The sequence below is a fragment of the Streptomyces sp. NPDC002643 genome, assembly GCF_053592555.1.
In genome coordinates this window covers 130,629-188,299 of sequence record NZ_JBSFVY010000016.1, presented here as the reverse complement: position 1 = coordinate 188,299, position 57,671 = coordinate 130,629, and the positions used below count along the sequence as shown (strand labels likewise).

Sequence of the window (57,671 nt, the reverse complement as noted above, 5' to 3'; positions counted from 1 at the left end):
CGAACCGGAACTCTCCCTCTGGGACATGGCCGCCAACGCGATCATCGTCACCGAGGCGGGCGGCATCTTCACCGGCCTCGACGGCCGCCCCGGCCCCCACAGCGGCAACGGAGCCGCCTCGAACGGCCTCCTCCACGACGAGCTGCTGAGCTATCTGAACCAGCGCTACTGAGTCGGCCGTGACCCGGGAGTGATCCCGGGGCGCCCCGAACTGACCACGCGCGCCCCCTTGTTGACCTCTCCTTTACCTGCCACATTGAGAGTCCGCCCACTTGTGAACTTGTGCAGCACCTCACAGGTGCCCTGGGGCGGCTCAACCCACGCCTCGGGCAAGGACACCCCGGGGCGTCACGCCCCCAAACCGGCCCCACCGGCCCAACCGGCCCCACCACGACCAACCACCACCATGACCAACTACCGCCAGGGATCTGATCCCCCAGGAGGTGGCTGACTCCATGCTTGTCCGCGACGCCATGAGCACGGTGGTCCTCACCATCGGCCCCGACCACACCCTCCGCCAGGCCGCCGCCCTGATGTCCGCCCGCAGAGTGGGCGCGGCGGTGGTCCTCGACCCGGACGCCGGCGGACTCGGCATCCTCACCGAACGCGACGTCCTGAACTCCGTGGGCCTCGGCCAGAGCCCGGACGTCGAGCGGGCCCACAACCACACCACCACCGATGTCGTCTTCGCCGCACCCGCCTGGACCCTGGAGGAGGCGGCCCGCGCGATGTCCCACGGCGGTTTCCGCCATCTGATCGTGCTGGACCAGGGCGCCCCCATCGGCATCGTCTCGGTCCGCGACATCATCCGCTGCTGGACCCCGTCCCGCCAGCCCACACCGGCCTGACCCCGCGCCGCCCCGGACGAGTGGGCAGCACCGTACACACGAACGAACGGGCCGGGACCCCACGATCGACGTGACATCCCGACCCGTCCTCACGACAAGCGGTCCAACCCCGGTCAGCCGCACAGGGCCTGGACTGCGACTCCCAGGCACTTGCCGATGCCTCCACCCACAGAGGGGGAAGTTGGACGGATTCTAATTCAAGTCACTCTCCAAAGTCACACCTGTTCGGATTCTGTTCTCCCAGCTGTTAGTCTGGCCGGTATGAGTGACCTTCTGGAGCGACTGCGCGGACGCGGATGGCGTATGACCGCGCAGCGCCGTGTCGTGGCCGAGGTCCTCGACGGCGAACACGTCCATCTGACGGCCGACGAGGTGCACGCGCGCGCTGTCGCCAAGCTGCCCGAGATCTCCCGGGCGACGGTCTACAACACGCTGGGTGAGATGGTCTCCCTCGGCGAGGTGCTGGAGGTCGCGACGGACAAGCGCGCCAAGCGCTACGACCCGAACGCGCACCGCCCGCACCACCACCTGGTCTGCGCCCAGTGCGGCACGATCCGCGACGTCCACCCCACCGGCAACCCCCTCGCCGACCTCCCCCCGTCCGAGCGCTTCGGCTTCACCGTCTCGGACGTAGAGGTGACGTACAGGGGCGTATGCCCGGGCTGCGCGGCACCGTAAGCCCCGAAAAGCGCGCTGCACCTCTGAAGGCCCCCGGCACCCACCCGCCGGGGGCCTTCAGCCATCCCCACCCCAGCACCCCCCCAACACAAAAACCGGAGGGCCGGAACCTCATTGGCTCCGGCCCTCCGGCCATCAGTAGCGGGGACAGGATTTGAACCTGCGACCTCTGGGTTATGAGCCCAGCGAGCTACCGAGCTGCTCCACCCCGCGTCGGTGAACACAACACTACGTCACCCCAACAGACGAGAGCAAATCAATACCCCCCGTCCTAGCCGCGGGCGCTGCCCCAGCTGCCGTAGCTGCGGGCAATCGTGCCGCTGGGGCGGCACGGGTGGGCGCAGCGGCACCCTGCACGCGTCGGCAAGCGAAACCCCGGCCCGGCCCACCCCCACCCCGAGCACCGGACAACCAAGCCCCCGCCCAGCGCACTCACCGGGCACCCGGGCTACCAGACGGCCAGATACTCCCAGCGGCACCGCTAGGCGGACAGCTCCTCCCGCAACGCATCCCGCAACCGCCCCGCCCTCTCCGCAACCTCACCCGGCCCCAACGCCACAGCCCGGTCAGCCCACCGCTTCCCCTCCACCAGCTCCCCCCGACGCGCGTAGACCAGGGCCAACCGCAACGCCGCCCGCCCATGCCCCGCATCAGCGGCCCGAGCCCACCACATGGCGGCCTCCGGCTCACTCCCCTCCCGAGCCAGCAGCAACCCGAGATTGAACGCCCCGTTCCGAGACCCCGCCTCGGCGGCGACCCGATACCACCGCGCCGCCTCCACGACGTCCCCCCGCCCCGCCGCGAGCATCCCGACCCGCACCTGAGCCCGCCGATGCCCCTGCGACGCGGCCCGCTCGTACCACTCCTCGCACTCGTTCTTCTCCCGCACCGGCTCCCCCAGCTCATGCGCGGGCGCGGGCGGACGCCGGGCGTCGAGCACGGCGGCCAGCCGATACGCGGCCTCGGCACTCCCCCCGCCCGCGGCCTGCCGCAGATGCCGCTCGGCGGCCCGCTCGTCCCCCTCCCGCAGCCGCGCGATGGCGACCTGGAGCGCGGCGTCGGTGTGCCCGGCGGCGGCCGCCCGCTCGTACCAGACGAGCGCGGTCGCCTCGTCCCCGCGCCCGGCGTGCAGGATGCCGAGGTTGAACGCGGCGTCCACACTGCCGCCCTCGGCGGCCTTGGAGAACCACGGCTCGGCCCCGGACGCGTCGCCGACCTGCAGCAACAGGATGGCCAGCGCATTCGCGGCCTCCCGGTGCCCGGCGTACGCGGCACGCCGGTACCACTGCTCGGCCTGCGCGGTCCGCCCCTGCTCGGCGCAGAGCAGCCCGAGGTTGTACGCGCCGTTGACGTCCCCGGCGTCCATCGCGGCCCGGTACCACCGCTCGGCGGTCTGTGTCTCACCCCGCTCGGCGTGCAGCGCGCCCAGCGCGTTCGCCGCGTTCCCGTCGCCGTGCTGGGCGGCCCGCAGCCACCACACGGCCGCGCTCTCGGTGTCTCCGGCGTCCCGCAGCAGGAACCCGAGGGCGCACGCGGCGCGCGGCTCGCCGTCCTTGGCGGAGGTCAGATACCAGCGCCCGGCCTCCTTCAGCTCCCCACGCCGCTCCAGGATCGCCCCGAGGTGCAGCGCGGCCCGCCGGTGCCCCCGAGCGGCGGCCTGGCGGTACCACCGCTCGGCGTCCTCGGCGGCGGACACCGCGGCACCGTTGTCGGCCCCGGCCTCCCCTGCCGGCGCACCGCTCGACCGGTCGCTCGCCGCTCGTACGACGGCACGCCCCTCACGCCCACCCTCACGCCCGACGTCGCGCCCTTCACGCCTGGCGTCACGGCTCTCGCGTACGGACTCCCGCCCCTCGCCCGCGGCCTCCCGGCCCGCACCTCCGATGTCGAGCACCGCACGCGCGATTCTGCGCCCCTCGCGCACGGCGGCGCGCTCCTCCCGCTGGGCACGGTGGTCGAGGGCTCGTGCGAGCCGGTAGGCGGCCTCGCGGTGCCCGCGCTCGGCGGCGGCCCGCATCCATCGCTCGGCGGCCGGGTCGCTGCGGTGCTCCAGGAGGTCGGCGAGGGCGTACGCGCCCAGCATGTGGCCCTGCTCGGCGGACTGGCGCAGCCAGTACTCGGCGGCGGGTTCGTCACCGCGCTCCCGGTGGTGCCGGCCGAGCGCGTGCGCGGCGGCGGCGGAACCGGCGACCGCGGCCACCCGCCACCAGTTGGCGGCCTCGTCGGCATAGCCCCGCTGATGCAGCAGGACGCCCAGGTTGTTGGCGGCGGCACGGTCCCCGGCGGCGGTGGCGCCGCGCAGAAACGGCTCGGCGCCGTCGAGATCGCCGCGGCGCAGCAGCATGGCCCCGAGGATGCTCATGGCCTCGGGGTCACCGGCCTCGGCGGCGAGCCGCTGACGGGCCTCCTCCACGACGTCGCCGGCCTCGCCCGTCTCGTCCGGGTCGGCGACCGTGGGCTGCGCGGAATCACCGACCGGCCGCGACGGTTCGGTGGACAGCGCGGACTCGGCGGTCGGCCCGGACTGTGCGGGCAGCACAATTTCGGCAGGCAGCGCAAAGTCGGCACGCTGCGCAAACCGCCCCGTCTCCAACAGAGTTGCCTTGTCCCCCATAACGTCCATCGTCGCACCACCTGCAACCTGGGTACACCTGGTATACCGCAGCCATTGAGGTCACTACAGCGTTTTGTCGACATGCCCACAGAGCGACAAGTCAAACACAGTTTTCTTCAGCTGCCCCCGCAACACGTCGAAGGCCCGAATCCTTTGGAGGATTCGGGCCTTCAACTTCAGTAGCGGGGACAGGATTTGAACCTGCGACCTCTGGGTTATGAGCCCAGCGAGCTACCGAGCTGCTCCACCCCGCGCCGTTGCTCGGCAACCGTATCACGGCGCGGGATGGGCCTTTGAATCACCCGCTCGCGGGGCTCTCGTCGGCGCTCGGGGAACTCTCGTCGGCACTCGGAGAGCTGTCCTCCTCGCTTCCACCGGCGCCGTCACCGGTGTCGTCGGTGTTGGACTGTGCCTCTTCGGCCCTCTTCAGCGCGTCCTCCAGGTCCTGTTGGGCCTGGCCGTACGCCTCCCAGTCGCCGTCCTTGAGGGCCTGCTGCCCCTCGTCGAAGGCCTTCTGGGCGTCCTCCAGGGCCTGTTGGACCGTCGCGTCGCCGGTCGCCGGCGGCTCGTCGGTGCCCTCCTCCTCGTCCGGCGGTGGCTCGGTGACCGGCCCCTCCGTCTCGAACACCTTGTTGAGCGCCTCGTCGAGGGTGTCCTCGAAGGCCGTGTTGCCGCCGTAGGTCACCAGGACCTTGCGCAGCAGCGGGTACTTGAGGCCGCCACCGCGAACGTAGACGGGCTCCACATAGAGCAGTCCGCCGTCGAGCGGGACCGTCAGGAGGTTGCCGTACTCGACCTGGGAGTCGCCTCTCTTGAGGAGGCTGATGGTCTCGGCGATGTCCTGTTCGGAGTTGAACTGGCTCTGGACCTGCTTGGGGCCGTCGATCGGCTCGCTGGTCGGCAGTTTCAGGATTCTGATCTTGCCGTAATCCTTGGTGCCCGCCTCGGCGTTGACCGACACGAAGGCACTGAGGTTGTCGCGGCCGTTCGGAGTGAGCGTGGTGGTCAGCGAGAACGCCTGTGCCGACTGGCCCGGCAGCTTCATGCTCAGGTAGTACGGCGGCACCGCGTTGCCCGAGGTGTTGGTCGGGTCGTCCGGCACCTGCCAGACCTCGCTGCCGCTGAGGAACGTCTCGGCGTCCTTCACGTGGTAGCGGGTCAGCAGCTCGCGCTGGACCTTGAACAGGTCCTGCGGGTACCGCAGATGGGCCTCCAGCGACTTCGAGATCGCCGTCTTCGGCTCCACCGTGTCCGGGAACGCCTTCATCCAGGTCTTCAGGACCGGGTCCTGGGTGTCCCACTGGTAGAGCTTGACCTGACCCGTGTACGCGTCGACGGTCGCCTTCACCGAGTTGCGGATGTAGTTGACCTGGTTCTGCTGGGCCACCACCGCGCGCTGGCTGTTGTCCGCGGTCAACGAGTCGGCCGTGGTGTCGCCCAGGGTGGTGCGGGAGGCGTACGGGTAGCCGTTGGTGGTGGTGTACGCGTCGACGATCCACTGGATCTTGCCGTCGACGACGGCCGGGTAGGCGTCGCCGTCGATGGTCAGCCAGGGGGCGACCGCCTCGACGCGCTCCTTGGGCGTGCGGTTGTACAGAATCCGCGAACCCTCGCCGATGGCACCGGAGTAGAGGATCTGCGGCTCGTTGAACGCCACCGCGTAAGCGGCCCGGTTCAGCGGGCTGGAGAGGTTGATCCCGCCGTCGCCCTTGTAGCTGGTGGTCTTCTCACCGCTGTCGTCGGAGTAGTCGATCTCCTTCTGGGGACCGCCGACGATCGAGTACTGGGTGGTCTTCTCGCCGTAGTAGATCCGCTGCTGGTACTTGCCCAGGTCGCCCTTGGACGGAAGGTCGGACTCCGTGAACACCGGACGGCCGCCGGAGGTGGCCTCGGTGCCCTTGGCGGCGACCACGCCGTAGCCGTGGGTGTAGCGGAAGTGGTCGTTGATCCAGTTGTTCTTGGGGATACCGGCGAGGTTCAGCTCGCGCAGACCGATGACGGTGTCCTGCTCCGCGCCGTCCTCACCGCTGTACCGGTCGACGTCCAGGTTGGTGGGGAACGCGTAGTAGTTCCTCATCTGCTGGAGCTGCTGGAACGTCGGCGAGACGATGTTCGGGTCGAGCAGCCGGATGCTGGCCGTGGTCTCGGCGTCCTCGCGGAGCTTGGTCTTGTCCGTGGTGTCGCTGACACCCGAGTACTCCTGGACGTCGGTGCCGTCGATGCCGTAGGCCTGACGGGTCGCCTCCAGGTTCTTCTCGACGTACGGCGCTTCCTTGGCCTGCTCGTTCGGCTGGACCTGGAACTTCTGCACGATCGCCGGGTACAGCCCGCCGATGAGGATCGCGGAGAGCACCATCAGGCCGAAGCCGATGACGGGCAGCTGCCAGGTGCGCCGCCAGATGGTGGCGAAGAACAGCAGGGCGCAGATCACGGCGATGCAGAACAGGATCGTCTTGGCCGGCAGATACGCGTTGGCGTCGACGTACCTGAGGCCCGTCCAGTTGCCCGTCGCCTTGAAGTCGCTGGACTTCACCGCGAGGCCGTACCGGTCGAGCCAGTAGGCGACCGCCTTGAGGGCGACGAAGATGCCGATGAGCACCGACAGGTGCCCGGTGGCCGCGGCCGTGGCACGCGCGCCCGGGGAGGTGACCCTGAGGCCGCCGTACAGATAGTGCGTGAGCGCGGCGGCGATCACCGAGAGCACGGCGGCGGCGAAGCCGAAGCCGAGCAGGAAGCGGTACCAGGGCAGGTCGAAGGCGTAGAAGGAGACGTCCAGACCGAACTCGGGGTCCTTCTGCCCGAACGACACTCCGTTGACCCACATCAGCCACGTACGCCACTGCCCGGAGGCGGAGGCGCCGGCGATCAGGCCGACCACGGCGGTGATCCCGAGGAGCAGCCACTTCTTGTAGGGCGCGATGCCCATGCGGTACCGGTCGAGGCTCTGCTGCTCCATCGACATGGCGCTCAGCGGCGGGCGCAGTCGATGCGCCAGCCAGATGTTGAAGCCGACCGAGACCGCCATGAGCAGGCCGAAGACGGAGAAGAGTCCGATCTTCGTCCACAGTGTGGTGGTGAAGACGGAGGAGTAGTCCACCGACCGGTACCAGAGCCAGTCCGTCCAGAATCCCGCGAACATGACGAACGCCATGCCGAGGACGGCGAGGACGCCCAGCGTCATGAGCAGGGTCCGGACACGCCGGGACGGTCGGCCCACTCTCATCCGTGGCCCCGTCGGGCCTCCGCCGCGGTCCGGCATCTGGAAAGCCAAGGTGTGCACCTCGAAGTTCGCTGTCGATACGTCAGGCCCGCGTCTACGGACCCTCCAGCGGGCCCCGTGATCGTAGGGCCTCACCTATGCAACTTACTCACGCTTTACTCGGTTCCCGGTTCCGGTAACGAACGAGGCAGGATTGTGACCATGTCCAACACTCCCATGGCAGCGAACCCACTCACCCGGGCCGTCCTCGAGATCGACGAGTACGCGTCGGGGCTCGGCTGGGACCAGCCCGCTCGCCTCTTCGCCCTCGTAGACACCGCGCGCCTCAAGTCCCAGGAGCCCTCCCTCGCGGCGCAGCTCGGTCTGGAGAGCGAGTCCGAGACCGCCGGTCTCACCCCGATCGAGCAGGACGAGATCCCCGCGGGCAAGGCCCTGGACGAGTTCCTCGGCACGATCGCCTGGCCCGACGCGGTGGTCGGCTGCGCGCTGACCGTGGAGCGGCTGATGCTGCCGCCGTCCGCCGAGGCGTCCGTGCCCGAGCATCTCGACGGGGCCCGTCTCGCCCAGTGGGTCGCCGATCACCCGGACCGCCAGGAGGTCCGTATGACGGTCGCCGTCCTGCGCGACGGCTCCCGCGACTCGGCGGTGCGCCTGCGCGAGAAGGACACCCCGACCGAGGTCCTCACCGGCCCCGACCTGGTCCCCGGCCTGGCCGACGCCCTGACGGCGACGTTCGCGGACTGACCGAGGGTCCGGGACCGACGGCCTGCGCACCACGGGCCCCGTGTACGACGATGGGGGGCGCCCCCGGCTTCGGGAGCGCCCCCACGCGCGCGTGCGGGTGTTCGCGAAGTCTGCGCTCAGCCCTTGGTGGTGCACTTCGGGAGTTCGGCGGTGTCGCCGGAGCGGATGTCCTCCAGGGCCTTCAGGGCGTCCTCGATGGTGTTCACCTTGACGAGGGTGAGGCCGTCGGGGGTGTCCTTGGCGGCCGAGGCGCAGTTGTCCTTGGGCGTCAGGAAGTACTGGGCGCCCTTGCTGCGGGCGCCGACGGTCTTCATCTCGATGCCGCCGATGGGGCCGACCTCGCCCGAGTCGTCGATGGTGCCGGTGCCGGCGACGAACTTGCCGCCCGTGAGGTTGCCGGGTGTGATCTTGTCGTAGATCCCCAGGGCGAACATCAGCCCGGCGCTGGGGCCTCCCACGTCGGCGAGCTTGATGTCGATGGTGAACGGGAAGGTGTGGTCGGTCCCGGCGGAGATGCCGACGATGGCCCGGTCCTCGCCGGAGTCGTCGGACTTGGTGGTGGTGATGGTGACCTTCTCGGTCCGGGTCACCGTCTTGTTCTCCTTCTCGGCGGCGGCCTGCGCCTTGGCGGGCACGATCACGAAATCGACGTCCTCGCCGGGCTTGTGCTTGGTGACCAGCTCGGCGACGTCCTCGGGCGCCTTGACCGCCGTACCGTCGACGGACTTGATGACATCGCCGGCGTGCAGCTTGCCCTCGGCCGGGGAGCCCTTGAGGACGGTGGAGACAATCACCCAGGACTTCACCGGGATGTCCAGTTCCTTCAGGGCGGCGACCTTGGCGCTCTCCTGGGACTGGCTGAACTCCTCGGCGTTCTCCTGGGTCGACTCCTCCTCGGTCTTGCCGTCCGGGTAGAGGGTGTCGTGCGGCACGACCTTGTTGTCATGGGCGAGCCATCCGTAGACGGCCTCGACGAGGTTCATCTTGTAGTCGGCGCTGGTGACCCTGACGGTGGTCATATTGAGGTGCCCGGTCGTCGCGTAGGTCTTGTGGCCCGAGATCTGCAGCACCGGCTCGCCGTCGTGCTCCCCGAGCGTGTTCACCGTCGGCCCCGGTGACATCTCCGAGTAGGGCACGGGAATGAGCACTCCCGCGCACAGGAGCGCGATCAGCATCAGGGTGGAGGCGAGCATCGTCGCGGTGCGGCGTGGCATGGAACGACAGTACGGGACAGGTCTGTCAGTGCACTGTCCGGGCCGCCGTCCGGGGCGACGGCGAAAGGGCCTCTAGCCGCCGCTGTGGGACCGCTCCATGGCCTCACGGAAGCGTGTGTACCCGGCGAGCTCGGTGCCGTCCTCTATGGTCTTGCGGTTCCGGCTGGCCCAGCCGCCCCACAGTCCGGCGCCGATCGCAGCCACAAGCGGAATCAGCAACCAGGCGAGCGCCCCCATGCCGACCTCCCAACCCCTATCCAGCGACCGCAACTGACTGATCAGCAGATTATCCGTCCGCACCGTCAACGCTCACGCTGGGGGGCGGGTTACGCAACCGGAACGCACAAGGGCACCTTCCGGTCACGGCACGGCTCTTCACAAGAGCCCACGGCCACCTGCATACCGAACGCTCAGCAGGCTCCGACCCTCCCTCCCGTCGCCCGACCACCACCCCTCAACGACGCCGCTACGCGCCGACCCGCCCTCCCGTCGCCCGACCACCACCCCTCAACGACGCCGCTACGCGCCGACCCATTCATCTGTACCGTCCGAGAACCGCTGATGCTTCCAGATGGGCACTTCGTGCTTCAGGTCGTCGATCAGCTTGCGGCACGCCTCGAAGGCCTCCCCCCGATGCGGACACGACACCGCGACCACCACGGCGAGATCCCCGACCTTCAGGTCGCCCACGCGATGCACGGCCGCGAGCGCGCGCACCGGATACTCCGCGACGACCTTCTCCGCGATCCGCCGCATCTCGGCCTCCGCGCTCGGATGGCACGAGTACCCGAGCTCGTCGACGTCGGCGCCCCCGTCGTGGTTCCGCACGGTCCCCACGAACAGCGCCGTCCCTCCGGAGGCATCGTCCCCGACCGCTCGGAAGACCTCGTCGACGGAGAGCGCGGTCTCCCGTATGCCGATCAGCTTGATGGGCTCGTCGGCCCCTTGTTCCCCAGGATGATCACGATGCTCAGCCATACCCCCATCGTGCCCCACCGAGAGCACTCTCAGATCCGCCGCCGAGCCTTCCGGGCCCTGCGCACCAGCGCCGCCGTACCCAGCAGCGCGACCGTCGCGCCGGCGGCGCCCGCGGCCGTCGCGTCCTTACGACCGAGCCGCCGGCCGACCACGGTGTGCCGCCCGGAGACCTCCTCCAGCAGCTCCGCGAGCACCTCTTCGTTGGTCCACTGCGGCCGCCACCCGGCGTCGTGCAGCCGGCTCCCGCTCACCACCCACGGGTACATCGTGTACGCGAGGTCCCCGGCCGGCGACGGCGTCAGCCCGATCCGGTGCAACCGAGCCGCCGCCCCCAGAGCCACGGCGGACGGCAGCTCCATCCGCCGAATCCCGCTGAGCTCCTCGACCTCCTCCTGCTCCAGCCACCCCTCGCACCCGACGGCCAGCTCCCCGTCGACCTTCTCCAGGACGGCGTACTCCAGAGCGCCACAAAGGTCTTCGACATGGCAGAACTGCCAGGCGGGCCGCGACCCGGCCACCACCAACAGCCGAGGCGACTCGAAGTACCTGGTCAGCGCCGTGTCCGTGCCCCCGACGAGGATCGCGGGGCGTACGACGGTGACATTGAGGCCCGGATGGGCGCGCGGCGCCCGGCGCGCGAGCCGCTCGATCTCCAGCAGGTCGCCGACCCCGGTCGCCTCGGCGGTCGCCCGCAGCTCCGCGTCCTCGGAGAGCGGCAGCTCGTTGTCGGGCAGCGCCCCGTAGACCATCGCGGAGGTGCACAGCACGACCCGGTGCACCCCGGCCGCGGCGGCGGCCGTGAGCACGGTCTGGGTGCCGCGCACGTTGTAGGCGCTGCGCGCCGCCGAGTCGGTGCCGAGGTCGAGGTCGACGGCCAGGTGCACCACGACGTCCGCGCCGCGCAGCTTGTCGGCGATGGCCGGATCGCGTACGTCCAGGATGTGCCACTGGGCGGCCGAGCACTCGCCGCGCCGCTCGTCGATGGCGATGACCTGCCGGACCTCGTCGGACTCGGCGAGCCGCTCGGTCAGCAGCGCGCCCACCCCGGACGCGGCGCCGGTGACCGCGACGACGGGGCCACGTACGGCAGTCGACGCGCCGGCGCGAAGCGCCGTCGTTGAGGGGTGGTGGTCGGGCGACGGGCGGGCTGAGTGGTTTCGCGCTGCGCGAACCTGCGGATCTGGGGAACTCACCGGGCGTCTCCAGCGGTTGTCTTCAGTACGGACGCGGGTGACGCGTACGTACCAGGTGGCATCCATCCTGCCGCAGGCCCAGTGTCGGCGGAGCACCGAGGCCCGAACCGGCCTTGGTGTCTACGCTGGGTGGTGTTCGGGCAGCCGCGCCGTCGGAAGAACCGACGGCCCTATCAGCCGAGGATTCCCGTGAGTGACACACCATTCGGATTCGGCCTTCCGCCGGAGGAGCCGGACGACGGCGACGGCAAGAAGAAGGACCAGCAGAGCGGTGGTGGTCAGGGACCGGCCAATCCGTTCGGCTTCGGTTTCCCCGGAGCCGGCGGTTCCGGCGCCGACAACCCGTTCGCCGCGATGTTCGGTTCCATGAACCCCACCGACCTGGGCGCCGCCTTCCAGCAGCTGGGCCAGATGCTCTCCTACGAGGGCGGCCCGGTGAACTGGGACATGGCGAAGCAGATCGCCCGCCAGACCGTCTCCCAGGGCACCGCCGACGGCACGAAGGACGCCAGCGTGGGTCCCGCCGAGCGCACCGCGGTCGAGGAGGCCGTCCGCCTGGCCGATCTGTGGCTGGACGACGCGACGTCCCTGCCGTCCGGCGCGGGCTCCGCCGTGGCGTGGTCCCGCGCGGAGTGGGTCGAGGCGACGCTGCCCGCGTGGAAGGAGCTGGTCGACCCGGTGGCCGAGCGGGTCGGCGGCGCCATGGGCGACATCCTGCCGGAGGAGATGCAGGCCATGGCGGGCCCGCTGATCGGCATGATGAAGTCGATGGGCGGCGCCATGTTCGGCCAGCAGATCGGGCAGGCCGTGGGCGTGCTCGCGGGCGAGGTCGTCGGCTCGACGGACGTGGGCCTGCCGCTCGGCCCGGCCGGCAAGGCCGCCCTGCTGCCGCTGAACGTGGAGGCCTTCGGCAAGGACCTGGGCGTCGCCAAGGACGAGGTGCGGCTCTACCTGGCCCTGCGCGAGGCCGCCCACCAGCGGCTCTTCGCCCATGTGCCCTGGCTGCGCTCGCATCTCTTCGGCGCGGTCGAGGGCTACGCGCGCGGGATCAAGGTCGACACCGCGAAGCTGGAGGACGTGGTCGGCCAGTTCGATCCGCAGAACCCCGAGGAGCTGCAGCAGGCCCTCCAGCAGGGCATGTTCCAGCCGGAGGACACCCCGGAGCAGAAGGCCGCCCTGGCCCGTCTGGAGACGGCTCTGGCGCTCGTCGAGGGCTGGGTGGACGCGGTGGTGCACGCCGCCGCCAAGCCGCGTCTGTCGTCCGCCGACGCGCTGCGCGAGACCCTGCGCCGCCGCCGCGCCACCGGAGGCCCGGCCGAGCAGACGTTCGCCACGCTGATCGGCCTGGAGCTGCGCCCGCGCCGCCTGCGTGACGCGTCCCGCCTGTGGGCGTCCCTGACGGACGCGCGCGGTGTCGACGGCCGCGACGCTCTGTGGGCCCACCCGGACATGCTGCCCACGGCCTCCGACCTGGACGACCCGGACGGCTTCGTCCACCGCGAGCAGCTGGACTTCTCCGAGCTGGACAAGATGCTCGGCGAGGCCGCGGGCGGTTCCACCGAGAAGCCGGACCTGAAGAAGAAGGACGACGACACCGAGTGAGCCTGCACGACGACGCGGTCCTCGTACTGAAGGGCTACGAGGACCAGCCGGAGCTGCGCCAGGCCTACCTGGACCACTTGGCGGCCCACCCGGACGGCGTATGGAAGGCCTGCGGCGCCGGGCACATCACGGCGAGCGCCCTCGTCATCGACCCCGCGCGCGAGCGGGTCCTGCTCACGCTCCACAGGAAGCTGCGCATGTGGCTGCAGATGGGAGGCCACTGCGAGCCCGGCGACCCCGCCCTGGCCGACGCGGCCCTGCGCGAGGCCACGGAGGAGTCCGGCGTCACCGGGCTCACCCTGCTCCCGGGCGGCCCCGTCCGCCTGGACCGCCACCCCATCCCACCGCCCTGCCACGTCCACTACGACGTCCAGTACGCCGCTCTGGCCCCCTCGGACGCCGAGCACACCGTCAGCGACGAGTCCCTCGACGTCCGCTGGTTCCCGTACGCCGAGGTCCCGAATGTGGCGGACGAGTCGGTGGTACGGCTGCTGGAGGCTACGCGGGCGAGGCTTTGAGCGAGCTTCGTGCGTACTGCTCTTTCGGGTGGTGGTGATTCTTTCGGGTGGTGGTGATGGTCGGCCGGAATGGAGCTGACGGGGGCTGGGCAGCCCCCCACCGGGGGGAACGACGCGGTAAGGGGCGATCGCAATGGCGACCGCCCCTTACCCATGTCCGGCCCGATCCCCTCCCGGTGATCAGTTGCGGCTGCCCCCGAGGGAGTTGCCGCTCAGCCCGCCCGCGCCCATGCCGAACTGGCCGAGCACGCCGGACGTACGCACATGCTGCGGCGGCAGCAATTCGCTCGGCTGCACCAGGACGTGCCCATTGCCGGAGAAGTGCATCTCCCAGCCCTCACCGGTGGACCCCCGGCGGCGCCACACGGCGGACGTCGAGGTCGGCGCCTGGAGCTGTGTACGCAGCGAGGTGGACCAGGCGATGACGGCGTCCGAGTCGACGCAGATGTTCTTCTCGGGGGTGACTTCCAGGGCGAGCGGCTCGCCGGAGGTCATCAAGACGACCTTGCCGCCCCCGGACAGCTCCAGGTTGTACGCCCCCGCCGAGGCGACCTCGACGGCGCTGTCCACGGCGACGATGCCGACGTTCAGGGAGCCGTCGAAGGCGAGCACGGCGGAGGAGTCGACGGTGATACCGCGTCCGACGTCCATGATGTGCAGGTACTGGGCGAAGTTGGCGAGATAGACGATCCCGTTGCCCTTGCAGCGCATGAGTTCGAGGCGCTCACCGGTCATCCGCTCGACATTGCGCCAGCTGCGGTTGCGGTACTGGCTGTCGAAGTCGACCTGCCCCTCGAAGGCGACCATGGCGCCCTGTCTGGCGAGGACGGGGCTGCTGCCGATGGTGACGTCGGTCTTGAGCAGCTGCGGGTTCTGCAGGGTGTAGCGCTCGGTGTGCTCCACCGGGATGTGCGCGAAGAGTGTGCTGTGCATGGTGTTCGGTTCTCCTCTCAGCCCCGGTCAGCCACGGATCTTGAAGCGGTCGCCGGTGTCCTCGCTGGGCTGGACGACCACGAAGCCCTGTCCCTTGAAACCGATCTGGAAGGCCTCGCCGCTGCCCCGGCCGATGAGCGCGCCGGCCTTGATGGTGCGGCGGGCCTTCATGTCGAGGCCGTCGGTCCAGGCGATCAGCGCGTCCGGGTCGACATACGTCTCCCGTTCGGCGCAGTCGAGGGAGATCGGTACGCCCCTGCTGACCAGGGCGACCCATCCGGTGCCGCGGATCACGAGGTTGGTGAGGCCGGAGCCGGAGAGCTTGGCGAGGCCCTTGACGGGTTCGATGGTGAGCTGGAGGGAGGCGTCGCAGGCCAGCAGGGTGGGGCCGTTGACGGACAGCGCCTCGTTGTTGAGGTGGACGATGAGGACATCGCCGCCGTAGTCGGCGAGGTAGAGCTCGCCGTCACCGCGGCAGAGCATCAGCTTGCCGCCCTCGCCGGAGACCATCTCCTCGGCGCTGCGGCGCAGTGAGGCGGGCGCCGCGTCGAACTGCACGTAGCCGTCGTACGCGATCATCGAGCCGGCCTTGGCGAGCAGGTCCTGCCCGGTGACCATGGTGACCTTGAGCGTCTTGGCGCTGTGCACGCTCATACGGACGCCGGTGGAAGCGGAGCGGTGGGCGTTGACTGTCTGGAGGTCCATGCTCTGCCTCACACCTCGAAGGGCTGGACGACGACGAAGTTGCCGGGGGCGCCGCGGAACTGGAGGTTGATGGCCTCCTGGGTCTGCCGGGCGTACCCGGAGCGGCGCAGCCTGAGCGAGGTCGTGGTGACGGCCTGCGCGCCGGCGGACCAGGCGATGACGGCGTTGCCGTCGACGTAGGTGGCCGGGCCGACGGGCAGGACGACGGGGGTGCCGCGGGTCTTGACGATGACCGCTCCCGTGCCGGAGAACAGCATGCTGAACAGGCCGCCGCCGGGCAGGCCGGCGCCCTCGATTCGGCGGATCTCGGTGTCCAGTGCCTCGTCGAAGGCCAGGACTCCGCGCGCGCTGGTGTAGAGCTGCTCGTTCTGCAGACGAATGACGAAGAGGCGGCTGCCCTCGTCGGCGAGGAACACCTCACCGTCGCCGGAGCAGCGCATCAGGGCCATTCCCTGTCCGGTGAGCTGTCCCGTCAACTTGCCGAGCAGACCTGAGCCCTTGTGGGCGAAGTCGATGTCGCCCTGGTAGGCGACCATGCTGCCCTGCTTGGCGAGGATGTTGGCGCCCTTGGTGAGCGTGGCCCGCACCATCTGCGGGTTCTGCTCGGTCCAGCGGTCGCCGACGGGTGCCTCGGAGTACTTGGTCAGCACGGCGCGCAGGCCGGCCTCCGGCGGCACGGGCGCGAGCTGTGTGGCACCGCCGAAGGGCTGTCCCTGGCCGGGGAAGGCGGCGGGGGCGCCCGGTGGTGTGAACGGGCCTCCCTGGGGTGCGGCGCCGGGGGGCGTGAAGGGGCCGCCCTGCGGTGGTGCGCCCGGAGGCGTGAAGGGGCCGCCCTGGGGCGGGGCTCCCGGAGGGGTGAAAGGGCCACCCTGGGGTGGGGTGCCCGGAGGTGCCGCGGGCGGCGGGACCGTGCCGCCGGGCGGGGTGTTCAGGGGCGCGGCGATGGTCGGCGCGGCGTGTACGGCGGGTGAGGGCGCCGGGGGCGCGAAACCCTGTGCGGGCGCCGGGGCGGGCGCGGGAGTGGGCGCCGGGGCGGGCGCCGCCGGGGCGCCGAACGCGGGCGGAGCGAAGCCGGGAGTGGCGTCGGGCTGCGGCTGCTGCGGCGCGGCGGCGGGCTCCTCCTCGGCGACCTCGCCGCCGAAGTTCTTCAGCAGCGCGTCCAGGCCACCGTCGAAGCCCTGTCCGACGGCCGCGAACCGCCATACGTCCTTCAGGTAGAAGTCGCCCAGCATCACGGCGCGCTCAGTGGTGAACTCCGAGCCGTCGAACGGGTACCGAGCGACCTCCTCGCCACCCGCGACGATACGGATGTAGCCAGGAGTGATCTGCGACATCTGTCCGTCGCCGTCGATGGTCGCCGTGAACGACAGCTTCTGGATCTGCGGCGGGATCTTGTCGAGCGTGACCCGGAAGGACTCCGTGTCGCCCGCCTGGGTGCCCAGGAGCTGTATGGCCTCCTCGGGGGTCTTCGGCTGGTTGAAGAAGACGAAGTAGCGGTCGTCCGAGAGCCGTTCATCGGCGTCCAGACCGAAGCAGCTGATGTCGAAGGTCAGCCCGGGGGCGGCGATCTGTACACCCACATACAGATCCGTGCCCGCGGTGAGGTCACTGATCTTGGCCTTGTGGCCGCGTTGGAATTCCCTGGCCATGCGTAACGACCGTCCCCCATCCCGAAAGTAAGTGCGCCTGCGGTGCGTCGCGCCAGGCTAACCGCAAACTCCTGAGGCGTACGAGGCTGGTACAGAGCCGGTACAAAAGCGCGACTTCGGGCCACGCGTCCGCAAAGGGCGCACGCGCGCGTGGGGCGTTTCGTTTCCGGTCCCGCACCACCCGTGGATGTCACTGGTCGCGCGGTCGCAACGCTCCGGGAACGCAGGCGAGTTGCGTCGGCCCGCGCGGGGCGTCACTCGTCGCGGTCGGCGTGCAGATGCGGCAGCCGGTCGGCGGCGACCACTCCTTCGAGGTAGCCGCGAGCGCGCTCGGTACGCGGATAGGCCTCCAGCAGCCGCCAGAAGCGGGGGCCGTGTCCGGGTACGAGCAGATGGGCGAGCTCGTGGACGAGGACGTAGTCGATCACGTACTCGGGCATGCCCTGCAACCGGTGCGAGAGCCGGATGCTGCCCTCGGCGGGGGTGCACGAGCCCCAGCGGGTGTTCTGGTTGGTGACCCAACGGACCGAGGTGGGCCGGGCACGGCCTTCGAAGTACTGGTCCGACAGCAGGGCTGCGCGCTCGGCCAGTTCCTTGTCACCGAGGCGTCGCTTGCTCTCCTGCGCGGCCAGCTTGTCGAGCATGACGCTCACCCAGCGCTGCTCCTCCGCCTCGGACATCCGAGCGGGGATGAGCACGATGGTGCGATCGCCCTCGCGGTACGCGGAGACCGTTCTGCGCCGTCGCGCGCTCCTGCGGACCTCGATCGCGCTCGCCCCCGAGCCGCTCGGCGGCTGGCTCGTCGTGCTGCGCTGTGGCTTTCCGGCGCGGTGCAGTGGGTCGGCGGGCACGCCCCGACGTTACCCGCTGCACACGGGGGAAGTCCCGCCTCTGGGACGGTTCGATATCGAACCGCACTCCGAGCGCCTGATTTGTACGACGAACGCTGTCGCCTGTGGACAACTCCCGACACGCTCCGTCGCAGTCCGTGCATGCTGGCACCCGTCGGCGGACCAGGCACTGGGCCCGTCGGCACCTGGGGACGTTCTACTGGCTACGGGGGCCGATCATGCATCCGATGGTGAAGCCCGCGCTCCGGCGCGGTTGGCGGGATCTCAACACCGTGCAGTTCGGTCTCGCACCGGCGCACGCCATGGTGCTGGGACCGATGGACACGGCGACGGGCAGCTTCCTCGCGCTGATCGACGGCACGCGCGGTCTGCCGCTTCTGCGCGAGGAGGGGCGGAAGCTGGGGCTGTCCGAAAGTCATGTGGACGGGCTGGTGGAGAACCTGGCCCGGTCCGGGCTGCTGGACGACACCACGGGTGGTGGCCCGGCCGCGGACGAGTTGCGCGGCCGGCCCGAGGCCCTGGAGCGGTTGCGTTCCGACGCCGCCGCTCTGTCCCTGGTCGCGACGGCTCCGGGCGAGGCGATGAAACGCCTGGCCGCCCGCCGCTCGCTGAGGGTGCAGGTACGGGGCGCGGGGAGGGTGGGGTCGGTGGTCGCCGCGCTGTTGTCCGGTGCCGGTGTGGGTGAGGTCGACGTACGCGACGTCGGCCGGGTCGAGCCATGGGATGTGGCACCGGGAGGGCTGTCGGCCGAGTCGATCGGCGAGCGCAGGGACATGGCGGCTCGCCGAGCCGTTCGCCATGCGGCACCCGACCGCCCGCGTCGGCGCCGCCGAGGGCCGCAACCGCCGAAGGAGCCGGCGGAGGCCGAGTCGACGAGCCGCCTGCGCGAGGAGCCGGGGTTCTCGCTCGTGATCCTCGCCCCGCGCGACGGTGTCGATGTCCACGCCCCCAAGCCCGGCGCCGCGGAGTCGCTCATCGCCTCGGGTACGCCCCACCTCTACGCGGGGGTGGTGGAGGGGACCGGGGTGGTCGGCCCGCTGGTCCTGCCGGGCGAGACAGCATGCGCCGGTTGCCTGGACCTGGGCCGCGCCGACCGCGACGAGACCTGGCCGCGTCTGGTCGCCCAGTGGCGCTCCGGCCGTCGGCGCCAGGTCGAGGCCTGCGATCTGGCACTGGCGACGACGGTCGCGGGTCTGGCCGCCGGGCACGCCCTCGCCCATCTCGACGGGCTGCTGCCGTCCAGTACGGGTGCCCGCTGGGAGGTCTCGGTGCCCGGCTTCGACTGGCACTCCCGCCCGGTGTGGCCGCATCCCGCGTGCCCGTGCGGAGCGGCGGAGAAAGGTGCGGTCGGCAAAGGTAATGAGGAACACACCGCAAGGGAGGTGGAGCCGCACGAGACAATGGCGGAGCATCAGCGGTCAACGAGGTTGTCCCGCAAGGTACACGCGGCACGGCCTGCCGGGACTTGGAGGGCGCATGTCTGATCTTCCCCGCAAGGCGGTCACCCGGACCGCCAAGCTTGCCGCGCTCCCGCTCGGCTTCGCCGGTCGGGCCACTTGGGGACTGGGCAAACGGATCGTCGGCGAGTCCGCGGAGCTCGTCGGCCGCGAACTCCAACAGCGCACGGCGGAGCAGCTGTTCAAGGTCCTCGGCGAGTTGAAGGGCGGTGCGATGAAGTTCGGGCAGGCCCTGTCCGTCTTCGAGTCGGCGCTTCCCGAGGAGGTCGCTGGCCCCTATCGCGCGGCGCTGACGAAGCTGCAGGACGCGGCGCCACCGATGCCGACCCGCACGGTGCACTCCGTGCTGGCGGAGCGGATCGGGGAGGACTGGCAGGAGCTGTTCCTGGAGTTCGAGGACAAGCCGGCCGCGGCGGCCTCGATCGGCCAGGTGCACCGAGCGGTGTGGCACGACGGCCGCGAGGTCGCCGTCAAGGTGCAGTACCCGGGTGCGGGCGAGGCCCTCCTCTCCGACCTCGGCCAACTCAGCCGTTTCGCCCGCCTCCTGGGCCCCTTGGTCCCGGGGATGGACATCAAGCCGCTCATCGCCGAGCTGCGGGACCGTGTCTCGGAGGAGCTGGACTACGGCTTGGAGGCCCAGGCTCAGCAGGCGCACGCGGAGGAGTTCGCGGGCGACCCCGACGTCATGGTCCCGGCCGTGGTGCACCAGTGCGAGCAGGTGTTGATCACGGAGTGGATGGACGGCACTCCCCTGTCGGAGGTGATCGCGGACGGTACGCAGGAGCAGCGGGACCGTGCGGGACAGCTGTTGGCCCGCTTCCTCTTCTCGGGCCCGGCCCGCACCGGCCTCCTGCACGCTGATCCGCACCCGGGAAACTTCCGGCTGGTGCCGGACGACAAGCGCGGTTGGCGCCTGGGTGTCCTCGACTTCGGCACGGTGGACCGTCTGCCGGGCGGGCTGCCCTCGCCGATCGGCGAGGCCCTGCGGCTGACCATCGAGGGCGAGGCCGATGCGGTGTACGAGATGCTCCGTACGGAGGGCTTTGTGAAGGAGTCGATAGACCTGGACCCGGACGCGGTCCTGGACTATCTGCTCCCGATCATCGAACCGGCCGGGGCCGAGGAGTTCACCTTCGCCCGTGGCTGGATGCGCAGTCAGGCCGCCCGCATAGCCGACCCACGGTCCCCCGCCCACCAACTGGGCAAGCAGCTGAACCTTCCTCCGTCCTATCTCCTCATCCATCGGGTGACCCTGAGCACCATCGGCGTCCTGTGCCAGCTCGGCGCCACAGTCCGTCTCCGCGACGAACTGGAGGACTGGCTGCCGGGCTTCCTGACGGAGGAGGAGTTGGAGGACGAGGGCGAGTCGGCCGCGGAGGCGTGACAGACCATCGCTGCTCTGAGAGAGGCGGACCGGGACCGGGCAGGCCGCGGACTCACCGATACCGCGAATCCACCCGCCGGCATAGGGCTTGGGGGCTCACCACCAGGCTGAGTCCAGTCGGCCTTCGATGGCTCTCAGGTTCTCTCGGCCGCATCTCTCGCAGAAGTAGCGGTGCCTGCCGTTCTCGACGGAGCAGATCCACAGGGGCTGAGGGGCTTCGGCGGTGGTTCCGCAGCGGGCGCACACGAGGGTCTGGGGTCCTGTGGCGGAGCCGCTGTCGTCGTTGCCCCCGGAAAGACTCGTCACTCGGAGACGATATCTCCGCGGTCGGGTGATGCGTCGTCACCACGCACCACGGGGGCCGGTCCCTTCGGACCGACCCCCGCGAGGAGTCACCGTTGTCGGTGATTGTGATGTGCCTGTCTGGGCCGGTTCAGAGCGGCTGCCGTACGGCGGCTACTGCATGACGGCCATGGCGAGCGCACGGCGGGCGCGCATCGAGGCGCGCTCGGCCCGGCGCTGCATCCGGCGGGCGACCGCCAGGCGCATGGCCCGGCGCTCCTGCTCCGCTTGCTGCAGGCGCTCGTGCATATGCGCACGAGCCAGGGCTTCTGGCATGAGATGCATCTCTCGGGTCCTGTTCTGGCGTGAGGCGTTCGCACCGGTGGTGGTGAAGTCTGGAGTCGCGGAGCCTGTGGGCTCGCTCGTGGACGGCTTCATCGGGGCCTGCTTCTTGGGGTCGTGCGTCAGGGGGCGGTCGATGGTTCCGGTGATGTTCATGCCGTGACCGGGTTCTTGCGCGGGCGACCACGAGGCCGCTTGCGGGCAACGACGACACCCTGGACGAAGAGCTCGCCACCCCAGACGCCCCAGGGCTCACGCCGTTCCTTGGCGCCGGCGAGGCAGGCCTCGATCAGCGGGCAGGTGCGGCAGAGGGACTTGGCGTACTCGACATCGGCCGGCGACTCCGCGAAGAAGACCTCCGGGTCGTAGGAGCGGCAGGGGACGGGCACGCCGAGGTTCTCGATGGCGTCGTCGAGCGCGGTGAGCGCGGTGAGCGGAGTCAAGGTGGAGTCCTCCGTGAGGCGGGGCGGGGGGATCGTTTCGGAAGGCGGTACGGACGGGGCGTGCGCTTCGAGTTGCACGGTTCGTCTTCCTCGTCTGGTCGTTCCGGCCGGTGGGCCGGGTGGCGGCTGGTACCGGGTTCTTTTCTTGTCCCGAGGCCCCTTCGTTCTGAAGTCCCCGGTCGGGGACAAACAGAAGGGCCGCGGTTCCCGGATGGGGTTCCGCGGCCCTGAAGGCGCCGACCTGATCGTCGATCAGGTTGGATCACTCCAGGGTTCTGGCCCACGGAAGGCCCACATCTGGTGGTGCTGCGTCGTCTGCTTCCGGAATCCGGCACCGGCCGCCGCAAAGGCATAGGCATGCGCCTGTGCCACTACTGCTGCTTCCAGTGCCTTGGTCGGTCGCTCATTGCGCTCACGGACGGGAAGGCCCGAGAGAGGCAGGGAGGAGACCGGACGACCGCCGGCGATGGCGGACAGACCGGTGCCGCGGTTCGAGACGCCGAGCATGCACAGGGAGACGGCCGAGCGATCGGTCATTTTGACCGTGCTGATGAAGCTGGTGTTGATGCTGATCACTGGACTCGCCTCCTCTCGGCGTCTAAAGGGATCAGTGTGAACCGATCCGACGGATATGAAGTACATCACGAAACCGGGGCCTTCGAGAAGGCCGCCGTCCCCGTGGCTTAGAACCTATGGGGATTGCTGGGGCATGCGCAAACTATTTTTTCGACGAGTTCGTATCAGTCGCTCTCGTCCTCGCCCCCGGGCTCCCGACCTGCGCAGATGTCGAGAACATCAGCGCCGTACCGCTGGAGCTTACGGGCGCGGACACCGGAAATGCGACCCAGTTCAACCGGAGTGCTCGGCCCCGCTTCCGCGATGGCCATCAGGGTGCGGTCGGTGAAGACACAGAAGTCCGGCTGGCCGCTGAGCCGTGCCTGGACGGCCCGCCACTCGCGCAGACGCTCGTAGAGGGCCTCGTCCATGTCGGAGGGACAGTCCTCGCAGCGCATCAGCTTCATGTCGCCGGCGTCCCGCAGGGTCCGGCCGCAGACCCGGCAGCGGGCCGGCGTCCGGCTGGTGCGGCGCGGTGCGGGCGCGATGCCTCCGAGCACGAGGCTGCCGGCTCGGCCATCGGCCGAGCCCGGTTCGACGCCCCCGGGGCCGCTCGCACCGGTCCGGCCCGCCGTCGCGGTCGATCCGGGGCGCAGGCCGTCGAGGAAGCGGCTGGGACGCCGATTCGGGCGGGCGCCGGGTGAACGGGACAGCGCCCAGGACACGGAGAGCTGTTCTCGTGCGCGGGTGACGCCCACATAGAGGAGTCGTCTCTCCTCTTCGATCTGCTCGTCCGTCCTGGCGTAGGTGATCGGCACCATGCCCTCGGCGACTCCGACCAGGAAGACGACGTCCCACTCCAGGCCCTTGGCCGAGTGCAGCGAGGCGAGGGTGACGCCCTGGACGGTCGGGGCGTGCTGGGCGTTCGCCCGCTCGTCGAGCTCCGCCACCAGGTCGCCGAGTGTGGCGTCGGGCTTGGCCGAGGCGAAGTCCTGCGCGAGGTTCACCAGGGCCGCGAGCGACTCCCAGCGTTCTCTGACGGCGCCGGAGCCCGCCGGGGGTTCACCGGTCCAGCCCTCGCCGGACAGCACCGCCCGCACCTGTGAGGGGAGGTCGACGGCGTCCTCCAGGAGGGAGTCATTGCCCCCGAAGCGGGCCGCGGCTCTCAGCGCGGTCCCCGCCTTGCGGACCTCGGGGCGGTCGAAGAACCGCTCGGCGCCGCGCAGCTGGTAGGGCACTCCGGCGTCCGCCAGCGCCTGCTCGTAGGTCTCGGACTGGGAGTTGGTGCGGAACAGGACGGCGATCTCGCTCGCGGGGACTCCGGAGGCGATGAGGTCGCGGATACGGCGGGCGGCTCCCTCCGCTTCGGCGGGCTCGTCGGCGTACTCGGTGTAGCGCGGCTCGGGGCCCGCGGGACGCTGGGAGATCAGCTCAAGGCGGTGGTCGGCGGCTCGGCCACGGGCCTGGGAGAGCAGGCCGTTGGCGAGGTGGACGACCTGGGGGGTGGAGCGGTAGTCGCGGACGAGCTTGACGACGGTGGCGCCGGGGTGACGGAGGCGGAAGTCGAGCAGATGGTCGGGAGTTGCTCCAGTGAACGAGTAGATCGTCTGGCTGGCGTCGCCCACGACGCACAGGTTGTCCCGGTCGCCGAGCCAGAGATCGAGGAGGCGTTGCTGGAGCGGGCTGACGTCCTGGTACTCGTCGACCACGAAGTGCTGGTACTGGGAGCGGACCTGTTCGGCGATGTCGTGCCGGTCCTGGAGGATGCCGACCGTGAGCAGGAGGACGTCCTCGAAGTCGATGACGGAGCGCTGGCGCTTGAGGTCCTCGTAGGTGGCGTAGATCTGGGCGATCTCGGCCGGGTCGCCGGGTGCGGCACGGCCGGATTCGGCGGCGGCCGCGGCGTAGTCGGCGGGGACGGTCTGGGTGACCTTGGACCACTCGATCTCGGCGGTGGTGTCCCGTAGTTCGTTGCGATCGAGACGGATGCGGCAGGCGGCGGCCGCGTCGGCGACGAGTTGCAGCTTGCGGTCGATGATCCTCGGCATACCGCCGCCGACGGCCTTGGGCCAGAAGTACTGGAGCTGGCGCAGCGCGGCGGAGTGGAACGTCCGTGCCTGGACTCCGGCGGCGCCGAGTTGGCGTAGACGACCGCGCATCTCTCCTGCGGCCCGGTTGGTGAACGTGACGGCCAGCACACTGGTGGGCTGGAGCATCCCGGCACGGACCCCGTAGGCGATGCGGTGGGTGATCGCCCGGGTCTTGCCGGTGCCGGCGCCCGCGAGTACGCACACCGGCCCGTGCAGGGCGGTGGCCACCGCGCGCTGCTCGGGGTCGAGCCCTTCGAGCACCGCGTCGGCCGAGTCGGGGACCCGCGGGAAGAGGGTGGAGTGCGTTGCTGCTGTCACACGGCCATGCTGCCAGGTCGCACGAGACGCCCGGGCAGGTTGTCCACAGGCGGGGCCTCGCAGTCGTACTAATACGGCAGATGTGCGGGACACCGCGGCAGACCTCGCGGGTCGACGCGGCGGGTTTCCCTGGGCGACACGGCGGCGGTCACTCGGTTCGGTGCGGCAGGCGTCACGGGCCGGTTACGGGAATGGTGGACCTCTCGCGTACGTTCCTCCCACTGCGAGCACGCATTCGAGCCGTAACACCGTGAAGGAGCGCCAGAGACATGCAGGGCACTGTGACGATGTACAGCACCACGTGGTGCGGATACTGCCGTCGGCTGAAGAGCCAGATGGACCGTGAGGGCATCGCGTACACGGAGATCAACATCGAGCAGGACCCGGAGTCCGCGGCGTTCGTGGAGAAGGCGAACGGCGGGAACCAGACGGTGCCCACCGTCCTCTTCCCGGACGGTTCGACGCTGACCAACCCCTCGTTGGCGCAGGTCAAGCAGAAGATCGGCGTGTGAGGCGAGCCCCTGGGACGGGGCTCGCGCCCTAGCCGGTGTGCCCCCGTGTCGGCAGGGGCTTGCCGTACCAGAGTTCGATCAGTCGGGCCGCGATCGAGATGCCGTAGGGAGGCAGCACCTCCCCGGACTCGAACGCGGCCCGCAACTGTTCGCGGGAGAACCAGCGGGCCTCGTGTATCTCGTCGCCGTCCACGTCGATCTCGGCCGAGGTGGCGCGGGCCATGAAGCCCAGCATGAGGCTGGACGGGAAGGGCCAGGGCTGGCTGGCGACGTACTCGACATGGCCGACGGTGATGCCGACCTCTTCGTGGACCTCGCGGCGTACGGACTGCTCGATGGACTCCCCCGGCTCCACGAAGCCGGCGAGGGTGGAGAAGCGCCCCTCGGGCCAGTGGACCTGGCGGCCGAGGAGGATGCGGTCCTCGTCGTCCGTGACGGCCATGATCACGGCCGGGTCGGTGCGCGGGTAGTGCTCGGCGCCGCAGGCCGGGCAGCGGCGGATGTGGCCGGCCGCGGCGATGACCGTGCGCTCGCCGCAGCGGGAGCAGAAGCGGTGGGTGCGCTGCCAGTTCTCCAGGCCGACCGCGTGGGCCATGAGGCCGGTATCGCGCGCCGACAGCAGCATGCCCGCCTCGCGGAGCCCTGCGGGGCGCGCGGACTGGTCCATGCGCCCGGGGAGCGCGTCCTTCTGAAGTGCGAAGTAACTCACACCATCGGCATCGGTGCCCAGGAAGTAGCGGTGCGCCTCGGTGAGCGGTGCCTCGAAGGAGGGGGTCATGACGAGTTCGGTGGTGCCGTCCTGGGTCTCGTCGATGAGGACCTGGCCGCCGGAGACCACGAAGCAGCGGGTCGTGGGGTGGCTCCACGCCGCCGCCAGCCAGGCCTCGTCGAGCCGGTGGTGAGCGGCACGGTCGATACCGCTCGGGGCGGACAGCGCTATGGGTCGGTCGGCGGTGTGGTCGGTCCAGGTGGTCACGGGTGCTTCCAACTCCCCCGGTGAAACGGTGGTTTGGGTGGATGGTTCGGCGGGGCGTACGGCGGGCGGGTGCGCTGGGGTGGGGCGGGCCTACTTCAGTGTGCCTCGCGGGAGGTTTCGGACAGCTCGCCCCAGAGGTACGCACGGGCTTCGGCGCCCTTGAGGAGCAGGTCCAGCTCGGCCTTCTCGTCGGGGGCGTCCCAGCGGTCCTGTCCCGCGACCAGCTGGAAGGACAGCTTCACCATCGCCGAGGACGGGATGCTCGTCTTGCTGCCGGGGCCCTGGTAGCCGCCTCCGATGCCGTTGACCTCGGCGGTGGGGCGGGCCCGGACACGCTCCAGGGTGGTGTGTCCGGTCTCACCATTGGTCGCCTTGGACTTGGCCGTGCGCAGCCACTGCTGCTCGTCGAAGGGCAGCTCGGCGAAGAGTTCGCGCTCTCGGTCGGTGAGTTCGACGACGCCGTCGTAGAAGCCGGGCATCGTCACGCGCGCGTGCTCGTCGTGGAGGGCGGCGACCAGGCGGGCGTCCGCGGCGAGCCGCTCGGCGTGCTCCTCGACAAGGGCCAGGAAGTACGGGGAGCCGGGCTCCTCCTCACCCTCGATCAGCATCTTCAGGTGGACGGCGGGGGCGGTGCGGCCGGTGGTGGCGAGATGGGCGCGAACGCCGTGTGTGTGGAAGAACACCTGGCCCTTGTCGTCGGCGGCCCCGCGCGCGTGGAGGCGGTTTCCACGGATCACGGGCTCGAACGGCTCGGTGCCCCAGCCGTCCTCGCGGGCCGCGGGCTGGACGTCGTGGTGCCCGAAGACGAGGACCGTCGGGGCTTCGGGGTCCTCGCAGGGCCACTCGGCGAAGACAGCGGGGGCGCCCGGTGTCTCCCAGACCTCGGCGGTGGGGAAGCCCGTCTCCTTCAACTTGGCGGCGAGCCGGTCGGCGCTGCGCCGGACGTCGGCCGTGTGCCCGGGCTGGGCCGACACCGACGGGATGCGCAGCCATTCGACAAGGTCGTCGAGGAAGGCGGCACGGTGGTTGTCGATGTACGTACGGACATCGCTGACGGCACTGTCAACGGGCTGGCTCATGCTCACGAGCCTATAGGCCCGCACCGACATGCTGGTCCGGTGGTTCGTCGGTGGACGGCTCCGGCCCGTCCGGCGGCGGGGGCCGGTCGACGCCGGGGTCCGGCCCATCGGGACCGGGCTCCTCCAGGAGCAGCCGCTCCAGCGCGGCGCGGTCGGGCAGGTCCCCGGGGCGTACGACGTCGCCCGTGCGTACGTACAGGAAGGCGGCCCCGACCGACTCCGGGGGCACACCCTGCTGCTCGGCCCAGGCGAGCCGGTAGAGCGCGAGTTGGAGGGGGTCGGCGGTGCGGGTCCGGTTGGTCTTCCAGTCGACGATCTCGTACGTCGTCGTCCCGTCGCCGTCGCGGTCCTCGTAGACGGCGTCGATGCGGCCCCTGATGACGCGTCCGGCGATGTCGAGTTGGAAGGGGGCCTCGACCCGGTACGGGGTGCGCTGTGCGTAGGGCGTGCGTTCGAAGGCCTCCTTGAGGGCCTCCAGGTCCCGTTCGTCGACGATCTCGGCCTCGCTGCCGGGCAGCTCGTCGGGCTCCAGCATGGGCAGCCGCAGTGCTTCGAAGCGGGCCTCGACCCAGGCGTGGAATCGGGTGCCCCTACGGGCGGCGGGCTGGGGCGGGCGGGGCATGGGGCGCGCGATTTCCTGTGCGAAGCCGTCCGGGTCGGCGGCCAGGCGCAGCAGCTGCGAGGCGGTCAGCGAGGTCGGGAGGAGTACGTCGGTGACCTTGGCGCGGGCGCGCAGGAGTTCTCCGGCGAGGGCGTCCAGGTCGCGGTCCCAGGAGGCGATGGTGCGGGCCTCCTCGGGGGTCGGCTCGGATGGGTCGGGATGTCGGCGGGCATGCGGGACGGCGGGTGGGCGCCCGTCGCGGCCGGGGTCCGACCTGCCGTGGGCCGACATGCCGGGGTCGGCGTGCGGCACGCGCGCGTGGGGAGCCATGGCGGAGTCCGAGACGTCCGCCGGGCGGTGCGTCGCCCAGGAGTCCCAGTCGGAGGTGTCCTCCTCGAAGCCCTGGGACGGGTCGTCCGGGAAGTCGAGGCCCTCGGCGTGGTCGTCTGGGAAGTCGTCCACCGGTGGAGGCGGCCAGTCCGGGTCGTCGTAGGAGTGCGGGTCCGGAGCAGGGGCGGTGCCCGGGTGGCTGTCCTCCTGGGTGGCGACGCGTTCCAGGTGGGCCAGTACGGTCTCGGCGGCCGCGCGGCGGCGGGCCAGCGCCTTGTCGTCCAGCGGGAGCGGCCAGGCGTGCTCGGCGGAGGTCTTGTGCAGGGCGGGGTTCTCGGCGCCCTCCTCGGGTTCGTCGGCCCATGCCTCGATCTCGCCGTGCCCGACGGCGCAGTGGGCGTACAGCGCCTTGAGGAAGTCGGACGGCCCGCGTGGGCGCTTCTGGGACGGGCCCCACCAGTGGCCGGAGCCGAGGAGCAGGGAGCGGGGGCGGGTGAAGGTGACATAGCCGAGGCGGAGTTCCTCGGTGTGCTGGTGGTCCTTCATGGCCTCCTGGAATGCCTTCAGGCCCCGGGAGTCCCATGTGTCGACATCGGGGAGGGTGTCGGCGTCGCCGCGCAGTTCGTGCGGCAGGACTCTGCCCTGGGCGGTCCACTTCTCGCGGCCCTGGGTGCTCGGGAAGGTGCCGGTGACGAGGCCGGGGACGGCGACGACGTCCCACTCCAGGCCCTTGGACTTGTGGGCGGTGAGCACCTTCACGGTGTTCTCGCCGCCGGGCAGGGCGTTGTCGAGGCCCTTTTCGTACTGGGCGGCCGTGCGCAGGAAACCGAGGAACGCGAGCAGGGTGGCCTCGCCCTCGCTGTTGGCGGCGAAGGAGGCGGCGATGTCCAGGAAGTTGGAGAGCGTCTCCCGGCGGCGGGCGGCCAGGGCATGCGGGGAGGCGGACAGTTCGACTTCGAGGCCGGTGACGGCGAGCACCCGGTGGAGGACGTCCACGAGCGGGTCGGCGAGGGATCGGCGCAGGTCGCGCAGTTCGGTGGCGAGGCGGGCGAACCGCACGCGTGCGTCGGGCGAGAACGGCAGCCCGTCGTCCTCCCCCTCGGCCTCGATGGGCAGTTCGAGGAAGGTGTCGAGCGCGTCGGCGAGGGAGATCACCTCGGAGGGGTCGACGCCCTCGACGGCGGCGGCGAGCCGGCGGTCCGGGTCGTCCTCGGCGTCCACGCGCGCGTGCGACACGAGGAGCCTTGCCCGGCGGCCGAGGAGGGCGAGGTCGCGGGGGCCGATGCGCCAGCGCGGGCCGGTGAGGAGGCGGACCAGGGATGCGTTGGCGCCGGGGTCCTGGAGGACCTCGCAGACGGCGACGAGGTCGGCGACCTCGGGCAGGTGGAGCAGGCCGGAGAGGCCGACGACCTCGACGGGGATGTCACGGGCGACGAGCGCGCCCTGGATCTCGGCGAAGTCGGTGGCGGTGCGGCACAGGACCGCGATCTCACCGGGCTCCTTGCCTGTGCGCACCAGGTGGGCGATGGAGTCGGCGATCCAGTCCAGTTCCTCGGCGTGCGTGGGCAGCAGGGCGCAGCGGACCACACCGTCGCGTTCGGCTCCGGGGGCGGGCCTCAGTGCCTCCACGCCCGCGTGCATGGCCCGCAGGGGCTCCGCGAGACCGTTGGCGAGGTCGAGGAGACGGCCGCCGCTGCGGCGGTTCTCACTGAGGGACTGGCGCTCCGCCCGGGTGCCGTCCGCGTGGGCGAAGTGCTCGGGGAAGTCGTCGAGGTTGGCCACGGAGGCGCCGCGCCAGCCGTAGATCGCCTGGCAGGGGTCGCCGACGGCGGTCACGGGGTGGCCGGTGCCGCCGCCGAACAGGCCCGCCAGGAGGACACGTTGGGCGACGGAGGTGTCCTGGTACTCGTCGAGCAGGACCACCCGGAACTCGTCCCTCAGGACGCGGCCGACTTCGGGGAGTTGCGCGAGACGGGCCGACAGGGCGATCTGGTCGCCGAAGTCGAGGAGGTCGCGCGCGCGTTTGGCTGCGCGGTAGTGGCCGACCAGTTCGGCGAGTTCCCGTCGGGCGGCGGCGGCCTCGGGGACCTTGCGGAGGTCGGCGTTGGTGAGCTTGGCGCTCTCCAGGTCGCGCAGCAGTTCGGCGTCGTACGCGCGCAGTTCCTCGGGGCCGACGAGGTGCTCCGCGAGTTCGGAGTCAAGGGCGAGGAGGTCGCTGACCAGGTCCGGGAAGGAGCGAGTGAGAGCCGGGTACGGGCCGGGGGACTCCCGGAGCACGCGTGCGGCGAGTTGGTAGCGGGTCGCGTCGGCGAGCAGCCTGGAGGTGGGTTCCAGGCCGATGCGCAGTCCGTGGTCGGTGAGGAGGCGGCCAGCGAAGGCGTGGTAGGTGGAGATGACCGGTTCGCCCGGCGGGTTGTCGGGGTCGATGACGTCCGGGTCGGTGATGCCCGCCTTGACGAGGGCCTTGCGTACGCGCTCGGCGAGTTCGCCCGCCGCCTTGTTGGTGAACGTCAGACCGAGCACCTGTTCGGGAGCGACCTGTCCGGTGCCGACCAGCCAGACCACGCGCGCGGCCATCACCGTGGTCTTGCCGGACCCGGCTCCGGCCACGATCACCTGCGGGGCGGGCGGCGCGATGATGCAGGCCGTCTGCTCCGGGGTGAACGGGATGCCGAGGAGCTCCTTGAGCTGCTCGGGATCGCTGATACGGGCGGACATTCCAGAGAGGCTAGCGGCGGCCACTGACAGTGGATGCCGCGCTGCCCTGCGAGCGGGAAGAAGCGCTGGTCAGCAGCCGTGGCGGGGTGGACCACGCATGTCACTCGACGACGTGACGACCCTCCGGGCGGGCACTGCACGACGCCCGGAATGAGCAATGTGCACAATGCTGTCCCGCAGTTGGCGAGAAACGCTCGTCAAGTACTTTTCCTGCGGCGTTGGCCAGGAGTCCACCGATCCAGTCGCCCTCCAACGGTCCTTGGGCCTGCACCTTGGGGAGCGTCTCGCCGCCGTTCTTCTTGGCGGCGCCCTGCCGCAGTTGGACGAGTTCGGCCCCGCCCGGTTCCGGCCGCGCGCCTCCGAAGGGCTCGTCGACGGCGCCCTCCCGGACCGCGAGCTGGTAGACGGCGAGCTGGGGGTGTCGGTCGACTTCCGCGGCGCTGGGGGCCTGTTTGCCGGTCTTGAAATCGACCACATAGGCCCGGCCTTCGGCGTCGGTCTCCACGCGGTCCATGGAGCCACGGATGCGCACCTCGTAGTCGCCCGCTTCGAGGGTGACGTCGAAGTCGTGCTCACTGGCCACCGGAGAGCGTCCCGCGCGGAGGCCGCCTGAGTCGACGTGCCACTTAAGGAAGCGTTCGAGCGCCACGCGTGCGTGCTGCTTCTCCTGTTCCGACTTCCAGGGCGCGTCGAAGGCGAGCGCGTTCCACACGGAGTCGAGGCGCTCCATGAGGACGTCGAGGTCCGCCGGCGTGCGCCCGGAAGCGACCTCGTCGGCGAGGACATGGATGACGTTTCCGAAGCCCTGGGCGGCGGTCGCGGGGGCGTCGGCCTTCACCTCGCGGCCCAGGAACCACTGCAGGGCGCAGGTGTTGGCAAGCTGGTCGAGGGCGCTGCCGGACAACACGACGGGCTGATCGCGGTTCCTGAGCGGCGCCTTGCTCTCGGTGGGCTCGAACATGCCCCACCAGCGGTACGGGTGCGCCGAGGGCACCAGCGGGCGCCCGTCCTCGTCGGTCAGCGCGGCCAGCCGGGCCAGGCGGCGGGCGGCGGCCTCGCGCAAGGCGTCCGACACGCGCGGGTCGACGGTCGTGGCGCGCAGTTCGGCGACGAGGGCGGCCACGGACAGCGGGCGGCGGGGGCGGCCGGTGACGTCCTTGGGTTCGACGCCGAGTTCGGTGAGGAAGCGGGAGGGCTGGTCGCCGTCGTCCGCGGGTGCCTTCACCGCGGTGACGACGAGGCGTTCACGCGCGCGCGTGGCGGCCACGTAGAACAGGCGTCGTTCCTCCGCGAGCAGCGCTCCGGGAGTGAGCGGCTCCGCGAGGCCGTCGCGCCCGATGCGGTCCGCCTCCAGGAGGGAGCCACGTCGGCGCAGGTCCGGCCACAAACCCTCCTGGACGCCCGCGACGACGACCAGGCGCCACTGGAGGCCCTTGGAGCGGTGGGCGGTCATCAGACACACGGCGTCGGGGCGGACGGCTCGTCCGGTGAGCGTGTCGGCGGCAATGTCCTCGGCCTCGATCTCCGCCAGGAAGTTGAGCGCGCCGAGGCCACCCGTGCGCTCCTCCGCGCGGGCGGCGGTGGCGAACAGCGCGCACACGGCGTCGAGATCGCGATCGGCGTTGCGTCCGGCCGCGCCCCCGCGCTGGGCGGCCCGCTCCAGGCGCCGGGGCCAGGGGGTCCCGTCCCACAGGTTCCACAACGCCTCCTCGGCCGTGCCACCACCGGCGAGGCGCTCACGTGCCTTCCGCAACAGCGCGCCGAGACGTTGCGCGCCCCGCGCGTACGCCGGGTCGTGCGCCACCAGTCTCTCCGGCTCGGCCAACGCGCGCGCCAGCAGCTCGTCCGACGGCGCCGGAACGGCGTTGCCGCCCGCGCGCTCCTCCTCCCGGAGGGCTCGGCCGAGGCGGCGCAGATCGGCGGTGTCCATACCGGCGAGGGGCGAGGCGAGCAGCGCGAGCGCGGTCTCGGTGTCCAGCCAGGAGGGCTGTGGCTCGGGCGAGTCGGACGGTTCGTGGCGCTCGCCGGGCCCGGCAGCCGTTTCGGGCGCGTCAGCCGGGTCGGGCTCCGCGGCCGTTTGATCGCTGTCGCCCGCCTCCGCCAGCGCGACCGCCCTCAGGGCGGTCAACAGGGGCTGTACGGCCGGTTCGTGGCGTAGGGGAAGATCGTCGCCGTCGATCTCCAGGGGGACGCCGGCGGCGGTGAGGGCACGGCGCATGGCGGGGATCGTGCGGGCGCCTGCGCGCACCAGGACGGCCATCTCGCTCCAGGGGACGCCATCCTCCAGGTGGGCCCGGCGCAGGATGTCGGCGATGTTGTCCAGTTCGGTGCCCGGGGTCGGGAACGTACAGACCTCGACGCGGCCGCCGTCCCGTACGGGCTTCAGCTCGCGGTGGGCCCGTACCTTCTCGGCGGGCAGACGGGTGAGCGGCATGCGCTGGGTGAGCAGGCGGGTCGCGGCGAGCAGGGCGGCCGTCGAGCGGCGGGAGGTCCTGAGGACCGCGACCGGGGCCGGGCGCCCGCCCGCGCGCGGGAAGGCGACCGGGAACTCCAGGATGCCGTTCACGTCGGCACCGCGGAAGGTGTAGATCGACTGGTCGGGATCGCCGAAGGCGACCAGCGTGCGTCCGCCGCCCGCGAGCGCCCTCAGCATGCGTACCTGTGCCGGATCGGTGTCCTGGTATTCGTCGACGTAGACCGCGTCGTATCGCGCGGCCAGTTGCTCGGCGACACCGGGGCGGCCCGCGAGGAGTACCGCGCGGTGGACCAGTTCCGCGTAGTCGAGGACGCCTTGGAGGTCGAGGACGTCGAGGTACTCGGCGAGGAAGGTGGAGGCCGCCAGCCAGTCGGGGCGGCCGATGCGGGCAGCGAAGGCCCTCAGGTCGTCGGGCGCGAGGCCCAGTTCGCGACTGCGGGCGAGAACCGCGCGGACCTCGTCGGCGAAACCGCGTGTGGTGAGGCAGGCGCGAAGTTCGTCCGGCCAGCGCACATGGGCGAGGCCGAGGCGCTCCAGGTCGGGCTGGCCCGCGAGGAGTTCACGGACCGCGACGTCCTGTTCGGGGCCGGACAGCAGCCTGAGCGGTTCGACGAACAGGTCGCTGTCCTGGTGGGCGCGGACCAGGGCGTAGCAGAACGAGTGGAAGGTGGTGGCCTGAGGAGCCCGCGCCGCGCCCATGCGCAGGGCCATGCGGTCGCGCAGTTCCATGGCCGCCTTGCGGCTGAACGTCAGCACCAGGACACGCTCGGGGTCGACGCCGCGGCCGATCCGGGCCGCCACGGACTCGACCAGCGTGGTCGTCTTGCCGGTGCCCGGACCTGCGAGTACGAGCAGCGGGCCGGTTTCGTGGTCAACCACGCCGCGCTGCTCGGCGTCCAGATCAGGGGGGTCCATTCGGGTCGGCGGCGTACGCACCAGCCTGTAAGCGCCACGGCTCCCCTGTCGCACCTGGGTGTGCGACAGGCGCCTGGTGGAGGAAGAGGAGCTCACGTGGTTCGCCGGTCCTGGTGGGTGTGCGATGTGTCACTGGCGGCGCGGGGCGCCGACATCGGGGGTTGGTGGGGCAGTGGATGGGACGGCCCCTGCTCGGTGGGGGGTGGCCGCGGGGTGAGGGAGACACGCGCAGCCGACGCTACGCCGACGGGTGGTGTGGAAGCGGAGCTTCCCCTTGTTCCCTCCCGACTCATGCGGCACCCGCGTCCCTCGCCCCACGAACGTACGGCATGTCGGCGACGTGCCCCGATTCCCCCGAACGGCCCAGCGCTCACGCTCCGGGCCGTCGGCGGCCGTGCGCCGTCAGGTGTGGCCCGCCGCACGCGCGTGGCCGTCCCATCGGGCGCGCTTCATGTCGATACGGGGCACATGGCCCTCGGCGGCGCGGCTCGCCTCACGCAGAGGGGTGCCCTCCGCTCGGTAGCGGTCCAGGGCTCTCAGCTCATGACCGGGGAGCAGGACGCCGTCCGCGCGGACGACCCGCCACCACGGCACGGCTCCCCCGTAGAGGGCCATCACCCGGCCCACCTGGCGTGGGCCTCCCTCCTCCAGCCACTCGGCGACGTCCCCGTAGGTCATGACCCGGCCGGGCGGGATCAGCTCGGCGACCTCCAGGACCCGCTCCGCGTATTCCGGCAGGGCGTCCGCCGGAAGGCTCTCCTCGCTCATTCGGCCCATCCTGCCCCACCCCACCGACAATGGGACATGGCGACCGATGCGTGCGTCCCTCGCCCCGGCGACGGTCTTCGGGCAGACTGTGCGCCCCCGCCATTGCACCCTGATGCCCCTGTGTGCCCTCCGGGCATGCCACCATCGTGCGGGCGGTGATCGGTGATACGAGACCAAGAAGAGACGATGAAACAGCAGAGTGTGCACCCCGACGACGCGGCGGGCACCTCTGACGTCTCGTCGCGCCCGGACGCCTCCCACAGGGATGACAGGGCCACGGACGCGACCTCCCGGAAGGAGCCCGGTAAGAGTCCCGGTAAGACTCCGGAGACCACCCCTCCCTCGGGCCAAACGGCCTCCCCCAGGACATCCGGAAAGAAGAAATCGCAGGTCGGACAGGGCGAGAATGAGCCGGACGAGGCCCATGCCGACGAGGTCGAGGGCGATGAACCGCTGCTCCCCGCGCGCGTGCACCGTCCCTCCGACCTCATGCGGCTCTCGGTCGGCATCCTCGGGATCATCCTGCTGCTGGCGATCGCGGCGTTCGCGCACGGGACCACCTCAGGGCTCGAACAGGACATCAACAAGGGGACGGGGCAGGCGCCCGACCTCCTGATCAAGCTCGCGGGCCTCGGGTCCAGCATCGCGATCCTGCTGGTGCCGGTCGCTTTCGCGATCGAACGGCTGATCAAGCGGGACGGGCTGCGCATCGCCGACGGTGTGCTCGCGGCGGTCCTGGCGCACGGGGTGACGCTGGCGACCGATCTATGGGTGGCGCGTGCCGCCCCGGACTCGATCCAGGAGGCGCTCACCCAGCCCTCCCCCGGCGACATCCACGCCCTCACAGACCCCGTGCACGGCTATCTCGCCCCGGTCATCGCATACATGACAGCCGTGGGGATGTCCCGCAGACCCCGCTGGCGCGCGGTGCTGTGGATCGTCCTCCTGCTCGACACGTTCTCCATGCTCGTCGCCGGCTACACGACCCCCTTCTCGATCATCCTGACGGTGCTGATCGGCTGGACGGTCGCCTATGGGACGTTGTACGCGGTCGGCTCGCCGAACGTACGGCCCACCGGCCGGACGCTGATGGCGGGTCTCAGGCGGGTGGGCTTCAAGCCGGTCAGCGCGGCCCGCGAGGACGCCGCCGAGACGTCCGAGAGCGGCGACCGGGGCCGCAGGTACTTCGTGACCCTGGAGGACGGCCCGCCCCTGGACGTCACCGTCGTCGACCGGGAGCAGCAGGCACAGGGCTTCTTCTACCGGGTCTGGCAGCGGCTGACGCTGCGCAGCATCACCACGCGCCGCAGCCTGCAGTCGCTGCGCCAGGCCCTGGAGCAGGAGGCCCTCCTCGCCTACGCGGCCATCGCGGCCGGCGCCAACGCGCCCAAGCTGATCGCGACCTCCGAACTCGGGCCGGACGCCGTGATGCTCGTCTACGAGCACACCGGTGGGCGCACGCTGGACTCCCTGGCGGACGACGAGGTCACCGACGATCTGCTGCGCGACACCTGGCTCCAGGTGAAGGCCCTGCAGTCGAGGCGCATCGCGCACCGCAGGCTCGTGGGCGACGCGATTCTGGTGGATCGTTCCGGCAAGGTGATCCTCACCGATCTGCGTGTCGGAGAGATCGCGGCCGGCGATCTGGTCCTGCGTATGGACGTCTCCCAACTGCTGACGACGCTGGGGCTGCGGGTGGGCGCCGAGCGCGCGGTGGCCTCGGCGGTGGGCGTGCTCGGGCCCGACGTGGTCGCCGACTGTCTGCCGATGCTCCAGCCCATCGCGCTGTCGCGCTCCACGCGCGCGACGCTGCGCAGACTGGCCCGGGAACGGGCGGAACGCGAGCGCGAAGCGGTCCTGGAGGCGTCCCAGCTGGCCAAGCAGGCCCGCGCGGAAGAGCACGAGGAGCACAAGGTTGCCGCCGGGCCGGCCAAGGCGGACAAGAAGGCGGTACGCGCCGAGCAGCGGGCCGAGAAGCGGACGATCGACGAGGCCCTGGAGGGAGCCCGCGAGGAAGACCTTCTCACCCAGATCCGCCACCAGGTGCTGCTGATCAGGCCCCAGGCACCGGTCGAACCGGCCCGCCTGGAGCGGGTCAGGCCCCGCACGCTGATCAGTCTGATCGCGGGTGCCATCGGCGCGTACTTCCTGCTGACCCAGCTCACCCACATCGAGTTCGGGCCGCTCATCCGGAACGCCGAGTGGGGCTGGGTCGCCGCCGCGGTGTTCTTCTCCGCGCTGAGCTATGTCGCGGCGGCGATGGCCCTGCTGGGCTTCGTACCGGAACGCGTCCCCTTCCTGAGAACCGTGGCGGCGCAGGTCGCCGGGTCGTTCGTGAAGATCGTGGCGCCGGCCGCGGTGGGCGGCGTGGCGCTCAACACGCGCTTCCTGCAGCGTGCGGGGGTGCGGCCCGGGCTCGCGGTGGCGAGTGTGGGCGCGTCGCAGTTGTTCGGTCTCGGCTGCCACATCCTGATGCTGCTCGCCTTCGGCTATCTGACCGGCACCGAGAAGACGCCGTCCCTGTCGCCGTCCCGCACGGTCATCGCGGGCCTGTTGACGGTCGCGGTGCTCGTCCTGGTGGTGACGTCGATCCCGTTCCTGCGCAAATTCGTCGTCACGCGCGTGCGGTCGCTCTTCGCCGGTGTCGTACCGCGCATGCTGGACGTGCTGCAGCGACCGCAGAAGCTGATCACGGGCATCGGAGGAATGCTCCTGCTCACCGGCTGCTTCGTGATGTGTCTGGACGCCTCGATCCGTGCTTTCGGCGACGAGACCGCCTCGATCAGCATCGCCAGCGTCGCCGTGGTCTTCCTCGCGGGCAACGCACTGGGGTCCGCGGCGCCGACGCCGGGCGGTGTGGGCGCGGTCGAGGCCACGCTGACCGTCGGTCTGATCGCCGTGGGCCTCCCCAAGGAGGTCGCGGCACCGGCGGTGCTGCTGTTCCGTCTGCTGACCCTGTGGCTGCCGGTCCTGCCGGGGTGGCTGGCCTTCAACCAGTTGTCGCGCAAGGAAGCGCTGTAGCCGGTGCAGGGAGCCTCACGCGCGCGTGTGAGGGGCGGCGACGATGGTCTGTTCCGGGAGGGCGCACGCGCGTGAAGGCGGTTCCGTGCGAGGCGTCCTCAGTGGCTCACCCGCACGGCCCGTGCCCCGAGCGCGCGGTGGCGGGCGGCTCCACGATGAAGGCATGCCCCGCCCTCTCCGTCTGCGCGCCGCCGCCATGAGCGCCACCGCCGTGCTGTTGTCCTCCCTGGCGGTGGGCTGCGGTGACGGCGAGACCAAGGGCGAGGACGAGGAGCTGACGGCCCAGAAGCTCAGTTGGAAGGACTGCCCGGCACCGTCGGCGTCCGAGGGCGGCGGTCCCGCGCCCTCCCCGCCGACCGGCGGCGGCGCCTGGCAGTGCGCGACCATGAAGGCGCCCCTGGACTGGGACGACCCGGATGGCGACACCATCGACATCGCGCTGATCCGCGCCCGGTCGAGCGGCCCGGGGAACAAACGCATCGGCTCACTCGTCTTCAACTTCGGCGGCCCGGGCCTCTCGGGCGTCAAGACCCTCCCCTCCTTCGGCGACGACTACGCGGAACTGCGCACCCGCTACGACCTGGTGAGCTTCGACCCACGTGGCGTCGGCCGCAGCGCGGGCATCGAGTGCGAGGACGACAAGCAACTCGACGAGTACTTCGAGCAGGACGGCACACCGGACGACGCGGCCGAGCGCGAGCAACTCGTCGACGGCACGAAGACGTTCAACGGGGCCTGCGAGAAGAACTCCGGCAGGACCCTGCCGCATGTCCGCACCACGGACGCGGCCCGCGACATGGACCTGATGCGTCAGGTCCTCGGCGACGACAAGCTCCACTACTTCGGCTTCTCCTACGGCACCGAACTCGGCGGCGTCTACGCCCACCTGTTCCCCGAGAAGGTGGGACGGGCGGTGTTCGACGCGGTCGTCGACCCCACGCAGAACGACGAGCAGGGCGCCCTCGGACAGGCCGAGGGCTTCCAGCTCGCGCTGGACAACTACGCCGAGGACTGTGTCTCACAGACGCGGGAATGCCCGGTCGGCGACACCGTCCAGAATGTCGAGAACCGGATCATGCAGTTGCTCAGGGACCTCGACCGCGAGCCGATCCAGGGCGTCTTCCCCCGCGACCTCACCGAGTCCGCCGCACGCAACGGGATCGCCCAGGCCCTGTACTCCCAGGACCTCTGGCAGTACCTGACCGAAGGACTTGAACAGGCGTACGACGGGGATGGGCAACTGCTGATGCTGCTGTCCGACTCGTTGAACGGGCGCAACGAGAACGGCGAGTACAGCAACCTCGCTGCGGCGAACGTCTCCATCAACTGCGCGGACAGCAAGCCCCGCTACACCACCGAGAACGTCGAGGCGAAGCTTGCCCGGTTTCGGACCGCCTCGCCCGTGTTCGGCGAATGGCTGGCCTGGTCCATGCTCAGCTGCACCGACTGGGTCGTCGAAGGCGCGGCGGACCATCCCGACGTGAGCGCGGGCGGCTCGGCCCCGATTCTCGTGATCGGCAACACCGGCGACCCGGCGACACCGTACGAGGGCGCACGAAGGATGGTGGGGGCGCTCGGTGCGGGAGTCGGTGTCGAGCTGACGTACAAGGGGCAGGGGCACGGTGCGTACGGCAGCGGGAACGACTGCGTGGAGTCGGCCGTGAACGACTACCTGCTGGCGGGGAAGGTACCGGGGTCCGGCACAGTCTGCTCGTAAAAGCGCAGGTCAGAAAGTTATCCACAGGCCGCAACGCGTTCACGGCGACCCGCATACGATGGCATGACATCCGACGGGGACATACGGCGGGCGGTACCACGAGGGGGGAAGCACTCATGGCGCGTTATCTACGGGCGGCGGCTCTGGCCGCGGCGGCGGTGCTCGTCGCCGGCTACAGCGGCGGCATGGGCGACGGCTCGGAGGATCGGGCGCAGGAAGGGGCCGACGGAAAGGGAGAGTCGGCCTCCGGACCAGCTCCCCAGCGGCTCGACTGGGGGAAGTGCGAGGCGACGTCGGAGGCTCCCGCGCCGGGCGATGACTGGCAGTGCGCGACGCTGAAGGTCCCCCTGGACTACGCGAAGCCGGACGGGGAGACGATCGGGCTGGCGCTGATCCGCAGCAGGGCGACGGGCGACGAGAGCGAGCGCCTCGGCTCGCTCCTGTTCAACTTCGGCGGGCCCGGTGGCTCCGGCGTCTCCATGATGCCGTCGTACGCGGGCCTGGCGGGCGATCTGCACAAGCGGTACGACCTGGTGAGCTGGGACCCGCGCGGGGTCGCTCGGAGCGAGGGGGTGCGCTGCCGCAGCGACAAGGAGATCGCGTCCGCCGAGACGGTGGACGCCACACCGGACGACACCACCGAGGAGACCGCGTTCTTCAAGGACGCGGCCGGATTCGGCGACGGCTGCGAGAAGGCGGCGGGCAAGCTGCTGGCGCATGTCTCGACCGCCGAAACGGCCCGTGACATGGATCTCATGCGCCAGGCCCTCGGCGACGACAAGATGCACTACTTCGGCATCTCGTACGGCACCGAGCTGGGCGGCGTCTACGCCCATCTGTTCCCGAAGAACGTGGGACGCCTGGTGCTCGACGCGGTGGTCGACCCGACCGCCGACACGGTGGGCCATGCGAAGAACCAGGCTCAGGGTTTCCAGCGGGCTCTCGACAACTACCTCAAGTCGACCGGCCAGGACCCGGAAACGGGCACTCGGAAGATCGCGGACCTGCTGGATCGGATCGACGCCGAGCCGCTGCCCACGTCGTCCGGCCGTGAGCTCACCCAGACGCTGGCGACCACCGGCATCGTCCTGCCCCTCTACAGCGAGCAGAGCTGGCCCACGCTGACCAGCGCGCTAGACGCCGCCGAGGACGGCGACGGCACCGAGCTGCTCGCGCTCGCCGACGGCTACAACGAGCGTGAGCCCTCGGGCAGCTACGGCACGACGACCCACTCCCAACGGGTCATATCGTGCTTGGACCAGAAGCAGCGGCCGACGGCGCGGGAGACGAAGAAGCTGTTGCCCGAGTTCCGGGAACTCTCACCCGTCTTCGGCGAGTACCTGGGCTGGGACACCGCGGGCTGGTGCCACGACTGGCCGGTGCCGGGCCTGAGCGACTCGCCCGAGGTGAGCGCACCGGGTGCCGATCCCGTCCTCGTGGTGGGCAACACCGGGGACCCGGCGACTCCGTACGAGGGCGCGCCGAAGATGGCGGCGGAGCTCGGCGAGGGGGTCGGTGTGGTGCTCACCTGGAAGGGCGAGGGCCATGGGGCGTACGGCAGCGGCAGCACCTGTGTCGACTCGACTATCGACGCGTATCTGCTGGAGGGGACGGTGCCGAAGGACGGCAAGATCTGCGCGTAGCGCGGTCCGACGGGCCGCTCGGCTCTTCGCGGGCCGACCGGTGGGCGGCAGCGGAGAGGGGCCCGCACGCGTGGTGCTGAGCCCCTCTCGGGAAGGCGTGGGCCCGGAGGGCCTGTGCCTAGTAGACCGGCTTGTGCGGCTCGATCTGGTTGACCCAGCCGATCACGCCGCCACCGACATGGACCGCGTCGGAGAAGCCCGCGGACTTCAGGACCGCGAGGACTTCCGCACTACGGACACCCGTCTTGCAGTGCAAGACGATCTTCTTGTCCTGCGGGAGACCCTCCAGGGCGGTGCCCATGAGGAACTCGTTCTTCGGGATCAGCCTGGCGCCCGGGATGGAGACGATCTCGTACTCGTTGATCTCGCGGACGTCGATGATCTCGATGTTCTCGCCCTCGTCGATCCATTCCTTGAGCTGCTTGGGAGTGATCGTGGAACCGAGAGCCGCCTCCTGGGCCTCCTCGGAGACGACGCCGCAGAAGGCCTCGTAGTCGATGAGTTCGGTGACGGTCGGGTTCTCGCCGCAGACCGCGCAGTTCGGGTCCTTGCGGACCTTGACCTGGCGGTACTGCATCTCCAGGGCGTCGTAGATCATCAGGCGGCCGACCAGCGGCTCGCCCGTGCCGGTGAGGACCTTGATGGCCTCGGTGACCTGGATGGAGCCGATGGACGCGCAGAGCACACCGAGGACACCGCCCTCGGCGCAGGAGGGGACCATGCCCGGCGGCGGGGGCTCCGGGTAGAGGCAGCGGTAGCAGGGGCCGTGCTCGGACCAGAAGACCGAGGCCTGGCCGTCGAAGCGGTAGATCGAACCCCAGACGTACGGCTTGTTCAGCAGCACGCAGGCGTCGTTGACCAGGTAGCGGGTGGCGAAGTTGTCCGTGCCGTCGACGATCAGGTCGTACTGGCTGAAGATGTCCATCACGTTCTCGGCCTCAAGCCGCTCTTCGTGGAGGATCACGTTCACGTACGGGTTGATGCCGAGGACGGAGTCACGCGCGGACTCGGCCTTGGAGCGGCCGATGTCGGCCTGGCTGTGGATGATCTGGCGCTGCAGGTTCGACTCGTCGACCTCGTCGAACTCCACGATGCCGAGCGTGCCGACGCCCGCGGCGGCCAGGTACATCAGCGCCGGCGAGCCCAGGCCGCCGGCGCCCACACAGAGCACCTTGGCGTTCTTCAACCGCTTCTGCCCGTCCATCCCGACGTCGGGGATGATCAGGTGGCGGGAGTACCTGCGGACCTCGTCTACGGTGAGCTCGGAAGCGGGCTCGACCAGGGGTGGCAGCGACACGGGGACTCCGTTGGTCGGTCAATCACTACAGTTGTTCTCCCCGTAACACTGCCACGCCCTTTTTCATTCCGAGACACCCGTTCCAACCAGCGAGACGATTTCGTCCCAGTAGCCGGGCATCGTCTCCCAGGGGTCGGTTCGGCCGCCACGATCGGTGCGGTCGGTGAAGTAGATCGTGGCGGCGCCCTGCCAGCGGGCGATGCGCAGGGCCTCGTCGAGGTGGCCGCGGGGGATTCCGTGGACGAAGTGGCAGAACCGCTCGGGCGGATGGTCGGCGGTCCATTCGGCCACCTGAGACCAGCGGTATTCGCTCCAGGGCCCGGCGAAGGTCACCAGTTGGTCGGCGCAGTCGACATATCCGGGGTGCGGGTGGCTGCCGTGACCGAGGACGATGTGGCCGCCGCCGAGAAGGGCGCGGAGCTCGCTGACCGCGCGGTGGACGTCGGGGAGGGCGCCGGGCTCGGTGGGGCAGCGGTCGAGGAGATAGCCGTCGACCTGATACCAGTCGCGATAGCGGTGCGCGTCGGCAAGGATCTCGGCGAGGGCGCGGGCGCCGTAGGTCACCGCGAGATGGCCGAGGACCCGGACGCCGGCGCCTCGCAGTCGTCCGGCGGCTTCCAGGCAGTGCGGGTCGGGGCGGGTGCCGGGGCCGTCGGAGACATCGAGGACGGCCCAGTGCAAGGGGGTGCCGGGGCGGGTGAGTTCGCCCCATTCCAGGGGAGCGACAAGGGGGTGGGCGTAGCCGGGGATGCCGAAGCCGAGGCTTAAGCCGGTGCTCGCGATGGCGGAGGGGGCCGAGGTCAGATACGGCATGCCGCCTCCATCCAGATGTCGGCGAGGGACTCCTCCAGGTTGATGCGGGGGCGCCAGCCGAGTCGGTCGCGGGCGGTGCGGACGTCGGCCTGCTGCCAGCTGCCGCAGCCGTCCGGGTAGGGGTAGTTGACGGGGCCGGCGTGGTCCGGGTCGGGGCGGGGGTGGCCGATGGTCGCCCGGATGGGTCCGGGTGGGGCGTCGAGTTCGTGGAGGGCGCCGCCGTAGCCGGCCACCCGGGCGAGGACGGCGGCGGCGTCGCGGAGGCGGACGGCGCGGCCGGAGCCGATGTTGATCACGCCCTGGGCGGCGGATAGGGAGGCGGCATGGACGGCGCGGGCGACATCGCGGACGTCGATGAAGTCGCGTTGGACGCCGAGGCCGCCGAGTTTGAGTTCGCCGTCGCCGGACTGCATGGCGCGGCGCATGGCTTCGGCGAGGCGGCCGAGCGGGGAGCCCGCGGGGGTGCCGGGCCCGGCGGGGGAGAACACGCGGAGGACGACGGCGTCGAGGCCGGAGCCGAGGACGAGTTCGGTGGCGGCGAGTTTGCTCACCCCGTACGGGCCGCCGGGGCGGGGCACGGCGTCCTCGGCGGTGGAGGAGCCGGGCTGGCTGGGGCCGTACTCGGCGCCGCAGCCGATCTGCACCAGGCGGGCTCCGCAGCCGCTGCGGCGGAGGGCCTCGCAGACGGTGGCGACGGAGACGGTGTTGTGCCGGGTGAGTTCGCGGGCGCCGCCGCGGGTTGCTCCGGCGCAGTTGATGACGACGCCAGGGTGGACGGCGTCCAGGAAGCGGGTGAGCGCGCCGGGACTGCCGGTGGCGAGGTCGAAGCGTACGTCGGCGTCGTCGCCGCGGCCGAGCGCGGTGAGTTGGACGGCCGGGTCGGCGAGCAGACGTTCGGCGACGAAGCGGCCCAGGTATCCGTTGGCTCCGATCAGCAGGACCCTCATCGGGCGGCTCCCGGGGCGGGCTCTCCGGTTCGGGAGGTGATCATCTGGCTTTCTCCTTATGGGGTGGTGCCGTGTGTGATGAGAGACCCGCGGTGTCGGCCCCGCGGGATGAGGCGCTCGGGGCGAAGGGCCCCGGCGCGTGGGTCGGGCTCGGCAGTGGGCGGCGCGGTGTGGCGCCCGGGGCCGGGCGCGAGGTCGGGTGGGGGTTTCCGGAGGGCGTGGGGTCAGGGTTCCCCGGAGGGCTGGGTGTGGGCCGAGGCCCGGGTGAGCGTTCGGGTGGCGTGGACGAGCAGGGTGAGAGCGGCGGCGGAGCACACCAGGGCCGGGACGGCGCCGGGTCCCCAGGTGGCGACGACGGTCTCGACGGGGACGGACAGGAAGGAGCAGCCGGGCAGACGGCTCGCGAAGACGGTGGCCACCGCGAGTGCCTCGGTCAGGGCCGCCGTGCGCAGGACGATCGCCGGGAGGTGGGGGAAGCCGCGTGCGGTGAGGAGACGGGCGAACAGGAGGAGCGCGCCGAGGGTTCCCGCTCCGGCGTACGCGGCGCGTTCGTCCAGGAGTGCGCCGCACAGGGCGAGCAGGGCGGCGAGGGCGCACAGGTGGAGGGCGAACACGCCGAGGAGCAACGGCTTCATGGAGTCGGCGAAGTCGGCGAGGCCCCGGCTGGCGGCGAGTTTGCGGCGGGCGCGTACGGAGAGGAGGTGGGCGCACCAGGTGGCGGGGGCGCAGGCCAGGGCGAGGGCCAGCACGGGTGCGGTGGCCAGGGGCCAGGGTCCTTGGGGGCCGCCGTCGAGTCCGGCGGCGAGCAGTCCGTCGCCGAGGAGGGCGTAGCCGATCAGCCAGCAGGTCCAGATGCCGGCGCGGTTGGCCGTGCCGGGCGGGGTGCGCAGGGGGCCGCGTCGAAGGGCGGTGCGTAGTCCGAGCGCGACGGCCAGTGCGCCGGCCGCGGCGACGGCGGCCACGAAACGGGGTTGCCCTTCGACGAGCCGCGTCCCGACCACGGCGGTGGCGCACAGGGCGCCGGGCAGCAGGGCGAGCACCGCCCATCCCTTGCCGCCGCCGCTGAGTGCACTCGTGCCGGGTCCGCTGTCGACGGCCGGTTCACATTCGGGAGGCGTATCGCCGTCGCGGGGTACGCGCGCGTACATCTCCTCGGCGAGCGAGAACACGTCCCGGTGCCGGAAGCGGGTGGCCGTGCGGTCGGTGACTCCGTGCGCCTCCAACCCGGCGGCGATCTCCAAGGGGTCGACCGCCCGCTCGCACAGTTCCCGGTGCCGATACATAAGGGCTTTGACGGGGTCGACGACTCCGCGGTGAGGGGTGGGGGGCGGTTTGGAGGTGGATGTCGGCTCGGGGGCGGCTGTGGTTGGGGCGCCGTCGACCACCGGACGCGCTGCGACGGGTGCGTCCCTCTTGCCGGGTGCCGCCACGGGAGCGGGATCGGAGGGGGGCGGGTCGAGCGTGGCTGTCGGTCCGGGGGCAGCCGTGAGGGGAGGAGCCCCTTCGGGGTCGAGGGAGGCCTCAGAGGAGGAAGCCCCCGACCACCCCGGCTCCCCCAACCCGTCCAACCTCAGTTCGCCGCTCACCACGCCCCCTCCCCCGCAGGCACCGGCGCCCCGGGCCACGCCGAAGGAACCGCAGCGCCGGCCGAACATCCGGGTGCCGTCGCCGGACGAACCGCCGGCCGAGCCGCACCCTCCTCCGAAGGAGGCACCGCGGCGGCCTGGGCCGACCCGCCCAAGCCAACCTCCGCCCCCCGCCCCGAAACGGTGGCCCGCACCGGCGCCCCCGCCGCCCAGCTCGGTCGTCCGACCGCGGCTTCGCCGAGGCCCGCCCCACCGGCAGTGCGCGGCACCTCGGCACCCCCCGCCACCCCGGCAGCCCCCGCCCCACCAGCAGCACCCGACACCCCGGCAGCCCCCGCCACACCAGCGGCACCCGCAGCCCCGCCCTCTCCCGCCACCCCAGCGACCCCCGCGACGCCGACCACGCCCCTGGATACCCCCGGGGCGCCCGCCATCCCGGCCACCCCCGCCACGCCGGCGACGCCCAAACCCCCCGGTCGCAAGCGCGACGAGGCCCAACGTCCGGGTACATGAGCCTCGGCCGGGGTGCCGAAGGGCAGCGGCTCGCCGGTGTCGTCCAGGACGAGCTTGCGTACTGGCGCGTGGGAGACGATCTCCAGGTAGATGCCACGGAACGCGGCGACGTTCTGTTCGACGGTGAACAGCTCAAGCGCGCGGGCGCGCGCGGCGGCGCCCAGGCGTGCGCGGCGCTCGGGCTCACGCAGCAGTGCCACGCACGCCTCGGCGAGCGCGCGCGGATTGCGCGGTGGGACGACGAGCCCCGTACCGCCGATGACCTCCACCACCGCCCCCACATCGGTGGACACGGTCGGCCGTCCGCAGAACATCGCTTCGACCAGGCTGATCGGAAACCCCTCGACCACACTCGACAGCACCACGACCGCCCCCGCCGCGTACGCCTCGGCCAGATCGGGAACGGCGGGCTCACCGATCTCCTCGAAGGAGACGGGGTTGTCGCCGACGGCGTGCACACCGTCCGCCTCGTCGGGGAAGAGTTGCGCGGCCAGCGCCCGGCAGTGGCCCAGATAGGCGGTGCCCTCAGCGCCCGCCGCCGCTCCGACGATCCTCAGCCGCGCCCTCGGCTCGGCCCGTCGGATCTCGGCGAAGGCGTGCAACAGGGAGATCAGATCCTTGGCCGGCTCGATCCGGCCGACCCACACCAGCGTGTGCGGCTCCGCGCCCTCCGGTGACTCGCCCACGTCCGCGAAGCGGGAGGCGTCCATGCCCGGGTAGACGGTACGGATCTTGGCGCGGTCGGCGCCGCAGCGCTCCTGCCAGCGCCGGGCATGGGTGTTGCCGGGCGTGAGACAGACGGCCTTACGGTAGACCTCGGCGGTCAACTGCCGATGAAAGGCCGCGAGCAACGCCCGCACCGGCATCCGCCCGGACGCCCCGGACCCGGCCCCGGACCCGGACCCGGTCCCAGCGCCAACCCCAGTCCCGGCCCGGGCCCCGGAAACCCCGGCCACCCCGAGAGCCCCAGAGCCAGCCCTGGCCTCCCCGACACCCCCCGCCTCCCCAGAAGCCTCAGCCCCCGCGACCCCGACCCGCCCGGAAGCCCCAGTCCCGTACTGCCCCGAGCCCCCCAGATAGTGCGCCCGCAACGGCACGCCGTACTCGGTGACCAGCAGCGGCACCCCGTGGAAATGCTCGGCCAGCAGCCCCGGCAGCGCGGCCGAACCGCCCGCCGTCGCATGGCAGAGATCGACCGAGCCGAGCCCGTCGTCCTCGTACCAGTCGAGTGAAAGGGGGCGCAGGGCGCGTTCCAGATGTGCGGCGACGGTCAGCAGATCCGGTACGCGCGCCTCGCGAGCCGCCCCCAACGCGCCCGGCGCACGACAGGCGCGCTCCAACGCCCGCACGGCGACTTCCGAGCGCAGCGCGCCCACCAGGCCACCCTCGTCCCGGGCCAGCTCGGCAAGCCCGTACAACGCCCTGCCGAAACGGTCCGCCTCAACACCGAGGCCACCCTCGAAACTTCCCTGAGCCACACCCCGCGCCCCGGTCCCACCAAGCGCGCTCCCCGCACCCGACAAGCCATCCGCACCCACCACGCTCCCCACACCGGCCGCCGCAGTCGGCGCACCAGACGCACCAGACGCACCAGACGCACCAGACGCACCAGACGCACCAGACGCACCAAGCACACCGGATGCACCGAACGAACCCGGCACGCCCCCCACCCCCGGCGCCCCCATAGCGCACACCGCCATCGCGAGTTCCCCGTACACCTCCGCGAAGCGCCGTCGCGCCCGTCTGCCGTACACGACCCCGTCGTCCTCGGCCGTCCACAGAGGTGCCGTACGGACCCGGGTGACCTGCGGCGGAAGCGGAATCCAGCCCTCGTCCTCCTGGCGCTCGCTCCGGCTGAGCGCGTAGACGTCGAACTCGTGTCGCTCCAGCCCGCGCACGAGTCGGTCGCACCACAGCCTGGCGTCACCGCTGACATACGGATAGCCACCTTCCGTAAGCATTCCGATGCGCACGCGTGCACCCCCGATCTCCCGTTTGGGGAGCCGCCGTTCACCCGGCGGCTCGCAGCGGGAAGAACGTATGCGGACAAGGCGGTGGCGCGACGGACGGTTGTCCATCGCGCCACCAAAAGGGGTGAACGGTCGTAACTTTCCCGAGCGGGACGCGTTCCGTCGCGCTAAGGGATCAAGTGATCACGCCCCGTCAGCGATGGAACGGCTGCACCCTCCTGGCCTCGTCAACCATTCGGAAACGCCCAGGGATTGGCCTTGCAGGTGATCCCGCCAAAGGTGAGGAACTTGCTCTGCTGCTGCATGACGGGGGCGAGGTCGCCGTCCTTGTCACAGGTCTCATGGCCGAAGCCGAGGCGATGACCGACCTCGTGGTTGATCAGCATCTGACGGTACGCGTGGATCTTGTCGCCGTAGGTCTTGGAACCCTGCGCCCAGCGGTACGCGTTGATCATCACGCGCTCGGTGGCGAGCGAGTCGCAGGAGACGTTGTCGACGGTGGTGTCGAGGCCCGACTTGGCGCACCAGACCGCGGTGGTGCCGGGGCTGGCCAGGGTGATCACGAAGTCGGGCTGTCCGGAGGAGATCCGTTCGAAGGTACGGCCGCCGTTGTGGGCCCAACTCCGGTTGTCGTTCAGGGTCTTCTGCACGGCCTCGGCGAACAGTTCCGCGTCGAGCCCGAGCCCCTCCTCGACATCGATCCGGTAGCGGTACTTCCGCCCCGTCCCCGGCGCCTTGTCGAAGCCCTTGACCACCTGGAACTTGCCGTTGCCCTCCAGATCGGCGGCGAGCGCGTACTTCTCGCCCATCTTCTCGTCGTACGACAGCGCGGTCGCGCTCGGACTGGGTGAACTGGACGGTGTGGGCCGGTCGTCGCTGCGCGAGGTGTCGCGTACGTCGCGGTCGCCGGCGTCGGTGGCCTGCGTCCGGGTGGCGGTGTCGTCCCGTCCGAAGGTGACCTGTCCGCCGACGATGACGGCAAGCACGGTGGTGACCGCGGCGGCCGCGATCCCGGTGAAGGCCAGCCCCTTGCCGCCCTTGCCCTTCTCCTTGGCCGCCGCGCCCTCGTCCCCGGAGGTGTCGGAGGTCCCGGAGTCCTGGTCGGAAGCGTCGGTGAGCGGCTTCTCCTGAAGGACCCCCTCGACCCGGCCGTCGGCGCCCCGGCCCGCCCGGTGGGTCTCTCCGGGCGCGAAGACGTCGTCGACCTCGTCGAAGGCGTCCAGGTAGGCCTGTCGAGGGCCGCTGGACGCCACGGTCTCGTTCCTCGGCCGTGGTATCGGCGCGCGGGGCCCGGACCGCATCCCCTCAGGTCCACCCGGACCACCGGGCACCGCGCCTTGCCCGGCACCGCCCAACTGCCCCCAGCCGCCGCCCCTTTCCCGCTGCTCGGGATGGCCACCGCGGAACTGCGGAAACCCCTGCGCGGGCGTGCCGTCCGGCAGCCGGGGCATCCCGTGGGCCGGAGTTCCGTCCGGCAGCCGTGGGAAGCCGTGCGCCGGCGTACCGTCCGGGAAGCGGGGCGATCCATGAGCGGGCGTGCCGTCCGGCAGCCGGGGAAAACCGTGCGCCGGCGTACCGTCGGGGAGGAATCCGGGCGCCCCGCGCGCCGGAGCGCCGTCGGCGGACCGGGGCGCTCCCTGAACCGACGCGCCACCGGCGAAACGCGGCACCCCCTGGGCGGGTGTGCCGTCGGCGACTCGCGGGAAGCCATGTGCCGGAGTGCCATCGGCGAAACGCGGGACCCCCTGGGCCCCCTGGGCCCCCTGGGCCGACGGTGGCCCCGTGTCACCCCAAGGCGCCGACCCACCGCCACGCGGACCGAACGGCGCCCCTCCACCGCGCGGACCCGTCGGCGGCGTCGTACCCCAGGTGGCCGGCCCGCCCATGCCCGGTGAGCCGGGACCCCCCGGTGAACGCGGGCCCGCCGTACGACCGTTGCCGGCCCCGGCGGCTGCCGCCCGGGCCGCCGGCTGTCCGCCGGTCACCCGCTTTTCGCTTGTATCGCCCTTGGGCGCCCGCCCCTTGCGGCTGTGCCGTCCCACGCCGCGCCTCAGCTCCCCACATCGGACGAGTCGTCGACCGACCCGTCCCCGATGGAATCGTCCCTGTCGACAGCGGCCGACGCCTTGACGACGACGTCCTCGGCCATCTCTTCGGTCACCCCTTCGGCCACCGTGTCACCCGCGTCGAAGCCTGCCAGTTCCCTGGACTCGGCCGTGTCGGCGAGCAGTTCACGGAACGCCGAGGCGACCGCCTCCGGGTACTCCATCATCGCCACATGCCCCGCCTCCGGAAGCGAGACGAGCCGCGAGTCGCGGAAGCTACGGGCCGCGCGCCGGGCCATGCGATAGCCGACGAGCTGGTCACGACGGCCGTAGACGAGGAGGGTCGGCGCGAGGACCCGCTCGGCCTGACGCCACAGCGAGTGCTGACCGCCCAGCGTGTACGCGTCCACGAGCCCACGGGAGGACCTGGTCATCGCGTCCCAGAAGTACGGCAGCCGCAGCCGTCGCTCCATCTCCTCCACGGCGGTGCGGAACGCCTCCTCCGTGACGCGCGACGGATCGCCGTAGCAGAGGCCCATGACTCCTCGAACGCGCTGCTCGGCCGTCCAGTTCCTGCTGTAGCGGGTGAACAGGCCCGCCACTCCGGGCACGGCCAGCAGCGCGGTCGGTACGGCGGTCCGCTGCACACGGATCTCCGGCAGCGCGGGCGACACCAGGGTGAGCGTACGGACGAGGTCGGGGCGCAGGGCGGCGACGCGGGTGCTGACCGCGCCGCCGAGGGAGTTGCCGAAGAGGTGGACGGGGCCGCGTTCGGCGGCGTCGAGATAGCGGATGACCGCGCGCGCGTGGCCCGTGATCGAGTAGTTGCCGTCGTCCGGCGGCGGCGAGTCGCCGAAGCCCGGCAGATCGACGGCCTCGCCGGCCACGACCCCGTCGAGCTGCTCCATCAGCGCCGACCAGTTCTGCGAGGAACCGCCCAGCCCGTGCACGTACAGGGCGGGCGGCAGATCCTCCGTCGCGGGCGGTCTCGACCGCACCGACAGAGTGATCCCCGGCAATCGCACCGACCGCAGCCGCTCGCCCGGGCCCACATGCACGGCGCTCGCCTTCGGTGACACGGCGGCGGTCAGCACGGACGGCAACTCGGTCGAAGACATGGCGGCAATGTTACGAGGTGATCACGTAGTGGTTCATGTGTTCGCCGTTGTGTTGGCCGTCACAGAGCACGGATCTTGACCGTACGGGTGCCGGGCCGCGCCGGGGGTACGCGAGCACCGTTCGACCCCGGCCGTCACCGCCGGACCGCATAGCGCCACCATCGCCCGTCTCCTAGGCTCGTGAGTACCAGGAAGGGGAAACCACGATGACCGTTGACCCGTCCGATCCCGACACCTTCACAGAGGACGAATCCGTGCCGCCCGACGACGTCGAGGCCCCCGAGGCCGACGCCGCTGAGCAGCACACCGACGTCACACCGGACCGGGACGACTCCCTGACCGACGCCGACCGGAACGCCGCCGACGAGGGCGACCTCGCGGAGCAGGCTCGTGTGGTCTCCCTCGACGAGGACGACTACAGGTGACCGGTTGCAGGTGACCGGACCAGGGCGATTCCAGCTAGCCGGTAACTCCTGAACGGCACCGACCGTCAAGGGCGCGAAAAGCGACAATCGGTGACCAGAAAGGGCTTCCGGCTACCCGCTCTGCCCTTGTTTGACGTGGTCTACGGCACTTTCCCTGTCGTCCGGTCCGTGAAATTCTGCGCTCGCACCGCGCACACCGGGGTTACCGAAAAGTACGATGGCGGCGCGGCGCACACCGCAAGTGGACGATTTTGGGAGGCGGCGTGACAGCCATCGAGCAGACAGAGGCGGCACGCCCGCGGGGCACTCGCCTTCCGCGCCGAGCCCGACGGAACCAGCTGCTGGGCGCCGCGCAGGAAGTCTTCGTGGCCCAGGGTTACCACTCGGCGGCGATGGACGACATCGCCGAGCGCGCCGGCGTCAGCAAGCCCGTGCTCTACCAGCACTTCCCGGGCAAGCTCGACCTCTATCTGGCCCTGCTCGACCAGCACTGCGAGGCCCTGATCCAGGCCGTACGCGGCGCCCTCGCGTCGACGACCGACAACAAGCAGCGGGTGCTGGCCACGATGGACGCCTACTTCGCGTACGTCGAGGACGAGGGCGGCGCCTTCCGGCTGGTCTTCGAGTCGGACCTGACGAACGAGCCCGCCGTGCGCGAGCGCGTCGACAAGGTCACCAACGAGTGCGCCGAGGCCATCTGCGACGTCATCGCCGAGGACACCGGCCTGTCCCGCCCGGAGTCGATGCTCCTCGCCTCCGGCCTCGGCGGCCTCGCCCAGGTGGTGGCGCGGTCCTGGCTGCACAGCGACCGCAGCGTCCCGCGCGAGCAGGCCGTCCAGCTGCTGGCCTCCCTGGCCTGGCGCGGCATCGCCGGTTTCCCCCTGCACGGCATCGACCACCACTGAGCGCGGGCCGTTCCCGAGCGACGCACTGCGGACACGAGCCGTTCCCGAACGCCGTGCGCTGGACACGGGCCGTTCCTGAGCCACGCCCACCGAGCACGGCACGTTCCTGAACGCCGTCGGCCGCTGAGCCCCTGCCCCGGCCGGGCGTTTGTTCCCGCTCCCTGTTCGCTCTTGGCGTTCTTGAGCGGAGCGTGGACGTCCCCTCACCGGGCTAATGTGTGCTGGGTACGGCGCGGAGGCCCGCGCACTTCACTGACCGTCGGAGGGACATAGCCGTGGAGGTCAAGATCGGCGTGCAGCACGCGCCCCGCGAGATCGTTCTGGAGAGCGGTCAGAGTGCCGAGGAGGTCGAGCGTGCGGTTGCCGAGGCGCTGGCCGGCAAGTCGGCGCTGCTGAGCCTCACGGACGAGCACGGCCGCAAGGTCCTGATCCCGGCCGACCGCCTGGCGTACGTCGACATCGGCGAGCCGACGGTCCGCAAGGTGGGCTTCAGCGCGCTGTAGTCGGGCGGCGGCGCGGGCCGCGCTCGGCGGGCACAGCTCAACAGGCATACGTGTGGGGCCCGGTGGAACATGCCACCGGGCCCCACACGTATGCCTCTGCGCCCCCGTACACGCCGTCCACCGACGGCGCCCACAGATGGAGCACAACTCCTCCCCGGAGGAGGATTGCGTTTCATGACTCGCGGGTAGGACCGGCTACGACCGATTTGCCCAGGCCACGGCCGTGCGGGAGGGACCCCGATCATGTTCTTGGAAGCGCTCGGCTCCGCGATCCTCGGTCTCGCGCTCGCGTGGGCCGCCGCCCATCGTCTGCCGCACCGTCTGCCCTCCCGCGCTCTGGTCCTCCCGACCGGCACGGCCGGCGCCCTCTTCGGCGCCTTCCTCACCCACACGGCCCTGGGCTCCGTCAACTACCTGGTCACCCTCACCGGCGCCCTCGTCATCGCGGCGGCCTCCCTCTCCCTCCTCCTGAGGCCCACAGAGAGATTTCGCCGCAGCTCGGCCCCGGCGTAAGCACAGGGCCTGGGGACACTTCCGAAGCAAGAGCTGACGGGAGCGCAGCCTGTTTTGACGGGCGCAGCCCGAAAAGGGGCGCGGGGAACTGCGCGACCAGCCACATCAAACCCGCAGCCGCCAACAGACACAGCTCCCCACGGCGACTAGGCGCTCACGCGGCCAACCCAAGCGCAGCCATCCGCTTCGTGTGCGCCTCAGTGATCCGCGAGAACATCCGCCCCACCTCGGCGAGGTCGAACCCGTCCGCGACCCCGCCCACCAACATCGTGGACAGCGCGTCCCGGTCGGCGACCACCCGCTGGGACTGCGACAGCGCCTCCCCCATCAACCGCCGCGCCCACAGCGCCAACCGCCCCCCGACACGCGGGTCCTCGTCGATCGCGGCCCGCACCTTCTCCACGGCGAACCCGGCGTGCCCGGTGTCGTCGAGCACGGCGAGCACCAACCCGCGTGTGTCGGAGTCGAGATGGGCCGCGACCTCACGGTAGAAGTCGCTGGCGATCGAGTCGCCGACGTACGCCTTGACCAGCCCCTCCAGCCAGTCCGACGGCGCCGTCTGCTTGTGGAAGCCGTCCAGCGCGCCGACGAACGGCTCCATGGCCAGCGTCGGCTCCTCCCCGATCTCGGTGAGCCGGTCCCTGAGCCTCTCGAAGTGGTGGAACTCGGCGGCGGCCATCTTCGCCAGCTCCGCCTTGTCGACGAGCGTCGGCGCCAGCTTCGCGTCCTCCGCGAGCCGTTCGAACGCCGCGAGTTCCCCGTACGCCAGCGCTCCGAGCAGATCCACCACGGCGGCGCGGTACTGCGGGTCGGCGGATGCCTGGTCCCAGTCCTGGGCGGCGATCCCGGTGGCCTCGGCGGCATCGGCGGCATCCGCCGCGTCCGCGGCACCGGCGGGGTTCTCGGCGTTCTCAGGGTTCTCGGGCTTGTCAGACGTCGTCATGAAGCGCACAATAGCCCGCTCCCCGCATGACGGAAGGGACCGGTCGACCAGTGTGACGACGACTACGTGACCAAATCGGCCATCACATGTGCAGGATTCCGGGGTATGGTGGTAATGCGCCTGCTGAGGACGTCGACCTCGCCATGCATTCTCGGGCATCTCGACCGTATCTCGACAGGCCCATGCATGAGGATGCCCGGTCGGTGGCCCGATCGGCTCCGACCCGACAGCCCTCCTTTTCCGTACGGCACTCTGCGTACGGCGTTCGGAGGGACCCCCTCAGCGGTATGAGCGCTAGAGCGTCGGCAGTGGTCCCGTGCCACACGGCCCGCCCGTGAGGCGGCCGACGTCCCCGGCACGGTCCGACACGACCCCCGCGCTCGCCTCACACCGCGTACACAGAAGAGGCAGCACCCTGACTACGACGTTTCGAGATCTCGGAATCCTTCCCGAGACGGCCGAGGCCCTGGAAGCCGTCGGCATCATCACCCCCTTCCCCATCCAGGAGATGACGCTCCCGGTCGCCCTCTCCGGCACCGACGTCATCGGCCAGGCCAAGACCGGCACCGGCAAGACGCTCGGCTTCGGCCTCCCGCTCCTTGAGCGCGTCACCGTCCCCGCCGACGTCGAGGCCGGCCGCGCCAAGCCCGAGGACCTCACCGACGCCCCGCAGGCGCTCGTCGTCGTCCCCACCCGCGAGCTGTGCACCCAGGTCACCAACGACCTGCTGACCGCCGGCAAGGTGCGCAACGTCCGCGTCACCGCGATCTACGGCGGCCGCGCGTACGAGCCCCAGGTCGAGGCCCTGAAGAAGGGCGTCGACGTCGTCATCGGCACGCCCGGACGGCTCCTCGACCTCGCCGGCCAGAAGAAGCTCAACCTGAAGCACGTCAAGTGCCTGGTCCTCGACGAGGCCGACGAGATGCTCGATCTGGGCTTCCTGCCCGACGTCGAGAAGATCATGGACATGCTGCCGGCACGGCGTCAGACGATGCTGTTCTCGGCGACCATGCCGGGCGCGGTCATCGGTCTGGCACGGCGTTACATGTCGCAGCCCACGCACATCCGCGCCACCGCGCCGGACGACGAGGGTGTGACGGTCGCGAACATCGCGCAGCACATCTACCGCGCGCACAACATGGACAAGCCCGAGATGGTCGCGCGCATACTGCAGGCCGACGGCCGAGGACTGGCCATGGTCTTCTGCCGTACGAAGCGCACCGCCGCCGACCTCGCCGACCAGCTCAAGCAGCGCGGCTTCGCCTCCGGCGCCGTCCACGGCGACCTCGGCCAGGGCGCCCGCGAGCAGGCGCTGCGCGCGTTCCGCAACGGCAAGGTCGACGTCCTCGTCTGCACCGATGTCGCCGCGCGCGGCATCGACGTCGAGGGCGTGACCCACGTCATCAACTACCAGTCCCCCGAGGACGAGAAGACGTATCTGCACCGCATCGGCCGTACGGGCCGCGCGGGCGCCTCGGGTACGGCGATCACGCTCGTCGACTGGGACGACATCCCGCGCTGGCAGCTGATCAACAAGGCGCTGGAGCTGAACTTCAACGACCCGCCGGAGACGTACTCCACCTCCCCGCACCTCTTCGAGGAGCTCAGCATCCCGGCGGGCACGAAGGGCGTCCTCCCGCGCTCCGAGCGCACCCGGGCCGGCCTCGACGCGGAGGAACTGGAAGACCTGGGCGAGCCGGGCGGGCGTGGCGCACGCGGGCGCGGAGGCCGTTCCTCCGGCGCACCCGCCGAGCGTGAGCGCCCCGCGCGTACGCCGCGCCGTCGCCGCCGGACGCGGGGCGGGGCGACCGTCGACGCGACCACCCCGGCCACCGAGCCCACAGAGGCCGCGACCACCGCCGCCCCGCTGGACACCGAGCCCCGCACTCCCCGCCGTCGTCGCCGCACCCGCACCGGGGCGAGCACGGCCGTGGAGCAGGCCGAGGCGGTGGCGCAGACGGCGGAGGGTACGCCCACGGCGGCCGCCGAGCCGACCGAGGACACCGCCAAGCCGCGCCGTCGCCGTACACGCGGCGGAGCGGCACGCGCGGCGGAAGCCGCCGAGAACGCGGTGGAGACGGCCGAGGGTACGACTGCGGAAGCGGCAACGATCGCGGAAGCCGCAGCGGTCGTCGAGGCAGCAGAGGCCGTGGAGGTCGCCGAGACCGTCAAGGCTGTTGAAGCCGTTGATGCCGTCGAGGCCGTTGAGCCCGTTGAGGAAACGTCCACGCCCCGTCGCCGCCGCACCCGCAAGACGGCGTCGGCAGAGCCCGTGGAGGCCCCGGCGACCACGGCTGCGGAGACCGCGCTGGACACGGCCGAGGCCGAGCCGGCCAAGCCCCGTCGCCGCACCCGCAAGGCCACGGCGACCGCCGAGACGACTCCCGCAGAGCCCGTGGCCGAGGAGACCCCGGTTACCAAGCCACGCCGCCGCACCCGCAAGACCGCCGAGGCCGCCGTCGAGACCCCGGAAGCGGTGACCACCGAGCCGACCACGCCGGAGGAGACCCCGGCCAAGCCGCGCCGACGGACCCGCAAGACCGCCGAGCCCGTGGTCGAGACACCGGAAGCGGTATCGGCCGAACCGAAGGCAGAGGAAGCGCCGCTCGCCAAGCCACGCCGCCGCACCCGCCAGACCGCCGAGGCCGTGGTCGAGACACCGGAAGCGGTAATCACCGAGGCGGCCACGCCGGAGGAAGCCCCGGCCAAACCCCGCCGC

At 71.0% G+C, this 57,671-nt stretch carries 45 protein-coding genes and 2 tRNA genes (1 of these 47 only partly in view); 17 read left to right on the top strand and 30 right to left on the bottom strand.

Annotated features, from left to right (window positions below):
- From hisN to ACWD4G_RS25010, 3 genes are all read left to right on the top strand, one after another.
- Window positions 1–172: the end of a histidinol-phosphatase gene (gene hisN, locus ACWD4G_RS25020; protein ID WP_451296969.1), read on the top strand. The gene continues 629 nt to the left of window position 1, outside the view; only the last 172 of its 801 coding nucleotides appear in the window; its start codon lies beyond the left edge, outside the window; its stop codon occupies window positions 170–172.
- Window positions 173–455: 283 nt separating this feature from the next.
- A complete protein-coding gene (locus ACWD4G_RS25015) occupies window positions 456–848 on the top strand; it encodes a CBS domain-containing protein (protein ID WP_451296967.1) in 393 nt (130 codons plus the stop codon).
- A gap of 261 nt (window positions 849–1,109) precedes the next feature.
- Window positions 1,110–1,526 carry a Fur family transcriptional regulator gene (locus ACWD4G_RS25010; protein WP_451296965.1) on the top strand — a complete coding sequence of 139 codons (417 nt, stop codon included), beginning with the start codon at window positions 1,110–1,112 and terminating at the stop codon, window positions 1,524–1,526.
- A gap of 139 nt (window positions 1,527–1,665) precedes the next feature.
- Here ACWD4G_RS25010 and ACWD4G_RS25005 read toward each other — a convergent pair.
- From ACWD4G_RS25005 to ACWD4G_RS24990, 4 genes are all read right to left on the bottom strand, one after another.
- A tRNA-Met gene (locus ACWD4G_RS25005) sits at window positions 1,666–1,739 on the bottom strand.
- 268 nt (window positions 1,740–2,007) lie between these two features.
- Window positions 2,008–4,149 (bottom strand): sel1 repeat family protein, encoded by a 2,142-nt coding sequence (locus tag ACWD4G_RS25000; protein WP_451296963.1) that lies wholly within the window; start codon window positions 4,147–4,149, stop codon window positions 2,008–2,010.
- 171 nt (window positions 4,150–4,320) lie between these two features.
- Window positions 4,321–4,394 (bottom strand) — tRNA-Met (locus ACWD4G_RS24995).
- A gap of 44 nt (window positions 4,395–4,438) precedes the next feature.
- Window positions 4,439–7,420 carry a UPF0182 family membrane protein gene (locus ACWD4G_RS24990; protein WP_451296961.1) on the bottom strand — a complete coding sequence of 994 codons (2,982 nt, stop codon included), beginning with the start codon at window positions 7,418–7,420 and terminating at the stop codon, window positions 4,439–4,441.
- Window positions 7,421–7,561: 141 nt separating this feature from the next.
- Here ACWD4G_RS24990 and ACWD4G_RS24985 point away from each other — a divergent pair, with 141 nt between their 5' ends.
- The gene (locus ACWD4G_RS24985) at window positions 7,562–8,104 is read left to right on the top strand and encodes a PPA1309 family protein (protein ID WP_451296959.1); all 543 of its coding nucleotides are present in this window, start codon (window positions 7,562–7,564) and stop codon (window positions 8,102–8,104) included.
- 116 nt (window positions 8,105–8,220) lie between these two features.
- Here the strand turns inward: ACWD4G_RS24985 and ACWD4G_RS24980 are convergent, their stop codons facing one another.
- The 4 genes from ACWD4G_RS24980 to ACWD4G_RS24965 all read right to left on the bottom strand — a co-directional run bounded on the left by ACWD4G_RS24980 (window position 8,221) and on the right by ACWD4G_RS24965 (window position 11,489).
- On the bottom strand, window positions 8,221–9,318 hold the full coding sequence (locus tag ACWD4G_RS24980) for a YlbL family protein (RefSeq protein WP_451296957.1): 1,098 nt from the start codon (window positions 9,316–9,318) through the stop codon (window positions 8,221–8,223).
- Between the two features lie 72 nt (window positions 9,319–9,390).
- Entirely contained in the window at window positions 9,391–9,522 is a 132-nt protein-coding gene (locus tag ACWD4G_RS24975; RefSeq protein ID WP_451296955.1) for a hypothetical protein, read from the bottom strand.
- Between the two features lie 315 nt (window positions 9,523–9,837).
- The gene (locus ACWD4G_RS24970) at window positions 9,838–10,296 is read right to left on the bottom strand and encodes a molybdenum cofactor biosynthesis protein MoaE (RefSeq protein WP_451296953.1); all 459 of its coding nucleotides are present in this window, start codon (window positions 10,294–10,296) and stop codon (window positions 9,838–9,840) included.
- A gap of 29 nt (window positions 10,297–10,325) precedes the next feature.
- Window positions 10,326–11,489, bottom strand: coding sequence for an SDR family oxidoreductase (locus tag ACWD4G_RS24965; protein ID WP_451296951.1), 1,164 nt, complete (start codon window positions 11,487–11,489; stop codon window positions 10,326–10,328).
- Window positions 11,490–11,678: 189 nt separating this feature from the next.
- On the opposite strand from ACWD4G_RS24965, the gene ACWD4G_RS24960 reads away from it, so the two are divergent.
- Together ACWD4G_RS24960 and ACWD4G_RS24955 are read left to right on the top strand one after the other, a co-directional pair.
- A complete protein-coding gene (locus tag ACWD4G_RS24960; protein ID WP_451296949.1) occupies window positions 11,679–13,091 on the top strand; it encodes a zinc-dependent metalloprotease in 1,413 nt (470 codons plus the stop codon).
- Window positions 13,088–13,609 carry an NUDIX hydrolase gene (locus ACWD4G_RS24955; RefSeq protein WP_451296947.1) on the top strand — a complete coding sequence of 174 codons (522 nt, stop codon included), beginning with the start codon at window positions 13,088–13,090 and terminating at the stop codon, window positions 13,607–13,609. The genes ACWD4G_RS24960 and ACWD4G_RS24955 overlap by 4 nt, the downstream gene beginning before the upstream one ends.
- Before the next feature lie 180 nt (window positions 13,610–13,789).
- Here the strand turns inward: ACWD4G_RS24955 and ACWD4G_RS24950 are convergent, their stop codons facing one another.
- The 4 genes from ACWD4G_RS24950 to ACWD4G_RS24935 all read right to left on the bottom strand — a co-directional run bounded on the left by ACWD4G_RS24950 (window position 13,790) and on the right by ACWD4G_RS24935 (window position 17,747).
- A complete protein-coding gene (locus ACWD4G_RS24950) occupies window positions 13,790–14,542 on the bottom strand; it encodes an AIM24 family protein (RefSeq protein ID WP_451296945.1) in 753 nt (250 codons plus the stop codon).
- Between the two features lie 27 nt (window positions 14,543–14,569).
- On the bottom strand, window positions 14,570–15,247 hold the full coding sequence (locus tag ACWD4G_RS24945) for an AIM24 family protein (RefSeq protein ID WP_451296943.1): 678 nt from the start codon (window positions 15,245–15,247) through the stop codon (window positions 14,570–14,572).
- An 8-nt stretch (window positions 15,248–15,255) separates the two neighbouring features.
- Complete coding sequence (locus ACWD4G_RS24940; protein WP_451296941.1) at window positions 15,256–16,896, bottom strand: TerD family protein; 1,641 nt, start codon at window positions 16,894–16,896, stop codon at window positions 15,256–15,258.
- A 254-nt stretch (window positions 16,897–17,150) separates the two neighbouring features.
- Window positions 17,151–17,747 carry a M48 metallopeptidase family protein gene (locus ACWD4G_RS24935; RefSeq protein ID WP_451296939.1) on the bottom strand — a complete coding sequence of 199 codons (597 nt, stop codon included), beginning with the start codon at window positions 17,745–17,747 and terminating at the stop codon, window positions 17,151–17,153.
- A gap of 218 nt (window positions 17,748–17,965) precedes the next feature.
- Between ACWD4G_RS24935 and ACWD4G_RS24930 the strand changes: the two genes are divergently transcribed.
- Together ACWD4G_RS24930 and ACWD4G_RS24925 are read left to right on the top strand one after the other, a co-directional pair.
- Complete coding sequence (locus ACWD4G_RS24930) at window positions 17,966–19,231, top strand: TOMM precursor leader peptide-binding protein (RefSeq protein WP_451296937.1); 1,266 nt, start codon at window positions 17,966–17,968, stop codon at window positions 19,229–19,231.
- On the top strand, window positions 19,224–20,588 hold the full coding sequence (locus ACWD4G_RS24925) for an ABC1 kinase family protein (protein WP_451296935.1): 1,365 nt from the start codon (window positions 19,224–19,226) through the stop codon (window positions 20,586–20,588). The genes ACWD4G_RS24930 and ACWD4G_RS24925 overlap by 8 nt, the downstream gene beginning before the upstream one ends.
- A 96-nt stretch (window positions 20,589–20,684) precedes the next feature.
- Here the strand turns inward: ACWD4G_RS24925 and ACWD4G_RS24920 are convergent, their stop codons facing one another.
- From ACWD4G_RS24920 to ACWD4G_RS24900, 5 genes are all read right to left on the bottom strand, one after another.
- Window positions 20,685–20,894: a hypothetical protein gene (locus tag ACWD4G_RS24920; RefSeq protein WP_451296933.1), complete on the bottom strand. Its 210-nt coding sequence runs from the start codon at window positions 20,892–20,894 to the stop codon at window positions 20,685–20,687.
- Window positions 20,895–21,044: 150 nt separating this feature from the next.
- On the bottom strand, window positions 21,045–21,368 hold the full coding sequence (locus tag ACWD4G_RS24915) for a hypothetical protein (RefSeq protein WP_451296931.1): 324 nt from the start codon (window positions 21,366–21,368) through the stop codon (window positions 21,045–21,047).
- The gene (locus ACWD4G_RS24910) at window positions 21,365–21,733 is read right to left on the bottom strand and encodes a WhiB family transcriptional regulator (RefSeq protein ID WP_451296929.1); all 369 of its coding nucleotides are present in this window, start codon (window positions 21,731–21,733) and stop codon (window positions 21,365–21,367) included. Before ACWD4G_RS24910 ends, ACWD4G_RS24915 begins: the two co-directional genes overlap by 4 nt.
- Window positions 21,734–21,907: 174 nt before the next feature.
- Window positions 21,908–22,231, bottom strand: a complete 324-nt coding sequence (locus ACWD4G_RS24905) for a hypothetical protein (RefSeq protein WP_451296927.1) — start codon at window positions 22,229–22,231, stop codon at window positions 21,908–21,910.
- Window positions 22,232–22,395: 164 nt separating this feature from the next.
- Window positions 22,396–24,711 carry an ATP-dependent DNA helicase UvrD2 gene (locus ACWD4G_RS24900; RefSeq protein WP_451296925.1) on the bottom strand — a complete coding sequence of 772 codons (2,316 nt, stop codon included), beginning with the start codon at window positions 24,709–24,711 and terminating at the stop codon, window positions 22,396–22,398.
- A gap of 176 nt (window positions 24,712–24,887) precedes the next feature.
- Between ACWD4G_RS24900 and ACWD4G_RS24895 the strand changes: the two genes are divergently transcribed.
- Complete coding sequence (locus ACWD4G_RS24895) at window positions 24,888–25,130, top strand: mycoredoxin (protein WP_033272097.1); 243 nt, start codon at window positions 24,888–24,890, stop codon at window positions 25,128–25,130.
- 28 nt (window positions 25,131–25,158) lie between these two features.
- Here the strand turns inward: ACWD4G_RS24895 and nudC are convergent, their stop codons facing one another.
- From nudC to ACWD4G_RS24870, 5 genes are all read right to left on the bottom strand, one after another.
- Window positions 25,159–26,106: an NAD(+) diphosphatase gene (gene nudC, locus ACWD4G_RS24890; RefSeq protein WP_451296923.1), complete on the bottom strand. Its 948-nt coding sequence runs from the start codon at window positions 26,104–26,106 to the stop codon at window positions 25,159–25,161.
- Window positions 26,107–26,201: 95 nt separating this feature from the next.
- Window positions 26,202–27,185, bottom strand: coding sequence for a M20/M25/M40 family metallo-hydrolase (locus ACWD4G_RS24885; protein ID WP_451296921.1), 984 nt, complete (start codon window positions 27,183–27,185; stop codon window positions 26,202–26,204).
- Between the two features lie 10 nt (window positions 27,186–27,195).
- A complete protein-coding gene (locus ACWD4G_RS24880; RefSeq protein WP_451296919.1) occupies window positions 27,196–30,834 on the bottom strand; it encodes an ATP-dependent helicase in 3,639 nt (1,212 codons plus the stop codon).
- A 100-nt stretch (window positions 30,835–30,934) separates the two neighbouring features.
- On the bottom strand, window positions 30,935–34,321 hold the full coding sequence (locus ACWD4G_RS24875) for an ATP-dependent helicase (RefSeq protein WP_451296917.1): 3,387 nt from the start codon (window positions 34,319–34,321) through the stop codon (window positions 30,935–30,937).
- Window positions 34,322–34,627: 306 nt separating this feature from the next.
- Entirely contained in the window at window positions 34,628–34,993 is a 366-nt protein-coding gene (locus ACWD4G_RS24870; protein ID WP_451296915.1) for an MGMT family protein, read from the bottom strand.
- A 186-nt stretch (window positions 34,994–35,179) separates the two neighbouring features.
- Here ACWD4G_RS24870 and ACWD4G_RS24865 point away from each other — a divergent pair, with 186 nt between their 5' ends.
- From ACWD4G_RS24865 to ACWD4G_RS24855, 3 genes are all read left to right on the top strand, one after another.
- On the top strand, window positions 35,180–38,014 hold the full coding sequence (locus ACWD4G_RS24865) for a lysylphosphatidylglycerol synthase transmembrane domain-containing protein (protein ID WP_451296913.1): 2,835 nt from the start codon (window positions 35,180–35,182) through the stop codon (window positions 38,012–38,014).
- Between the two features lie 163 nt (window positions 38,015–38,177).
- Window positions 38,178–39,731: an alpha/beta hydrolase gene (locus tag ACWD4G_RS24860; protein WP_451296911.1), complete on the top strand. Its 1,554-nt coding sequence runs from the start codon at window positions 38,178–38,180 to the stop codon at window positions 39,729–39,731.
- Window positions 39,732–39,847: 116 nt separating this feature from the next.
- Window positions 39,848–41,374 carry an alpha/beta hydrolase gene (locus ACWD4G_RS24855; RefSeq protein WP_451296909.1) on the top strand — a complete coding sequence of 509 codons (1,527 nt, stop codon included), beginning with the start codon at window positions 39,848–39,850 and terminating at the stop codon, window positions 41,372–41,374.
- Between the two features lie 118 nt (window positions 41,375–41,492).
- Here ACWD4G_RS24855 and moeZ read toward each other — a convergent pair whose 3' ends face one another.
- The 7 genes from moeZ to ACWD4G_RS24820 form a co-directional block, all read right to left on the bottom strand.
- Entirely contained in the window at window positions 41,493–42,671 is a 1,179-nt protein-coding gene (moeZ, locus tag ACWD4G_RS24850; RefSeq protein WP_451296907.1) for an adenylyltransferase/sulfurtransferase MoeZ, read from the bottom strand.
- A gap of 63 nt (window positions 42,672–42,734) precedes the next feature.
- Entirely contained in the window at window positions 42,735–43,484 is a 750-nt protein-coding gene (locus tag ACWD4G_RS24845; protein ID WP_451296905.1) for a spherulation-specific family 4 protein, read from the bottom strand.
- Window positions 43,472–44,431 carry an NAD-dependent epimerase/dehydratase family protein gene (locus tag ACWD4G_RS24840; RefSeq protein ID WP_451296903.1) on the bottom strand — a complete coding sequence of 320 codons (960 nt, stop codon included), beginning with the start codon at window positions 44,429–44,431 and terminating at the stop codon, window positions 43,472–43,474. The genes ACWD4G_RS24845 and ACWD4G_RS24840 overlap by 13 nt, the downstream gene beginning before the upstream one ends.
- 224 nt (window positions 44,432–44,655) lie before the next feature.
- The gene (locus tag ACWD4G_RS24835; protein ID WP_451296901.1) at window positions 44,656–45,714 is read right to left on the bottom strand and encodes a hypothetical protein; all 1,059 of its coding nucleotides are present in this window, start codon (window positions 45,712–45,714) and stop codon (window positions 44,656–44,658) included.
- 299 nt (window positions 45,715–46,013) lie between these two features.
- Complete coding sequence (locus ACWD4G_RS24830; protein ID WP_451296899.1) at window positions 46,014–48,503, bottom strand: glycosyltransferase; 2,490 nt, start codon at window positions 48,501–48,503, stop codon at window positions 46,014–46,016.
- 224 nt (window positions 48,504–48,727) lie between these two features.
- The gene (locus tag ACWD4G_RS24825) at window positions 48,728–49,942 is read right to left on the bottom strand and encodes a DUF3152 domain-containing protein (RefSeq protein WP_451297059.1); all 1,215 of its coding nucleotides are present in this window, start codon (window positions 49,940–49,942) and stop codon (window positions 48,728–48,730) included.
- 608 nt (window positions 49,943–50,550) lie between these two features.
- A complete protein-coding gene (locus ACWD4G_RS24820; RefSeq protein ID WP_451296897.1) occupies window positions 50,551–51,663 on the bottom strand; it encodes an alpha/beta fold hydrolase in 1,113 nt (370 codons plus the stop codon).
- 206 nt (window positions 51,664–51,869) lie between these two features.
- Here ACWD4G_RS24820 and ACWD4G_RS24815 point away from each other — a divergent pair, with 206 nt between their 5' ends.
- The 4 genes from ACWD4G_RS24815 to ACWD4G_RS24800 all read left to right on the top strand — a co-directional run bounded on the left by ACWD4G_RS24815 (window position 51,870) and on the right by ACWD4G_RS24800 (window position 54,009).
- Window positions 51,870–52,088, top strand: a complete 219-nt coding sequence (locus ACWD4G_RS24815; RefSeq protein ID WP_451296895.1) for a hypothetical protein — start codon at window positions 51,870–51,872, stop codon at window positions 52,086–52,088.
- A 263-nt stretch (window positions 52,089–52,351) separates the two neighbouring features.
- On the top strand, window positions 52,352–52,993 hold the full coding sequence (locus ACWD4G_RS24810; RefSeq protein ID WP_451296893.1) for a TetR/AcrR family transcriptional regulator: 642 nt from the start codon (window positions 52,352–52,354) through the stop codon (window positions 52,991–52,993).
- A gap of 275 nt (window positions 52,994–53,268) precedes the next feature.
- Window positions 53,269–53,496 (top strand): DUF3107 domain-containing protein, encoded by a 228-nt coding sequence (locus ACWD4G_RS24805; RefSeq protein WP_009293559.1) that lies wholly within the window; start codon window positions 53,269–53,271, stop codon window positions 53,494–53,496.
- A 243-nt stretch (window positions 53,497–53,739) separates the two neighbouring features.
- On the top strand, window positions 53,740–54,009 hold the full coding sequence (locus tag ACWD4G_RS24800; RefSeq protein WP_451296891.1) for a hypothetical protein: 270 nt from the start codon (window positions 53,740–53,742) through the stop codon (window positions 54,007–54,009).
- A gap of 154 nt (window positions 54,010–54,163) precedes the next feature.
- Here ACWD4G_RS24800 and ACWD4G_RS24795 read toward each other — a convergent pair whose 3' ends face one another.
- Complete coding sequence (locus tag ACWD4G_RS24795) at window positions 54,164–54,961, bottom strand: ferritin-like fold-containing protein (RefSeq protein ID WP_451296889.1); 798 nt, start codon at window positions 54,959–54,961, stop codon at window positions 54,164–54,166.
- A 499-nt stretch (window positions 54,962–55,460) separates the two neighbouring features.
- Between ACWD4G_RS24795 and ACWD4G_RS24790 the strand changes: the two genes are divergently transcribed.
- On the top strand, window positions 55,461–57,671 hold a 2,211-nt coding region (locus tag ACWD4G_RS24790), incomplete at its 3' end, for a DEAD/DEAH box helicase (protein ID WP_451296887.1).

Excerpts from the sequence above, each read along its gene's own strand:
- ACWD4G_RS24940 (WP_451296941.1), bottom strand. The coding sequence starts at position 16,896 with ATGGCCAGGGAATTCCAACGCGGCCACAAGGCCAAGATCAGTGACCTC.
- ACWD4G_RS24800 (WP_451296891.1), top strand. The coding sequence starts at position 53,740 with ATGTTCTTGGAAGCGCTCGGCTCCGCGATCCTCGGTCTCGCGCTCGCG.
- ACWD4G_RS24950 (WP_451296945.1), bottom strand. The coding sequence starts at position 14,542 with ATGCACAGCACACTCTTCGCGCACATCCCGGTGGAGCACACCGAGCGC.
- ACWD4G_RS24945 (WP_451296943.1), bottom strand. The coding sequence starts at position 15,247 with ATGGACCTCCAGACAGTCAACGCCCACCGCTCCGCTTCCACCGGCGTC.
- ACWD4G_RS24930 (WP_451296937.1), top strand. The coding sequence starts at position 17,966 with ATGCATCCGATGGTGAAGCCCGCGCTCCGGCGCGGTTGGCGGGATCTC.
- ACWD4G_RS24970 (WP_451296953.1), bottom strand. The coding sequence starts at position 10,296 with ATGGCTGAGCATCGTGATCATCCTGGGGAACAAGGGGCCGACGAGCCC.
- ACWD4G_RS24840 (WP_451296903.1), bottom strand. The coding sequence starts at position 44,431 with ATGAGGGTCCTGCTGATCGGAGCCAACGGATACCTGGGCCGCTTCGTC.
- ACWD4G_RS24860 (WP_451296911.1), top strand. The coding sequence starts at position 38,178 with ATGCCCCGCCCTCTCCGTCTGCGCGCCGCCGCCATGAGCGCCACCGCC.
- ACWD4G_RS24820 (WP_451296897.1), bottom strand. The coding sequence starts at position 51,663 with ATGTCTTCGACCGAGTTGCCGTCCGTGCTGACCGCCGCCGTGTCACCG.
- ACWD4G_RS25015 (WP_451296967.1), top strand. The coding sequence starts at position 456 with ATGCTTGTCCGCGACGCCATGAGCACGGTGGTCCTCACCATCGGCCCC.
- ACWD4G_RS24915 (WP_451296931.1), bottom strand. The coding sequence starts at position 21,368 with ATGAACATCACCGGAACCATCGACCGCCCCCTGACGCACGACCCCAAG.
- ACWD4G_RS24815 (WP_451296895.1), top strand. The coding sequence starts at position 51,870 with ATGACCGTTGACCCGTCCGATCCCGACACCTTCACAGAGGACGAATCC.
- ACWD4G_RS24880 (WP_451296919.1), bottom strand. The coding sequence starts at position 30,834 with ATGTCCGCCCGTATCAGCGATCCCGAGCAGCTCAAGGAGCTCCTCGGC.
- ACWD4G_RS24925 (WP_451296935.1), top strand. The coding sequence starts at position 19,224 with ATGTCTGATCTTCCCCGCAAGGCGGTCACCCGGACCGCCAAGCTTGCC.
- ACWD4G_RS24870 (WP_451296915.1), bottom strand. The coding sequence starts at position 34,993 with ATGAGCGAGGAGAGCCTTCCGGCGGACGCCCTGCCGGAATACGCGGAG.
- ACWD4G_RS25000 (WP_451296963.1), bottom strand. The coding sequence starts at position 4,149 with ATGGACGTTATGGGGGACAAGGCAACTCTGTTGGAGACGGGGCGGTTT.
- ACWD4G_RS24865 (WP_451296913.1), top strand. The coding sequence starts at position 35,180 with ATGAAACAGCAGAGTGTGCACCCCGACGACGCGGCGGGCACCTCTGAC.
- ACWD4G_RS24835 (WP_451296901.1), bottom strand. The coding sequence starts at position 45,714 with ATGTATCGGCACCGGGAACTGTGCGAGCGGGCGGTCGACCCCTTGGAG.
- ACWD4G_RS24895 (WP_033272097.1), top strand. The coding sequence starts at position 24,888 with ATGCAGGGCACTGTGACGATGTACAGCACCACGTGGTGCGGATACTGC.
- ACWD4G_RS24885 (WP_451296921.1), bottom strand. The coding sequence starts at position 27,185 with ATGAGCCAGCCCGTTGACAGTGCCGTCAGCGATGTCCGTACGTACATC.
- ACWD4G_RS24855 (WP_451296909.1), top strand. The coding sequence starts at position 39,848 with ATGGCGCGTTATCTACGGGCGGCGGCTCTGGCCGCGGCGGCGGTGCTC.
- ACWD4G_RS25010 (WP_451296965.1), top strand. The coding sequence starts at position 1,110 with ATGAGTGACCTTCTGGAGCGACTGCGCGGACGCGGATGGCGTATGACC.
- ACWD4G_RS24845 (WP_451296905.1), bottom strand. The coding sequence starts at position 43,484 with ATGCCGTATCTGACCTCGGCCCCCTCCGCCATCGCGAGCACCGGCTTA.
- ACWD4G_RS24980 (WP_451296957.1), bottom strand. The coding sequence starts at position 9,318 with ATGCCACGCCGCACCGCGACGATGCTCGCCTCCACCCTGATGCTGATC.
- ACWD4G_RS24985 (WP_451296959.1), top strand. The coding sequence starts at position 7,562 with ATGTCCAACACTCCCATGGCAGCGAACCCACTCACCCGGGCCGTCCTC.